Origin of the sequence: Hominimerdicola alba (assembly GCF_900109655.1) — a bacterium.
GTDB classification, from domain to species: Bacteria; Bacillota; Clostridia; order Oscillospirales; family Ruminococcaceae; genus Hominimerdicola; species Hominimerdicola alba_B.
Genome location: NZ_FOAT01000016.1, coordinates 1 through 57,671, shown reverse-complemented (window position 1 = coordinate 57,671; position 57,671 = coordinate 1). Strand labels below are relative to the sequence as shown.

Annotated in this window: 43 protein-coding genes, 2 tRNA genes, 1 other RNA gene and 1 pseudogene (1 of these 47 running past the window's edge); 20 read left to right on the top strand and 27 right to left on the bottom strand. The window is 45.2% G+C overall.

Annotation, left to right across the window (positions count from 1 at the left end; translation table 11 throughout):
* The 9 genes from BMY75_RS14615 to BMY75_RS14575 form a co-directional block, all read left to right on the top strand.
* On the top strand, positions 1–1,663 hold the 3' portion of the coding sequence (locus BMY75_RS14615; RefSeq protein WP_074835176.1) for a GGDEF domain-containing protein. Its footprint begins 92 nt before the window's first position; the window shows 1,663 of its 1,755 coding nt (coding positions 93–1,755); its start codon lies beyond the left edge, outside the window; its stop codon occupies positions 1,661–1,663.
* A gap of 30 nt (positions 1,664–1,693) precedes the next feature.
* Positions 1,694–3,985, top strand: coding sequence for an EAL domain-containing protein (locus tag BMY75_RS14610; protein ID WP_074835174.1), 2,292 nt, complete (start codon positions 1,694–1,696; stop codon positions 3,983–3,985).
* A complete protein-coding gene (locus BMY75_RS14605; RefSeq protein ID WP_074835172.1) occupies positions 3,982–4,659 on the top strand; it encodes a class I SAM-dependent methyltransferase in 678 nt (225 codons plus the stop codon). The genes BMY75_RS14610 and BMY75_RS14605 overlap by 4 nt, the downstream gene beginning before the upstream one ends.
* A 33-nt stretch (positions 4,660–4,692) precedes the next feature.
* An RNA gene (rnpB, locus tag BMY75_RS14600) (RNase P RNA component class A) lies at positions 4,693–5,038 on the top strand.
* Between the two features lie 251 nt (positions 5,039–5,289).
* The gene (locus tag BMY75_RS18090) at positions 5,290–6,231 is read left to right on the top strand and encodes a hypothetical protein (protein ID WP_074835171.1); all 942 of its coding nucleotides are present in this window, start codon (positions 5,290–5,292) and stop codon (positions 6,229–6,231) included.
* A 16-nt stretch (positions 6,232–6,247) separates the two neighbouring features.
* Positions 6,248–6,685 carry a CBS domain-containing protein gene (locus BMY75_RS14590; protein ID WP_074835169.1) on the top strand — a complete coding sequence of 146 codons (438 nt, stop codon included), beginning with the start codon at positions 6,248–6,250 and terminating at the stop codon, positions 6,683–6,685.
* A gap of 35 nt (positions 6,686–6,720) precedes the next feature.
* Positions 6,721–7,959 carry a D-alanyl-D-alanine carboxypeptidase family protein gene (locus tag BMY75_RS14585; protein WP_074835167.1) on the top strand — a complete coding sequence of 413 codons (1,239 nt, stop codon included), beginning with the start codon at positions 6,721–6,723 and terminating at the stop codon, positions 7,957–7,959.
* Between the two features lie 207 nt (positions 7,960–8,166).
* Positions 8,167–8,721, top strand: coding sequence for a YybS family protein (locus BMY75_RS14580; RefSeq protein ID WP_074835165.1), 555 nt, complete (start codon positions 8,167–8,169; stop codon positions 8,719–8,721).
* Between the two features lie 21 nt (positions 8,722–8,742).
* On the top strand, positions 8,743–9,531 hold the full coding sequence (locus BMY75_RS14575) for a TVP38/TMEM64 family protein (RefSeq protein WP_074835163.1): 789 nt from the start codon (positions 8,743–8,745) through the stop codon (positions 9,529–9,531).
* Positions 9,532–9,578: 47 nt separating this feature from the next.
* Here BMY75_RS14575 and BMY75_RS14570 read toward each other — a convergent pair whose 3' ends face one another.
* Positions 9,579–10,046 carry an S-ribosylhomocysteine lyase gene (locus tag BMY75_RS14570; protein WP_074835161.1) on the bottom strand — a complete coding sequence of 156 codons (468 nt, stop codon included), beginning with the start codon at positions 10,044–10,046 and terminating at the stop codon, positions 9,579–9,581.
* 12 nt (positions 10,047–10,058) lie between these two features.
* Positions 10,059–10,784, bottom strand: a complete 726-nt coding sequence (locus BMY75_RS14565) for a 5'-methylthioadenosine/adenosylhomocysteine nucleosidase (RefSeq protein ID WP_074835159.1) — start codon at positions 10,782–10,784, stop codon at positions 10,059–10,061.
* A gap of 307 nt (positions 10,785–11,091) precedes the next feature.
* Between BMY75_RS14565 and BMY75_RS14560 the strand changes: the two genes are divergently transcribed.
* A complete protein-coding gene (locus BMY75_RS14560) occupies positions 11,092–12,324 on the top strand; it encodes a DUF4317 domain-containing protein (RefSeq protein WP_074835157.1) in 1,233 nt (410 codons plus the stop codon).
* Positions 12,325–12,394: 70 nt separating this feature from the next.
* On the opposite strand, the gene BMY75_RS14555 is transcribed toward BMY75_RS14560, so the two are convergent.
* The 5 genes from BMY75_RS14555 to BMY75_RS14535 form a co-directional block, all read right to left on the bottom strand.
* Entirely contained in the window at positions 12,395–12,787 is a 393-nt protein-coding gene (locus tag BMY75_RS14555; RefSeq protein ID WP_074835155.1) for a pyridoxamine 5'-phosphate oxidase family protein, read from the bottom strand.
* Between the two features lie 45 nt (positions 12,788–12,832).
* The gene (locus BMY75_RS14550) at positions 12,833–13,075 is read right to left on the bottom strand and encodes an RNA-binding S4 domain-containing protein (protein WP_013498253.1); all 243 of its coding nucleotides are present in this window, start codon (positions 13,073–13,075) and stop codon (positions 12,833–12,835) included.
* A gap of 53 nt (positions 13,076–13,128) precedes the next feature.
* Positions 13,129–13,407 carry an HU family DNA-binding protein gene (locus tag BMY75_RS14545; RefSeq protein WP_013498254.1) on the bottom strand — a complete coding sequence of 93 codons (279 nt, stop codon included), beginning with the start codon at positions 13,405–13,407 and terminating at the stop codon, positions 13,129–13,131.
* A gap of 50 nt (positions 13,408–13,457) precedes the next feature.
* Positions 13,458–14,270, bottom strand: a complete 813-nt coding sequence (mazG, locus tag BMY75_RS14540) for a nucleoside triphosphate pyrophosphohydrolase (protein ID WP_074835153.1) — start codon at positions 14,268–14,270, stop codon at positions 13,458–13,460.
* Positions 14,271–14,455: 185 nt separating this feature from the next.
* Positions 14,456–16,153: an oligosaccharide flippase family protein gene (locus BMY75_RS14535; protein ID WP_074835150.1), complete on the bottom strand. Its 1,698-nt coding sequence runs from the start codon at positions 16,151–16,153 to the stop codon at positions 14,456–14,458.
* A 128-nt stretch (positions 16,154–16,281) separates the two neighbouring features.
* On the opposite strand from BMY75_RS14535, the gene BMY75_RS14530 reads away from it, so the two are divergent.
* Positions 16,282–16,365: transfer RNA gene (locus BMY75_RS14530), tRNA-Leu, on the top strand.
* 114 nt (positions 16,366–16,479) lie between these two features.
* Here BMY75_RS14530 and BMY75_RS14525 read toward each other — a convergent pair.
* Positions 16,480–16,821: a DUF6572 domain-containing protein gene (locus BMY75_RS14525; RefSeq protein ID WP_074835146.1), complete on the bottom strand. Its 342-nt coding sequence runs from the start codon at positions 16,819–16,821 to the stop codon at positions 16,480–16,482.
* A 54-nt stretch (positions 16,822–16,875) separates the two neighbouring features.
* Positions 16,876–18,957 carry an EAL domain-containing protein gene (locus BMY75_RS14520; protein WP_074835143.1) on the bottom strand — a complete coding sequence of 694 codons (2,082 nt, stop codon included), beginning with the start codon at positions 18,955–18,957 and terminating at the stop codon, positions 16,876–16,878.
* 435 nt (positions 18,958–19,392) lie between these two features.
* On the opposite strand from BMY75_RS14520, the gene BMY75_RS14515 reads away from it, so the two are divergent.
* The 3 genes from BMY75_RS14515 (at position 19,393) to BMY75_RS14505 (ending at position 23,013) form a co-directional block, all read left to right on the top strand.
* Complete coding sequence (locus BMY75_RS14515; protein WP_074835140.1) at positions 19,393–19,683, top strand: hypothetical protein; 291 nt, start codon at positions 19,393–19,395, stop codon at positions 19,681–19,683.
* Positions 19,684–20,084: 401 nt separating this feature from the next.
* Positions 20,085–20,663, top strand: coding sequence for a phosphatase PAP2 family protein (locus tag BMY75_RS14510; protein ID WP_074835135.1), 579 nt, complete (start codon positions 20,085–20,087; stop codon positions 20,661–20,663).
* A 190-nt stretch (positions 20,664–20,853) separates the two neighbouring features.
* Entirely contained in the window at positions 20,854–23,013 is a 2,160-nt protein-coding gene (locus BMY75_RS14505; protein WP_074835132.1) for a substrate-binding domain-containing protein, read from the top strand.
* Positions 23,014–23,160: 147 nt separating this feature from the next.
* On the opposite strand, the gene BMY75_RS14500 is transcribed toward BMY75_RS14505, so the two are convergent.
* Positions 23,161–25,335, bottom strand: a complete 2,175-nt coding sequence (locus tag BMY75_RS14500; protein ID WP_242940249.1) for a carbohydrate binding domain-containing protein — start codon at positions 25,333–25,335, stop codon at positions 23,161–23,163.
* A 336-nt stretch (positions 25,336–25,671) separates the two neighbouring features.
* Between BMY75_RS14500 and BMY75_RS14495 the strand changes: the two genes are divergently transcribed.
* Entirely contained in the window at positions 25,672–26,223 is a 552-nt protein-coding gene (locus BMY75_RS14495) for a hypothetical protein (protein WP_074835128.1), read from the top strand.
* A 159-nt stretch (positions 26,224–26,382) separates the two neighbouring features.
* Here BMY75_RS14495 and BMY75_RS14490 read toward each other — a convergent pair whose 3' ends face one another.
* The 8 genes from BMY75_RS14490 to BMY75_RS14455 all read right to left on the bottom strand — a co-directional run bounded on the left by BMY75_RS14490 (position 26,383) and on the right by BMY75_RS14455 (position 42,564).
* Positions 26,383–28,203, bottom strand: a complete 1,821-nt coding sequence (locus tag BMY75_RS14490; RefSeq protein WP_074835125.1) for an ammonium transporter — start codon at positions 28,201–28,203, stop codon at positions 26,383–26,385.
* A gap of 417 nt (positions 28,204–28,620) precedes the next feature.
* Positions 28,621–29,220: a cytidylate kinase-like family protein gene (locus tag BMY75_RS14485; RefSeq protein WP_074835121.1), complete on the bottom strand. Its 600-nt coding sequence runs from the start codon at positions 29,218–29,220 to the stop codon at positions 28,621–28,623.
* A 17-nt stretch (positions 29,221–29,237) separates the two neighbouring features.
* Positions 29,238–30,590: an ArsB/NhaD family transporter gene (locus tag BMY75_RS14480; RefSeq protein ID WP_074835118.1), complete on the bottom strand. Its 1,353-nt coding sequence runs from the start codon at positions 30,588–30,590 to the stop codon at positions 29,238–29,240.
* 353 nt (positions 30,591–30,943) lie between these two features.
* The gene (locus tag BMY75_RS14475; RefSeq protein WP_074835116.1) at positions 30,944–34,081 is read right to left on the bottom strand and encodes a response regulator; all 3,138 of its coding nucleotides are present in this window, start codon (positions 34,079–34,081) and stop codon (positions 30,944–30,946) included.
* Positions 34,082–34,087: 6 nt separating this feature from the next.
* On the bottom strand, positions 34,088–37,498 hold the full coding sequence (locus tag BMY75_RS14470; RefSeq protein WP_074835115.1) for a transporter substrate-binding domain-containing protein: 3,411 nt from the start codon (positions 37,496–37,498) through the stop codon (positions 34,088–34,090).
* Positions 37,499–37,523: 25 nt separating this feature from the next.
* Positions 37,524–40,406, bottom strand: coding sequence for an amino acid permease (locus BMY75_RS14465; RefSeq protein ID WP_074835113.1), 2,883 nt, complete (start codon positions 40,404–40,406; stop codon positions 37,524–37,526).
* Positions 40,407–40,441: 35 nt separating this feature from the next.
* A complete protein-coding gene (locus BMY75_RS14460) occupies positions 40,442–40,810 on the bottom strand; it encodes an Hpt domain-containing protein (protein WP_074835110.1) in 369 nt (122 codons plus the stop codon).
* A gap of 59 nt (positions 40,811–40,869) precedes the next feature.
* Positions 40,870–42,564, bottom strand: coding sequence for a putative bifunctional diguanylate cyclase/phosphodiesterase (locus tag BMY75_RS14455; RefSeq protein ID WP_074835107.1), 1,695 nt, complete (start codon positions 42,562–42,564; stop codon positions 40,870–40,872).
* 451 nt (positions 42,565–43,015) lie between these two features.
* Between BMY75_RS14455 and BMY75_RS14450 the strand changes: the two genes are divergently transcribed.
* The 4 genes and pseudogenes from BMY75_RS14450 to BMY75_RS14435 form a co-directional block, all read left to right on the top strand.
* On the top strand, positions 43,016–43,774 hold the full coding sequence (locus BMY75_RS14450; RefSeq protein ID WP_074835105.1) for a DUF4261 domain-containing protein: 759 nt from the start codon (positions 43,016–43,018) through the stop codon (positions 43,772–43,774).
* Position 43,775: 1 nt separating this feature from the next.
* Complete coding sequence (locus BMY75_RS14445) at positions 43,776–44,429, top strand: HAD family hydrolase (RefSeq protein ID WP_074835102.1); 654 nt, start codon at positions 43,776–43,778, stop codon at positions 44,427–44,429.
* Positions 44,430–44,525: 96 nt separating this feature from the next.
* A tRNA-Arg gene (locus BMY75_RS14440) sits at positions 44,526–44,599 on the top strand.
* A gap of 899 nt (positions 44,600–45,498) precedes the next feature.
* Positions 45,499–46,587, top strand: a pseudogene (locus BMY75_RS14435) (BspA family leucine-rich repeat surface protein); the annotation flags it as partial.
* A gap of 253 nt (positions 46,588–46,840) precedes the next feature.
* Here BMY75_RS14435 and BMY75_RS14430 read toward each other — a convergent pair.
* From BMY75_RS14430 to BMY75_RS14385, 9 genes are all read right to left on the bottom strand, one after another.
* Positions 46,841–48,397, bottom strand: a complete 1,557-nt coding sequence (locus tag BMY75_RS14430) for a hypothetical protein (RefSeq protein ID WP_074835099.1) — start codon at positions 48,395–48,397, stop codon at positions 46,841–46,843.
* Positions 48,398–48,440: 43 nt separating this feature from the next.
* Complete coding sequence (locus tag BMY75_RS17540) at positions 48,441–49,523, bottom strand: GNAT family N-acetyltransferase (RefSeq protein WP_081350576.1); 1,083 nt, start codon at positions 49,521–49,523, stop codon at positions 48,441–48,443.
* A 12-nt stretch (positions 49,524–49,535) separates the two neighbouring features.
* Complete coding sequence (locus BMY75_RS14415; protein ID WP_074835096.1) at positions 49,536–50,729, bottom strand: ATP-binding protein; 1,194 nt, start codon at positions 50,727–50,729, stop codon at positions 49,536–49,538.
* A gap of 92 nt (positions 50,730–50,821) precedes the next feature.
* On the bottom strand, positions 50,822–51,328 hold the full coding sequence (locus BMY75_RS14410) for a hypothetical protein (RefSeq protein WP_139199836.1): 507 nt from the start codon (positions 51,326–51,328) through the stop codon (positions 50,822–50,824).
* A gap of 11 nt (positions 51,329–51,339) precedes the next feature.
* Positions 51,340–51,678, bottom strand: a complete 339-nt coding sequence (locus tag BMY75_RS14405) for a hypothetical protein (protein ID WP_242940248.1) — start codon at positions 51,676–51,678, stop codon at positions 51,340–51,342.
* A 369-nt stretch (positions 51,679–52,047) separates the two neighbouring features.
* The gene (locus tag BMY75_RS18515) at positions 52,048–53,565 is read right to left on the bottom strand and encodes a dockerin type I domain-containing protein (protein ID WP_081350575.1); all 1,518 of its coding nucleotides are present in this window, start codon (positions 53,563–53,565) and stop codon (positions 52,048–52,050) included.
* A 143-nt stretch (positions 53,566–53,708) separates the two neighbouring features.
* A complete protein-coding gene (locus BMY75_RS14395) occupies positions 53,709–54,215 on the bottom strand; it encodes a Gx transporter family protein (RefSeq protein ID WP_347500139.1) in 507 nt (168 codons plus the stop codon).
* A gap of 1 nt (position 54,216) precedes the next feature.
* Positions 54,217–54,576, bottom strand: coding sequence for a NusG domain II-containing protein (locus BMY75_RS14390; RefSeq protein ID WP_074835087.1), 360 nt, complete (start codon positions 54,574–54,576; stop codon positions 54,217–54,219).
* Positions 54,573–55,616 (bottom strand): FAD:protein FMN transferase, encoded by a 1,044-nt coding sequence (locus BMY75_RS14385; RefSeq protein ID WP_074835085.1) that lies wholly within the window; start codon positions 55,614–55,616, stop codon positions 54,573–54,575. Before BMY75_RS14385 ends, BMY75_RS14390 begins: the two co-directional genes overlap by 4 nt.
* Before the next feature lie 350 nt (positions 55,617–55,966).
* Here BMY75_RS14385 and BMY75_RS14380 point away from each other — a divergent pair, with 350 nt between their 5' ends.
* On the top strand, positions 55,967–57,451 hold the full coding sequence (locus BMY75_RS14380) for an FMN-binding protein (protein WP_074835082.1): 1,485 nt from the start codon (positions 55,967–55,969) through the stop codon (positions 57,449–57,451).
* Positions 57,452–57,671 lie beyond the last annotated feature (220 nt).

Genomic DNA, 57,671 nt, shown 5'->3' with positions numbered 1-57,671 from the left:
TGTTTCCTATCAGATGGACCCGGAATTCAGGTCACTGACGACCAGCTATGAGGGTGAGAATTTCTTCGAGCAGCTGAAGATCGATGCTGCCCGTGTGGTTCACGAGGATGATCAGCCTATCTTTACCGAACATCTGCAAAAAGAAAATCTTTTGGAAGAGATGAAGAACAAAACCATGAAGAACATCGTTTACCGCCTTATGATAGACGGCAATCCTGTTTACCATTCTCTCAGGCTGATACACGGCAAAAGCACTAACGATCAGTATTTCATACTCGGAGTCACCAATGTGGATAAAGAAGTCAGGATCAAACTAGAAGCTGAAAGGCTCAGCAAAGAGAGAAAGATATACAATCAGATAGCCCAGAGCCTGGCTTCTTATTATGATACTATATATTATGTTGATGCAGAGAACGACAGCTATATAGAGTTTTCTTCCAGCACCGAATATGACGAACTGGATATCGCCAAAAACGGCTTGAAGTTTTTTGATGAATCCAAGAGAAATACGCTGAGGGTGATACACCCCGATGACAAAGACCTTGTCCTTGGAGTTCTCAGGAAAGAGTATATCATATCCAAGCTTGAAAACAAAAAATCTTTCAGCATAAAATACCGCCTTTTCCTCGGCGGAACATACAAGTACTCCCGACTATCAGTAATGTGGTCAAGTGACAGGACGCATTTCATCATAGGTGTCGAAAATATCGACGAGCAGATGAAAAAGGATATCGCCAGCCGTGAGCTTGAAAAGAAAAGCAAGACTTTCAGCCAGATACTCAATTCCCTGGCTTACAGATATGACTCGATATACTATGTTGATATAGGTTCGGGTGCGTATTCTCTGTACAGCGCAACAGGCGAATCGTGTTCACTGAAGATAATCAAAAACGGCGATGATTTTTTCACCGATGCGCCAATACTTATAAAAAAGGTAGTTTTCGAGCAGGACTTGGAAACTGTTGCGAAGACCCTTGAAAAAGTGGAACTGCTGGAAAGACTGAACAATACAGATTCATTCTCGCTGATATACCGTCAGCTGATAAACGGCAGCTACAGCTATGTGAGCCTGCGTGTGGCATGGGCAGAAGACAAATGCCATATCATAATAGGTATAGCTAACATCGACGATCAGATGAAGCGCGAGAACAAATACAAAAGTGAACTGATCTCAGCCACAGAAAAAGCAATGAACGACGAGCTGACAGGCGTTAAGAACAAGAACGCCTATCAGGAGACCGAGCGCACCCTGCAGGACGGCATCGACAGTGGAAACAGCCAGCCTTTTGCCGTGCTTATCTGCGATCTTAACGATCTGAAAGTCATAAATGATACTAAGGGGCATAAAGCAGGGGATGAATATATCCGTTCTGCCTGCCGGCTGATCTGCTGCATATTCTCGCACAGCCCGGTATTCCGCATAGGCGGGGATGAATTTGCGGTGATACTCAGAGAAAATGACTACGCTCATAAAGATGTGCTTTTCTCTGAACTCCGAAGAAAGGTAATTGAAAACCTAAACAAAGAGAGTGCTCCCGTACTGGCATCGGGACTTGCGGCATACGAACCCGACCTTCACAAAAAAGTATCGGATGTATTTGAGCTGGCTGACAGCAGAATGTACGCCAACAAAAAGGAACTCAAACAGCTTTCTCACAGATAGATACACCTTAATAAAGCGAGGTGATGATTTTTGATCAATTTCAGAATAGCTTTTTCATTCATATTCACACTTGTTGCAACAGGTCTGGGGATATGTGCTTTTCAGGCTTACAGATCCACAAAATCTACAGGCAAAGCGGTATCATTTCTCGATGCATCGCTTATCCCGCCGCTGTTGGGAAATCTGATAATAATCGGCGCTCACACCGAGACCTTAGCTAAAGTCGGTTATTATTTATACTTTCTTGGAATGGATCTGATGGTGCTGGCGCTTGTGAACTTCACATCGGCTTACTGCAGCGTGACAGGCAAACACAAAACACCTTTAAAACAGATTATCGTTCTTTTATGCATTGACACAGTTCAGATGCTGATGAATCCTTTTTTAGGTCATGCCTTCGATGTAGAACCTGTAGATGTTCAGGGTTCGGCGTATTACAGTCTTATCCCTTATATAGGACAAAGTTTTCACAGGATAGTTATCTACACAATAATGGGTGCGACTATGATGATCTTCCTTGTAATGACGATCAGAATGCCCAGGATTTACAAGGAAAAATACCTTGTGATACTTATAACGATGATAGTCACCACACTGTGGCAGACTTTCTATATATTCTCACGAACACCAATCAACCGTTCGATGATAGGTCTGGGAATATTCGGACTGCTTGCATATTACTTCTCGCTGTTTTACAGACCCCTCAAGCTTCTTGACCGTATGCTTTCAAATATAGCATCTGATATGCCGGAAGCAATGTTCGTTTTCGACCCGAATTTCAACTGCATATGGATAAATGAAACGGGTCTGAAACTCACTCAGCTTGGCACGAAAGACCTTGAAAAAGTATCAGAAAAACTGGAAGACATATTCGGAACGATACAGCACAGCAATGACGTATGGGAGGCAAACAAAGTCATAGCCACAGGTGAAAGCAAGCGGTATTATACCATTACGCTCAGGTCTTTCAATGACAGCGCCCAGAAGCTGGCAGGCTCTTTCCTGACGATACGCGATACCACGGAAGAACAGAACAAAATTCGCGCAGAACTTTACCGTTCGAACCACGACAGCCTGACAGGGCTTTATACCAAAAACTGCTTTTATGAGCAGATACACAAGACCTTACGCGAAAACGAAAGCACACGGTACTACGCCATATTCATTGATATAAAAGATTTCAAGATAATCAACGATATTTTCAGCACGGCTTTCGGCGACCGTGCCCTCATACAGCTTGCAAACGGCATACGCTCATTCATGTCCCCAAGGTGTGTTTACGGCAGGATCGGCGGTGATACTTTCGGCATTTTTATGCCTAAAGAAGAATTCAAAGCAGATGAAGTTGACAAAGCACTTTCAAACTTCATTGTAAAAGATGGTCAGGTAGAATACCATATCTTTGTGCATATGGGAGTTTATGAGCTTTCCAATGAAGATTCGGACGTGCCGATGATGTTCGACAGAGCTCACCTTGCCATATCCACAATAAGCGATGATTATAACACACATATCGCCTATTATGATAAAAAACTACGTGAACAGGTGCTGTGGAATCAGCAGATATCTGCATCTCTGACAGAAGCGATAGAAACTATGCAGCTGAGACCCTATCTCCAGCCCATAGCGGACGCTGATGGAAATGTTATCGGTGCAGAAGCTCTCGCAAGGTGGATACATCCCGAAAAGGGCTTTATGCCGCCATCTTCCTTTATACCCGTTTTCGAGAAGAACGGTATGATAGTTGAGCTGGACAAGCATATGTGGAGATGCGCCTGCAGTATACTGCAAAAATGGAAAGACAGATTCCCCGTATTGTTCATATCAGTGAATATTTCGCCGAAAGATTTCTATTTTACGGACGTTGTCTCGGATATTATGTCTCTCGTAAAAGAATACGGCATCTCCCCTGCTGATCTAAGGATAGAGATAACCGAGACCATCATGATGACCGATGCAGAAGAAAAGATGAAGCTTCTGGCAAAATTCAGGGAAGAGGGCTTCATAGTTGAGATGGACGATTTCGGCAGCGGATATTCCTCGCTGAACCTGCTGAAAGATATGCCTGTTGACGTGCTTAAGATAGATATGAAATTCCTGTCATCAACGGATAACAAGAACCGTTCGGAAACCATAGTGCGAAATATCCTGCGGCTGACAAATGAGCTGGGCATCGATTCTCTGACAGAGGGCGTGGAGACAGAAGTTCAATATGAAAAGCTTTCGCAAATGGGCTGCAAGATGTTTCAGGGATACTATTTCGCGAAGCCTATGCCTGTAGAGGAATTTGAGAAATTCGCGGCTAAAGGAGCAAAAAGATGAGCCAAAAGAACAAGACTCCGTTCACAGCGGTGGAGTACGATATGAACGTAAGAAAAGTGATACCGATGTACGATATCATCTACGACCAGATATTCGACCTTATAAAGACAGTTTCCCCAAATGAAAAAATATCACTGCTGGATACGGGCTGCGGCAGCGGAAATCTAGGGGCGCGTGCAGTGACAGACCTTGTACTTTCCGAGCTTGTGCTGTGTGACCCATCACAGGATATGCTGAACATAGCAAGATCAAAGATCTCTGATAAGAAATGTCAATTCAGACAGATAGGCTCAGAAAAGCTAGACTATGAAAATCATTTCGATGTTGTGACCGCTATACAGTCCCACGGTTATTTTGACCGTGAGGGTCGGGAAACGGCGGTAAAAAACTGCTATCATGCGCTGAAAAAGGACGGGCTTTTCATATGTTTCGAGAACACTGCACCCTTTACAGAGACAGGCAGAGATATAATGCTCAGCCGCTTGGAAAATTACGGCAGGATTGCGGGCAGAAGCGAAGAGGAAGTAAGAGCCCACAGTGCAAGATACGGAACAAATTTCTTTCCGCTGACGATACAAGAGCATATAGAGTTACTGAATAAAACCGGTTTCTCCTGTGCGGAGATCTTCTGGCATTCCTATATGCAAAGCGGATTCTACGCTATAAAGCGTTGACAAATCTTTTTAAATATGTTATGATATCATCTGTGAGCATACTATACGTCAGCGGAAGCGGCAACGCTTATGAGGAAAGTCCGGGCATCACAGAGCAGGATAGCTGATAACGTCAGCCGAGGGCGACCTCCGAGCCAGTGCAACAGAGATATACCGCCGCAGAAATGCGGTAAGGGTGGAAAGGCGGGGTAAGAGCCCACCGGAGTGACAGAGATGTCACTGCCATGTAAACCTTATCCGATGCAACACCAATGGCGGCCGAAAGGTCAATGGCTGCTCGTCAGACCCGAAGCCGTAGGTGGCTTGAGCTGTGCGGCAACGTACAGCCTAGATAGATTGACGTACACGACAAAACCCGGCTTACAGGTAAGCTCATGCCCCGCTTCGGCGGGGCTTTTTATTTGAAAATCCTTGACAAACGCAGGAGTTTCGACATATTGATCTCATAAACACCATGCAGGAACACCTGCATTATCAGGATATGGAAATTTGCGGGGCAAAAAATTGTCCTTTTAACTAAATTTGGCAAGGGTTTAACGCTAAAATTTCACTTGACATAAGTGGTGGCGGGGTGTATAATTAATATGTGCATCTGTGGGAACAACCATTTGACGCGAAAGGAAATGAACAATGAAGATTTATAAGCTCGCCGCTGTGCTGACAGCTGCAGTGCTGGCATTTTCATGCACAGCTTGCAGTCAGAAAAATAGCAAGAAAAGCAAATCGGCGAAAAAACATAAAACAAGCAGTATCGTTGGCAACGAAAGCGCTGCGGACGAAATAGTTACAGACGGTGAGGCTGATTCTGTCACATCGCAGGACGGTGTACATATCAAGCAGGCTTATGATCTGCTTAAGAGCGATCAGTACCGCATAAAATTGACTTATACTGATGCTTCGGGAAATGAGACCGAGATCACAAGGCTCAAAGACGGTGATAACTACTACGAGCTCCAAACCAATGAGATCGGCACCAGCGGATTTATAACCGTTGACGGAACATCTTACGATTTCGATAACGTGTGCGGTATTTACCGCAAAAAGAATTCGGCTGTCCCAGTAAGTGTTATCGAAACAGTTGTGGAGCAGGATCTACCCGCTACCGATACCCATATCAATGCCGAGGACGCTAAGATCTATGATGTGGAAGAATACACCTATACAGGCGGTTCTTATATCACCGTTATGGATTTTTATTTCGATAAGGAAACGGGACTTCCCGCCAAGTATACGACTACTTATATGGTCGAAGCTGTAAACGGCGACGAGGGCATGACCGAGACAAGGACTATCAATGAGATATCCTATGGTTCCGAAGATGAACTGCTGACCACTGACGGTCAGACCAAGACTGTTGACAAATCGGTCTTTGATCTGTCGTTCTTATCAGGCCTTGTGGATTTCGGCGTGATGACCCCTGAACAGAAGCTGGGCTACTGCCAGGCGATATTTGTCACCAGCGGTGTAAGCGCTGAAGAACTTTCTTCTGCCGCAATGAATGACGAAAAACTGAAAAATATATCCTATGAGGAACTGACTTCGCTGGTATACACCTACGGAGACAAAATCTGAGAGGGATCCCGATATAATGAATATCTTGAAATTATTGCACCCCAAGGCGTGCATAGAATATCTTTACAATGACTGCACTGCAAGGCAGACCCTTGAAAAAATGAAGAACCACGGTTATTCCGCCGTGCCTGTCATCGACAGAGAGGGCAGGTTCGTCAAGACAGTATCCGAGGGCGATTTTCTGAGGTTCATGGTAGAAAAAGGGTTGTATGATATCCGCGAGATGGAAAACTTCCCGCTGGAAAAGATACCGCCTAAAGTCAATATGCGACCCGTGAACGTTTCTTCTACAGTGGAGGATCTGATACTTCTGAGCATGGATCAGAACTTTGTTCCCGTTATCGATGACAGAGGCATATTCATCGGTATCGTCACAAGGAAGGACATACTGGGCTATTGTTATCAGACCATCATGCAGCAGGACAGCAGCGAAACTACGACCGAAGAGGTTTAAAATAACAGAATTACTGAAAGGAATGGTAAGGAGAAATGAAGAACAGTAACCGTAAGGGCGGCGCCGCAGTTGTCGCTCTGCTGGTAATGATCATCATTGTGGCAGTAAGCTGCGCACTGATGGTAGTTACAGGCAGAAAGACCATCAAGCCCAACGAAAGTGTGAGCACACCGATATCCGAATTGGATGACAGCACCACCACAGAAGAGGAAACGATCAGCGTAGACGATCTGTCAGATCTTATCCCTGAGCCCACGCCATCGATGCTCCCCGCTAAATCAGACAAGTATGAAACAGTAAATCTGAAAGATATCACCTGCTCAAAAGGTATTCTGCTGGACTGCGAATCCAACGAGATACTGGCAGGCGTAAAGTACAACGAGAGAATCTATCCCGCATCTCTGACAAAGCTCATGACCCTGCTTGTAGCTGTTGAAAATATCGATGATATGAACGCCAAGTACAAGTTCACCAAAAAGGACATCGAGCCCCTGCAGGAAGAAAACGCAAGCTGCGCAGGCTTCGTGGCAGGCGATGAAGTTACTATGGAAGATCTGCTTTATGCAGCTATTCTCCCCAGCGGCGCTGACGGCACTATCGGTCTGGCAAACGCTATCGCCGACAACGAAAAGAACTTCGTGAAGCTGATGAACGCCAAGGCAGCAGAGCTGGGTCTTACCGATACCAATTTTGCAAATGCAAGCGGTCTGCACCACAAGCAGCACTACACCACAGCTCAGGATATAGCAGTTATCACAAAAGCCTGCATGGAAAACAAGATCTGCCGCAAGGTTCTCTGCACCAAGACATGGACAACCAAGCCCACAAAGGAATATGAAGACGGCATCGAGCTGGACAGCATCTTCCACTCACGTTTTGACGGCTACTTCGTAGACGTTGATCAGGACGGCAGCGGTGACGCAAAGATCCTCGGTGGTAAGACAGGCTTCACAGATGAAGCAGGCTACACCCTCGCAACTGTAGTAGAGTACAAGGGCAAGGAGTATATCTCTGTTACCACAAAGAGCGATACATACTTTGATTCCGTTGAAGATTCAATACTCATCTTTGAGAACTATCTGCCCGGCGCAGTTGGTACTCCCGATGACCGCAAGGAAAAGGAAGAAGATTCCAGCAGCAGTGACGAATCCGAGGAAGAAGAGAACGAAGGCACATTCATCACCCTCAAGGAAAAGGACAACAGCAGCAAGAGCGATGATGATGACGATGATAGTTCATCAAGACCGGTACCCGACGAGGACGTTGAAGCATAAAAATTATTTGTCCGAGAACTGATGTTCTCGGACATTTTTTATATCCCGAAGAGATAGTATAATATCACAGAAAATACACATTAATGTGTTATCATATAACGATGAGATGCACGCCGATATTTGGATTAACAGGCAGCATTTACGACAACAATATTATTATGCGAGGAGAGTTTGCATGGTCGAAAAACTTGGCGTATGCAATGATATATGAGTAAACATAAAAACAGCACCACAGCCTTTCGCGTGGCACTGGGCGGCATATGTGCGGCAGTTTGTCTGCTTTTGATGTTCAGCAGTTCTTTCCTGCCGGGACTAAGCTATGCCATACCCGTGTTTGCAGGCGTGCTGATGGTCGTGATGATAGTTGAGACTGACAGCAAATGGGCGATAGCCGATTACTGCGCAGTTAGTCTGCTGTGCATATTCATCACGCCGAATTTCGAGGCTTCCCTGCTGTTCATACTGTTCATGGGCTATTACCCGATACTGCAGTTCTGGCTTTCAAAAAAGAAAAGCAAACTGTTCCAATGGGCAGTCAAGCTGGCAGTATTCAATGTGGCGATAGTAATATACTACAATCTCTTCAAGTTCATATTCGTATCGGTGGATATGCTTGAGGGAACCGAGTTTCTTGGAAAATACGCACTTCCTCTGCTGTGGGCCGAGGCGCAGATATGTTTCCTGGTATACGATAAATTCCTATCACTGACAATAGACGTTTACATAAACTGGTTCCGCAAAAAGATACTGCGGAGAAAATGATCTGTTTTGGAGATAAGCAGAATGAAAGAAGAAAAAAAACAACACCTGACCGAAGAGCTACATCACATCAGGGAAGAGATAGAGATAAAAAAAGATGCCCTGCACGAACACAGAAAACGACGAAACAAACGTCGCGTACAGATAATCACGGTTATAGTGATACTTGTACTGCTGACAGTGGCAACTCTTGCGTCTATTCCTCTTATTAGAGCACTACGCACCGAAGAGGGCATGGACAAGCTGAAAGAAACTCTTGAAACAAAATATTCAGGCTTTGAAAGTATGCTGATATTCACGCTTATACAGGCAGTACAGGTGATAATCGCGGTTATCCCCCCGGTGCAGATAATCGGCGGTGTACTATTCGGCTGGTTCATAGGATTCCTGCTATCCTTCGGCGGGACGATGCTTGGCACCTTCGTAATATTCATGATGGTAAGCAAATTCGGCAAACCGCTGGTGGAAGCTTTCGTCGATGAAAAGCACCTGAAGAAATACAAGTTTCTGGAGGACGAGGCAAAGCTGATAAAGGTACTGGTGATACTCTACCTTATACCGGGCGTTCCAAAGGATATAATATCCTATATCGTTCCCCTGACCAAGGTCAAGCGCAGAGACTTTTTCATGTATGTCATGCCATGCCGTATCCCGGCGATACTCATGTCAACGACGCTGGGCAGCAACGCGATAGACGGAAATTTCAAAACTGCTCTCTGCATTGTATTCGCAGCGATAGTACTTGCAATATTCGGTTTCCTGTTTAAAGACCCGATCGTAGAAAAGCTGAACAAGCACAAACACAAGTCATAAATATAAGGCACTATCACAAACGATAGTGCCTTTTATCATACTTGAAATTACTTGGGGTAAACGAATCTCTTGTTCTCGGTGAGGTCTTCTAGATAGCGTTTGATGTAGTACTTTGCCATGTTCAGATTCTGCTCGGAATAGTTTCCGCACTCCTCAGGCTTTGCACCGGGGATATCGCCCTCAAAATCCAGAATGAACTTGCACATATCCACGATAGTGCCATAAACACTATCGGAGGTCTGAGCACCGAAGAATATCACATAAAAACCTGTACGGCAGCCCATAGGTCCAAAGTAGACGATATCGTCCTTGACGGGACAGCTGCGGAGAAAAGTCGCACCTAGATGCTCTATAGTGTGCATGGCGGGAGTATCCATGACAGGCTCGCGGTTGGGAGCAGTCATTCTCATATCAAAAGTTGTGGTCACAGCCTCGCCCTTGCAATCTCTGCGGGACACATAAAGTCCGGGGAAAAGGTCGAGGTGATTCACCTGAAAGCTTGCAATAAGTTCCATAATTATCCTCCTTTAGTTCTTCTCAGCGCCAAGCTTTTTAAGAAAGCTGACAAGTATATCCAGCTCAGCCTTTGCAGCCTTTGCAAGGGACTGAGCGTAATCGTTGTGGGAATCATCATCGCCGTTATCTGAGACAGTCCTCAGTACACAGAAAGGCACTTCGTTGACATAGCATACGTGACCTATAGCTCCGCTCTCCATCTCACAGATTATGGCGTTGAATTCGCTCCTGAGTTCATCTCTCTTAGCACTGCTGTTAACAAAGCAGTCACCCGATGCAATAACGCCATTTTCGTTCCTGACGCCAAGTTCATCAGCGGCAGATGCAAGCAGATCAACACAGTGAGTATCACAGTCAAAATAAACCTTGTTTATGCCTGAGATAAGTCCCTTGGGGTCGCCAAAAGGAGTGGTGTCCATATCATGCTGAACGACAGCGTAAGCAATACCGGCATCGCCGATATCCAACTTGTCCGTCAGCGAGCCACCGACACCTGCATTAATGATGACATCGGTCTTGAATGTTACTATCATAGCCTCAGCGCAGATTGCCGCAAATACCTTTCCGATACCGCATACAGCAGCAACAACGTTCATCCCGAAAAGCTCACCGTATACAAACTCTATCCCGCTGACTGTATAAGTGCTGCCGTCTTTAAGCAGCCCTTTTATTGCATCGACTTCGGGCTTCATCGCACCGATAACGCCGACTGTATATAGATCCTTGTTTTTGAACATGATAACCTCCGTGAATTAAAAATATCGCAGCGGCAGTTCCCTGCCTAAAAACTGCAAACCAACGAAAATATTATATCACATCTCGCCCCCAAAGTCAATCATCACAGATAGAACCATGCTGTTTAAGAAAAAATGTCCAACAGCTGTTTAAGAAAAAAATGTCCCCCGCCCTTGACAAATCAGATGAAATGTGCTATATTATTATATGGTGGAAACCATTGGGCGAATGGTTTTAAGGCGAGGACAAATTATAGGATAGAGGGCTGCTGCGTGGCGGCCCTCTTTTCTCTTAAACGGAGGTACATAAATGAACAAAAAGGAAATAGCCGAGATCAAGAAAAATTTCAGCGACGACTGCAATTTCTTTACGATAAACCGCGTCGTTACCGCATTTGTTGATGCTGAAAAAAACATAAAATGCAAGACCAACCAGCTTTACAATATCATGCCCCAGGACGAGAGCGAGCTTATCCTTGCAAACCTGAAAAAGACACTCAGCGGCAAGATAGGTTCAAATCTGCTGGAATATCCTTTCCCGAAAAATGCAATACTCGAAGGCGGTCAGCAGCAGTTTCTGTGGGGCGTGCTGAAAAGCAAGCTTGCAGACGAGGAGATAGTTGACAACTTCCTGAATACCATAGTTGAAAAGGTGGAGTATGTTTCGACTTACAGCATATTCACCGCCCACTGCACTTACTCGGTGCTGAAAAAGACAAAGATGGACGAGATAGATGAGGACAGCGATTCTTCTGACTACAGCTTCATAATCACTGCTATATGTCCTGTAAATCTGCGTATAGACGGTCTTATCTACAACGAGGAGCAAAACGCTATCGCCAAGAAAGAAAGCACTGACAGGATAATCGAGCTCCCTACGGACGGCTTCCTGTTCCCGCTTTTCAATGACCGTGCTCCCGATGTGAACGGCGTGCTTTATTACACAAAGAACGCAAAAAAGCCCAACACTTCCATGATTGAGGAATTGCTTGGCTGTGAGTTCACCATGACTGGTCAGAACGAAAAGGAAGTTTTCCACTCCATACTCGGCAAAGTTGTAGGCGATGAACTTGATTACAACATGATAACCAAGGTCAACGACAAGATACAGAATTACATCGACCAGACTTCTCACGAGACTGAGATAGCCACCATCGACAGCCAGAAGATGAATTCCATACTGTGGGAGGCTGGCGTAAGTCAGGAAAAGCTTGCCGACCTTGACAGGGTATTCGAGCAGGCTACCGACAAGAAGCCACTTACCGCTGTGAACCTTGTGGAGACAAAGACTGTTGTTTCAGTGCCCAGCATAACCGTTAATATCGGTAAGGGCGGTGCTGACAAGGTAAAGACCCAGATGATAGGCGGCAGAAACTGCCTTGTGATAGCTCTTGATGATCCCGAGATATCAATAAACGGTCTTGAGATGCGCTTTGTGGATAAAAAGCCCGCAAACGCCCCCGCACAGCCTGCACCCGCCGAAGAAATGCCACCCGCACCCGTTAGCGACACTTCCGATGACGACAATGCAGCACCTTTCTGACAAAAAACACAAACCGCAGGAACAAAAAATCCCTGCGGTTTTTTCGTTATTCAGAATAGTTCTCTATCCGTCAGATATTCTCGGGAGGAGCGCTGAATGAATACTTGATGCACTCAGGTTCCTGAAGCTCCAGTACCTCGAAAATACCGTCACCCACGCTGTACAGACCGCTCACCTGAGGGCACTGCTCCAGAAAAGCCGCTCTTACTTCATCGCTGTCAAGATTAACAACATCAGCTGTGAGCCTTATCCATTCCATCTCGCCACACATACCGCTTATCTCGACCCTGCTGTGACGTATCATTTCCTTGAAGCACTTCTTCTGGTTGCTTGTGCATATACAGGTCTTGCCGTCGATCTCAGCCACCGCACCGAAAGGGCGTACATGGGGATCTCCGTTGGCATCTGTAGTAGCGATGTAGAACACGCCTACCTTTTTCAGCATTTCTGTAATTTGTTTCATTCAAAACACCTCCGTTTATTTTATCAGATGATTTATCTGATATTATCATCCTATAACTTCGTAATTCTCCGCAGCATTTTCCTTTTTAACGTATTCGGTGACATTCAGCACCTTTACCTTGATAGGACGCTGACCAAGACCGATCTCGATGATATCGCCGATCTTCACATCATACGAAGCCCTTGCAACCTTGCCGTTGACCATTATCCTGCCCTCATCGCAGGCTTCATTTGCAACGGTGCGGCGCTTGATTAGTCTTGTGACTTTAAGATATTTATCTAACCTCATGAGTCCTCCTAAAAATAAAAGGCGGACAATCTGCCCGCCTTAAAAAGCATATATTACTTCTTGTCAACGACTGCCTTGAGAGCGCTGCCTGCCTTGAATGCGGGTACCTTTCTTGCAGGAACGTCAACAGGAGCCTTGGTAACAGGGTTCATAGCTACCTTAGCAGCTCTGTCTCTAACCTCGAATGTACCGAAACCAACGAGAGTAACCTTCTCGCCATTCTCCAGAGCGCCAGTAATGGAATCAAGAACTGTTGCCAGAGCCTTGTCAGCCTCCTTCTTGGAATAGCCGCCCTTCTCTGCGATAACATTGATAAGTTCTGCCTTGTTCATTTTTTAAAACCTCCAAAAATTTTTATCCTTAACGAACAATTGCTTATTCATTAATTTCCTTTATATGAGTACAGCTCTTCAGCTGATACTTCCGCTATATCTGCGCTGTGCTTTTCAAGATCTTCAAATCTCTTTACAAAGCTTTTGCAGCTGTCCGCCAGACATTCCTCAGCATCACAGTCGAGTCTTCTTGCAAGATTAGAGCACAGGAAAAGCAGCTCGCCTATCTCGCCTGAAGCGTCCTCTTCTTTCTGATCTGCCAGCTTAACTCTGTTAAGTGCGGACTCGATAGCCGCATACAGATCAAGCTCAGTGCCGTCCTCTTCGGACTTTTCAAAATCCACCCCTGCCCTTGCAGCTCTCTTGCCGAGCTTCTGCGAACGCATAAGTGCGGGGAAATTCTTCGGAACGCTCTTCAAAGTGTCTGTGAAGCTCTCCTGTCCCTTGGTATCCTTTTTGATGGAATCCCAGTTACTGAGAACCTTGTCAACGGTATCCGCCTGAACATCACCGAATACGTGAGGGTGACGGATTATCAGCTTCTGACAAAGCTCTGTGATAACATCTTCAAGTACGAAATGATCTTTCTCATCTTCAAGTACCACATGGAATATCACCTGTAAAAGTACATCGCCAAGTTCCTCCCTCATCATCTCGGGAGAATCAAAGTCGATAGCTTCCATGACTTCATAGACCTCTTCAAGCAAGTCCTTTTTTATACTGCTGTGAGTCTGCTCCTTATCCCACGGACAGCCCTTCTCCTGATCACGCAGAACCGTTACCAGATCAACAAGATCATCCATGTTGTAGCGCTCCTTTTTAGGAAGGCTCTCAATAAGTTCATCAACAGACTTTTTTTCCAAAATACTCACCTCACAGCCCGCATCCCCGATATATCTCACAGGGGTGCTTTAATATAATACCTCAATTTCGGAAAAAAAGCAAGTGATTTTTTCAATTTTTTTTGAAAAAACTCCGTTTGCATTGTTTTTCGGCATTTCGCACAAGTTTTTTTATAAATAAAGTACAAAAATTCCTCTTGACAAACCTATCCTGAGACCCCGAAAGGGGCGTTTTTTTCGGCTTTGCGTGACCTCCTCAAACATCTGGTCACAATACTGTCATCAAATAAAAGTGCAAAAGAAGTCAGGCAAACTATTCCACCGCCTAAAATACCACCCAAGGCGCATAGTTTTTCACTGATGTCCAGCCTTCTAAGCGCATCGCAGAAAAGTCTTGCGGACACCGCACACATCACACCTGCATACAAAGGTCTTAAACAAAGCTCTAAGATACCGATCTCAGAACCCGTCAGCCTGCTTATGGTGATTAGTGCGGCGGCACAAACAAAGAAACTCCGCACAAGTTCGGAGACTGCCGCACCATTAAGTCCCCAAAGAGGTACAAGAGCGATATTCAGCCCCAGCTTAATCGCCGCCCCTGCAAGCATTATGGTAGTCACACGCGATGGTTTTCCAAGTGCCTGAATTACAGTAAAACATGGCAGAGCCATAGCACAGCCCACAACGGATATCCCAAGTATAATCAAAGGCTGCTGTGCTGCAATACATTCCAGTTTTCTCCCTGAAAACAGAAGTTCAAGAACTTCAGAAGACATAGCAGACATACCTAGTCCGCAGGATATAGCAGCAGTGGCAGAAAGTGTCAGCATACGCCGCAGATCACGTGTCAGACTTGATCTATCGTGCCTTGCAAGACTTTCGGTCATTGATGGCAGTGCGCTTTTTCCAAGCATTGCAGTCAGCGTAGGCACAAGACCGTAAAGCATGACAGCCATTCCCTCGTATGAGCCGTACAGAAAATTCGGGAGTTCACTTTTTGAAATCTCAGCAAATTCAACATAATTCTGTGGGAACCTGCTTATCGCCAATCCAAGACATTTCGGCAGTGTAAGCATATCAAGCATACCGGTCAGTGTAGTGACCACCGCTGCCGCCGCTATCGGGAATGAAAGCAAGACCAGTTCTTTTGCATGATATCTGCGGTTTTCGGTGACAGGGTCGGCTGAAATCATTTCATCGGTCAGACCATCACCGTGAATAGCTGTAAAAATCAATAATCCGACACAGGCAAGGCAGGAAGCCGCCGTTGAACCAATAACTGCCCCAGCCGCTATAAAAGGCAGTGCCGCTTGTTCTGCCTGTGATGAGGTTTCACATACTATTCCGAAGACAGCACCGCTTTCTGCAAAGCTTTCTTCCGCCACATTCTTTATGTATACCGCCAGTCCAAGACCAAGCCCCAATCTGAAAACAGTTTCAGCTATTTCTGAAAATGCCGTTGGCAGCATATTGCCAAGACCTTCATAATACCCCCTCTCCACATTCATCACCCCGCAGAAAAGCACTGAAGGTGCAAGACAGTACAGCGCATAACGAATACTTACGACTCCTGTACCAAACCATACCACCGCATACAAACAAATACAGACGGTCAAACTCGTAAGCGTATATACAATCAGCGCAGTGCGCCTTTGTCGTCTGAGGTCTGCATACCTGCCAAGTGCGGCTTTTTCGGCTGTAAGTTTTGCCATAGCAGGACATATCCCCGCCGCTGCAAGTGCAAATACAGGCGTGAACACCGAAAACGCCGCGGAGAAATATCCCATTCCTGTGCCGCCCAGTATGTTCGCCAGTGGAACTTTGTAAACAAGCCCCAGCACTTTTGTTATCGCCACCATTCCCACCAGTATGGCACTGCCTTTCAGAAAGCCCTGTTTCTTCATAACATACCCCCTCATTACGGATATTCGGCTTTTTCATACTATGCTTAAAATCACAAATTTATGCCGTTGCGCAAATTTTAAATTTTTACTTGACAAGTGGTTAACAATATGATATAATAATTTAGTAAGCCGCTGTGGTGGAATAGGCAGACACAAGGGACTTAAAATCCCTCGCTGGCGACAGCGTACCGGTTCAAGTCCGGTTAGCGGCATAGGTTCAGGGCACGAGTTATTCTCGTGCCTTTTTATTTTACGAAAAAAGACATTTCTCTTTTCCTGAGAAATGTCTTTTGCTTTTTCTTCTATTTAATAGCATGCCACCGATTTCACTCTTGGTTACCGCGTTCAACTATCAGGGCTGAATTCTCAAATATCCTGCTCAGAACTTCACCCACTTTTTCAAACATTTTCAGGCAAGCATCGGGCTCCTTGAAAAGAAAACTGATGCGAAGCTCTATCCTCTCGACATCGGGATATTTTTCCTCGTACTGTTTTGAATCTATGTACCACAGATAGGTGTTCAGCTTTTGCCTCAGAAGTTCAAAATGCCCTGCTGCGTCAGACCAGTCCATACCGTCAGCCAACTGGAGTATCAGCATTTTCGTTTTTTCATTGTAAGCCGCACCGTCAATGGTATCTGTGTTTTCGATATTGTATTTATTATCCATTTTTGTATCTCCTTCACGAAAAGCAGGAGAACGCCGCCGCGTCTCCTGCGCTGTTTAAATATTCGGAATAAACTCGTTTTTTTCGCCGTTGATCTCGATATAGTATCTTCCGTCACCGACTTTGAAATTCTCGCCCTCAGCCGATGTGATATTATCAAGATTTGAGTACAGGTTGATCTTTACATCGACATTTCGGCAGTCAAAATCTGTAGTGCCCTTTGTTCCGCCGAAAACATAAGCATTTTGTCCGCCCGCAACAACGTTCATCGACATATTGTGAAGCTTGACTTTGCTGTCCTTGTAAAGCGAACCAAGCACTGCCAGTTCATCCGAGCGCACATCTGAAACAAAATTGGAATTATCAATCGTGACATTCGCGTTGCCGCCAACAGAACCTACGCATACTGTTTCCTTGCCGCTGGTAATACCCTTGAAACTCATACCGTGCAGCAGGAGCTCAGCGTCAGCATCACGGCTGCCGATAACCGCACCTTTCAGGCAGGTGCTGATGACCTGCATACCGCAGTTTCTTATATCAAGATCGGTATTACCGGTAAGCGAACCGATTACAACTCCGTTGTTGCTGTTCATCGTTATATCGTAAACGCCTTGGTGGATATCTATTTCACCGCCCAGCCCTGAACCTATGCAGGTCCCCTGCTGCCCGTAAGCCTCAATAATAAACTTTACATTCGCGCTGAAACTCAGCCTACCGTGGCGCTTATCTATGGGTCCGCCTATGCCGTAGAATGAGGAATCATGAACATCTATTGCCATAGAGCCCACGCCCGTGAAGGTAAGTTCCGAGCTTTCGGGAACGATTATACCGCCGTTGTGCAGGAAACAATCACCGAACACGGATATCTCCGCTTCACAGTTCTCGCCAATCTCAATGCAGGGACGGTTCTTCGTGTTGGAAAACTGTACGCTTTCAAGTGTCACCCTGCCTTTAAAACCGCTGTCGATATCGAGATGGATATTGGTGTTCAGCGCTGAACTTCCAACTATGGTGATATCGCTCTTTTCATCCGACGGGAGTATACGTATACACTTGTATCCGTGCCTTTTGATCTTATCAAGCAACACTCTCTCAGAACCTTCTACCCTGTAAACATGGGTGAGCTTTCCATCCTGACGCTGCTGCTGATAGCGCTTTATCTCCTGCTTTATCTCGTAGGGTATAGAAGTTATGAGCTCAGGAGAAGGTCGTGCGGTGTAATAGCCCTGAATAAGGTCAACGCCCATGAGTATCACTGTTTTCATTTCAAGACCTGTTTCAACGCCCTCAGCAAGGGCAAGTATGTTATTATCGTGACAGAATTCGATTATATCACGGACAAAATGCCGCTTTCTGGGGTCGCTGTTTATCTCGCTCAACAGCGAGCGGTCTATCTTCACGAAATTAGGCGTGTATCTCAGCAGATTGCGCACATTTGAATATCCCGTGCCGTAGTCGTCAACAGCTATCCTGATATTCATGTTGCGGTACCTGTCTTTCATCCTGCCAAGCTGTATCTCATCGGCCTCAGCACTTTCTGTTAGTTCCACTACAGCAGAATCAGAATTTCTGCTGAGAAGCTTACTTATCTTTTCAGCGTCAGATTCACCCAGACGAACATTTGGTATACTATTTATAAAAACTGCCTTGCTGCCAAGCTTGTCCTTCTGACTTTCAATTATATTAAGCACATTTAAGAAGGTGGCTTTTTCAATATCTTCAAGTCTGTCACTAAGGCCTGCGTATTTAAGTATGTGATAAGGTGTTATGGAAGGATCGGCGGCTGAACGCATAAGTGCTTCATAGGAAAATATCTCGCCGTCAATTGCGCTGACTATCGGCTGAAAATAATATTTCAGAAGATTTCCGTTGATTATCTCCTCTACCTTTTGAAGCTCCGATTTTTCGTTGTCTGTCAGACAAGCGATACGCCGCGATCTCAGCGCATCTCTGTTTTCAGCGTCAACAGCGAGCATCTTTCCACCGAGACGGTACAGCTGGACTTTCAGCTCGGATATGTCCTTATCGCCGAAACAGCGTACACCTTCCTCTATAACATTTTCAAGATCAGCCTCACTGCGCACAGCAGACAACTCACCGAAAAGTTTCGCAAGTGCAGCAATATCTTTTTTGTTCATACACGCCCTCCTTTCTTGTCACACTTTGTTTCAGGATTTATTATATTTTAACAGAAAAATATATAAATGTCAATATCAATCTATTAATATTATAAAATTATAAACTATAAAAGCACAATATTCGGTGAGAATTTCGGCAAAATGTTAACACAACTTAAAGCTGTCCGCAAAAAATACCTTGTAAATTTCAAACGCATTTCTTTCGGGATAATTTTTATAAAATCATCATTTTCAGCGCTTATTGTAACTAAAATGATGTTTGTTAATTTCTAACATTTGTCTAAATCAACAAAATTGGTTCATAACCCTTGACGAGGACGTTTTTTTGTGCTAAAATATGCAAACGAGAGAAGTGAAGAGTTATAAAGTAAGATTGTGAACCGAAAATTTTTAGTAAGTCGAGATGAGAGAGAGAGTTTCACAGGAGATGATTATATGAACAAAAACGAACTTATGATGAATCACCCGAGTGTTGAACCCGACTGTTTCAGGAGAGGAAAACTGCGTATCCACGCGAAAAAAACAGACGAGCTCAAAGGCATAACAGAGATATACATTAAAGCACTGAGTGAAATAGGCGCATGGGATCTTGCAACTAAGAAATTAAACAAGAGCAAGGTCGACATAGTAAGCTTCAAGTACAACGGCACCATCGCTTTCATGCACGCAATATCAAAGCTTCGCTTCCCTGCAAGGTATACTGTCAGCACCGAGTGGGACATATGACCTTGGTTAAATATTGCGCGTGTCTAAAAATTTTGGAGAGATATCGGGCTTAAAATACCGTAGGTGTAAAGGCACCTGCGGTATTTTCATTACTGACTTATGCTTTACTTTTGAAGAAAAAAGTGGTATAATTGTCAAGTGCAGCCTAAACGTGTATCTGATATAAACTAACTTTTGTTTTGTTATAAAATGAACCTGTTTATTTCCTAGTTTCTGCTTATATATTTTATTAGAATAACTTATTTTTACCAAAATATTAAATTGAGAATTGTTGCACAGTTCAAGGAAATGCATTTTTACATTAGCGTATAAAACGTTGGAATTATTTTCCTGTAATATTTTTATACAGCACAATATCATTATAACAATGTTTCTTATTTATTTCAGGAGGAACCCTACTGATGTTTGAAAAATTAATTGAAATGGACGAACAGCTTCTGCTTTGGATACAGGAAAAGCTTCGTTTCGATGCCCTTACACCTTTTGTAAAAGCTATAACCCATTCTGCTGACGGCGGAGCCATAATGATAATCGCCACGCTTATACTCATGATAATACCAAAGACCCGCAAACTTGGATTTTTGTGTGGTGCAGCTCTGGTAGTCAATACCCTGATATGCAATGTGATACTGAAAAATCTGGTGGCGCGTGTACGACCGTATGAAGTTGTTGACGGACTGAAACTCATCATCGGCAGGCAAAACGACTGGTCATTCCCCTCCGGTCATTCCTCGGCAGGATTTTCCATGAGCACGGTTTTATTCCGTGAGACCCCGAGAAAAATAGGCATACCGGTGCTGATTTTCGCACTGCTGATATCACTGTCGCGGCTTTACGTCGGTGTACACTACCCCACTGATGTCATCTGCGGTATTATACTCGGTGCACTGACAGGATTCTTCACCTGCACAGTTTACCACCGCGCAATCGCAAAAAATCAGATCCGTCTGCACAGAGCCGAACCTGTAACCCAAAAGTAAAACATGTCAGCCCCGAGGGATTTTCCCAGGGGCTTTTTCATTATATCAGAGAATCGCATACTTATGATGTCCAAAAAATCCATTTCTTTTTACCTGTACTTAACTTCATCGTATTGCTTTTTTTTAACAAATGTTGTATAATGTCAATATACATTTACCGTCAACTGATGTACCGCAGGAGGTGTTCCCCTTGAAAAAGCGCAAAATATTCGGAGTTGTTGCCGCAAATGCCGCTGATACGGAACAACGCGAGATACTCAGAGGTATCATAAAAAAAGCACAGTCGATGAATATTGACATTGCGGTGCTCTCAAATATCTATAATCCGATGGTAACAGATGAAGTATTCAAAACCGAGAACAAGATCTATAATCTTATTCGTTCCGACGAATACGACGGCATAATACTGTTGTCCGAATCTATCATAAACCCCGATATCCGAAAAATACTTGTAGAAGAACTTCAGAAAAAAGACCAGCCCATGGTGGCTGTCGGTACAGAACTCCCGGATTTTGACCTGCCCGCTTTGCAGTATATCAACACCTCCGACGAGACGGATATCGAGGATATCTGCGACCACCTTATAGATGTCCACAGCTTTAGTGATATCCATATCCTCACCGGCAATTTTGAGCTTTCCGTTTCCCATAAAAGGGTGGAAGGCTACAGGCGCTCACTTGAAAAACACGGAATACCATTTGATGAAAAAAAGGTGTTTTTCGGCGATTTCTGGATGATATCGGGTCACGCCCAAGCCAAGAGGTATATCAATGGTGAGCTCTCCTATCCCGAAGCGCTCATCTGCTGCAACGATTATATGGCTTACGGTCTGCTCGATGAATTTCTCGAATGCAGTATCGATATAAACGATAAAATGTCAGTTATCGGCTATGAGTATATCCGCGACAGATACCGCCATGTTCCTCTGCTGACTACTTTTCAGCGAAACAGGTATGCTCTTGGCATAATGGCTGTTGAACTTCTTACCGAGAAAACAGCGTACAAAGCCCACAGCCTTTTGTCCGAGACACCCAGAGGTCAGATAATCTGCGGAAACACCTGCCCCTGCAAAGCCAGAATAACCGATATACGCTCCGATTTCAAGACAGCTCAGCATAAGAACAGGTATGATTTTCTCGATCTTTTCAATCAGCTTGAACACAGCCTTATCGAGTGCAGGAACATTGCCGAATTTGTAAAGAAGATACATGAATTCAGTTCGCTGATACGTGACGTTGACAAGCTGTATATGTGCCTTTATGAGAACTGGTATGATACTTCTCCAAATTCCGCTAATATGGTGAGCTACAATCTTCTGCATGACGAGGAGCCTTTCGTTTTTTACAAAAACAACATCTCTGCCGTTTTCAGGAATGAAGCCGCGCCATACTATTTCTGTCCGCTTTTCTTTTCCGACAGAGAACTCGGATACGTAGCACTGAGTTTCCGCGGTCCCGATACTTTCGACCATTTCTTCCGAAACTGGCTGAAGACCGTTGCTAACTGTCTGGAATTTCTCCGCATGAAGAACGATATAAAATTCTATCTGCAATGTCAGGACATCTCCGAAGAACGCGAACCTCTGACGGGTATGCTGAACGAGAACGGTCTGAGAAAAGTCTACCTTAACGCCGATAAAAGCAATCTTTGCCTTGTGGCACTAAGGATAGGAACTATCCGCACCTACCCATACAGCGCTTCACAGAACGAGCAGATAAATTCTTTGCTTGATGCTGCAGAGGCTGTGCGGGAGTTCAGCGGAAACCATATCTGCGGCAAGATCAACGAGGACACTTTCTTCTGCCTAATGCGGGATATCCCCGATACTGATGTGCTTACCAAGCAGCTTTCCGCAGTGATGCTGCACCACACTGCTTACATGAAAATAAATGGTCTTGATTCCTATGTCTGCGTTGCCATTCCCTGTGAGAACAATGACTATGTTCAGCTGAAAGAGAAATGCTTCGCCAAAATGGCTGAAATGACCGATATGTTTTCATCAAGGCGCACAAAGCCACACTATAAGAAGCTCAACAAACTACGAACACAGTTCTATAATGACCCGCTCATCACCTTTGATTCTGAGGAGATCTACTCACGCTTTAAAGGAAGCGCAGGATATCTGCGAACCATATTCCGCAAATGCTACGGTTTCACTCTGCACGATGACTGCATAAACGCCCGCATAGCGGCGGCAAGGTACTACATCACCATGTCGAATCTTTCAAATGCCGAGATTGCTGAAAAGTGCGGCTATAAAGACCTCAAATACTTCCTGCGGCAGTTCCAGCAGGTAAGCGGATATACCGTCCTGAAATACCGCTCCATGTGGTCTTATACAAAACAATAATACAACCAGGGAGACTGTAAAAAACGGTCTCCCTGATTTTTGCCTATAAAACAGAAGAAAGAATAACATTGAACAAAATGGGATAACACTTTACTCGTTATTCTTTCTTCTTAGATTTTTTCTATTTAGTTCAGTGGATCAAGCACATTAAACAACAGTTACAATAACTGCATTCTTGATAGCATTATTTACGTCCCATGTACCGTTGACCTTAGCAGCGATAGCTACCTTGTAGCTCATGCCGGGTGTCAGGTTCTTAGGAGTTACGTAAGATGTAGAAGAACCGGAGATTGACTGAGTCTGGATTCTCCACTTGCCTGCCAGATAAACTGCGATACCGTAGTTCTGAGCATTCTGAACAGGGCTCCATGTGAACTGGATCTGATGATACTGAGCACTGTAGTTCACCTGGATACTCTTAGGATAAGTATCATTGGTAGGTGTCTGAGTGTTAGTGTTGGTATTGGTATTAGTCTGAGGTATCTCAGGGATACCTGCACCGGGAAGACTCTTGCCTGCAGGTGCGCAGATAGCTTCATCAATGTAGAAGTTTGAAGTGGTATCCTTAGTTTCTACATAGATAACAGGATTAACTGCATCAGAAGGGATAGTGTAGTTTGTATTGCTGAGCTGCAGATACTTGCCCTTGGGGCAAACACCCTCTGCAATTGTAGAATAGTGTGCTGTTCCGCTAGAATCAGTATAGTTCAGCTTGAGATAGAAGGTTTCTGTATCATCACCATCAAGTTCGGTAACGTTTACAGAGAAGCTGTATGCCTTACCGTTCTGTACACCTGAAGGAAGTGTACGTTCTGCACCCATCCAAGCGCTTGTACGGTTAGTAACTACCACAGCCTCAGAACCCTTGTAAGGTGTTCTGCCGGACTTCTGGAGTTCTGTACTGCCGTGTGCCTGCCAAGTTATTTCATCCTCGAATGTATCGTGGAAGTAGTATCCGTCGGAATCAAGTTCGGAAGAACCTGAAGAACCTGAAGATCCTGTGCCGCCGTTACCGCCGGTGCTGCCGCCGCTAAGAGTACAAACAAAAGTTGAAACGCTCTGTGCGGGAAGCTGTGCCCAGAAAGTTGTGCCGTTTTCGATTGTGAGATTGTCAGTCTTAGCCAGGCTCTCGCTGCTTGATGTACGCCATCTGTCAACATCGATGATGGTCTTGCCGTTCAGCGAGAACTGCTGTGAATAACCTGAATTGCTGTTATTTATAGCAACGATAGTTACCTGATTATTATTGTTCTTGTATGCAGATACAAAAACGTTAGATGCAGGCTGCTCGGTGATATCTATACGAACATCGCCGGGACGAACGAACTTAGAGTACTGTGCGAAAGCATAACCACGCTTTGACATCTTGTGTGTATCTTCACGGAGAATGCTGTAATTACGGCGAAGAGGCCATACAACGTAAGCCTGCATACCGCCTACAACCATTGAATCATGAATGCTTACAGCCTGTTTCAGGTTATCAGGCCATTTGTTTGAATCGACATTGCTGTCAGGAACATATACTTCAGTCATCCACAGCTGTTTGCCGCAGTTTTCAAGTGCCGGGAAGTCCATCTTACTTCTGGGTGTGCCGTAAAAGTGAGTTCCGAATATGTCGCAGTTTGCATAAGCTTTTGAGTTATTAAGGATCTTTGAGTAGTAGTCCTTACCATTGTTATATGCGCCATACTGGAATGATTCGGGCGACATGAGCTTTGTACTGGTTATCTGATTGCCGTAGTTAGCAATGAAGTCAGTAGTCTCGTCCGGCGTCCAAGCTGTCCATTCCTTAGCGTAGTCCGGCTCGTTCTGTACAGAGACAGCATACAGATCAACACCGTTCTGCTTCATGTATTTACCGAAATCATTAAGGTGCTGAGCGTATGCTCCGTAATTTTTTTTAGGAAGATGGAGCTTACCGCCGTAAGCAGAGCCGTTTTCAGCCAGACTTGCGGGCGGCTCCCAAGGTGAAGCGAAAATGGTGATGCCTCTCTTAGCAGCATACTGTGCTGTCGGGAGAACTTTGTACCACTGGTTTTTATCAGGGTTTACATATACTCTCAGAATTGTGCAGCCCAGCTGATCATTACCGTTTCCAAAAGCGATAGCACGATCCGAATCAGTCAGGTCACCGTACCACTCAACGTGGTTGATACCGCCAAAGCCATCTATCTTCTGATAGGTCTTATTCACATTGGCAGTACACATACTTGCAGCATTTGCCTCAATCGTCACATTAGACAGGAATGCTGACTGTGAAAAAAGCAGAGCGCCCGCAGCAAATGCGGAGGTCAGCTTTTTAACACTGGTGTTGATTTTCATATTAAACTCCTCCTTCTGATTGTGTATAAAAACAATCAAAACCCGCGCTTATTAAATAAGCACATATCCCATTTTGTTATTATATTATACTAAATTTATCCCAAGAGGTCAACTCACATCGTGGACATTTGGTGTAAAAAGTGGATATTATTTGTTCAATATTTTTATCTTTTTATCATATCCCATACATAATTAGAGGGTGTACGGAAGAAAGCAAATGACGTATAACCGATTTATTATTGACTTACACTATATTTCATGCTATAATTGTCAAAACATATCCTAAAACAGATATACTATTATAATATATAAAGCAAAAAAGTCAGGTGATAGAAAATGAATACAAAGATATTAAGCACGCCATTCGGTCATATCGAAGTCATAAAAAACGGTACAGCAGTTGAGTTTGAGGTAATACAGGGGGCGGATAGTTTTGACTATTATCCGCTCAATGACGTAGCAAGACTTTATCCATCGGGATTATATACTATTATTATACCGATAGAAAACTCTACTGACGGCGACACATACTTCATCAGTTATTCAACAGGCGAACTCAGATCCGATGGCGGCGGTGAAAACACAAAGAACGCTATATGCGAAAATGACGGATATGTATTCGGGTTCGGGTGGGCTGATACAGAAGACATTGAAGAAGGCTACAAGTTTTGGTATCCCGAGTTATATGCTGACAGAACAAGGATACTTCCCTATTCCGAAAACGGTATCATCGGAAGCGGTATAGAGTTTGAGATAGTTCCCGATGCAAAATATGAAGATCTTGATGAACGTATCGTTCAGCAAGCGAAAGAGATAAGGATAATTGCTGCATGGGCAGAATCAAATTTACCATATGCATGGGATATGATATCTTTTATCACCTGCTGAAAAATCAGTATAAAAAAATGACGATCACCAAAAAGATGACCGTCATTTTTTGTTTGTAGTTAACTACATTAGAAGTTGAACTTTGAGAACGAGTGAAAGTTCGATATATGCTTTTGCGAAGTTCGCAAAGAAGCAATTTCAATGTTGTTAACTATATCATCAGGTTGCAGGAGCTTCGTCATCAAAGTTCTGAAGAGCATCGTAGCCCTGTTCGCCTGTACGAACCTTAACTACGTTCTCTATCGGATAAACGAACAGCTTGCCGTCACCATAGTTGCCTGTGTACAATGCGGAACGCGCTGCATCGATAACTGTGTTTACAGGTACTGCGCATACAACTATCTCAGCCTTTACCTTAGGCAGCAGGTTCATTTCTATGCTTGTACCTCTGTAGTAGTGGCGCTGACCGTTCTGCATACCGCAGCCCAGTACGTGGGTGATGGTGATACCTGTTACATCTATGGATTCCATAGCCTGGATGAAATCCTGTAATTTCTGTTCCTTGAATACTACAACGATCTTTGTCATCTTGGGCTGACCGTTAGGAGAAGGAGCAACATAGCTCTCAACTTCAACTGCCTTTTCAACAGATACAGGAACGATAGGAGGAACATCTCTGCCGACTTTCTTAACGCTCTTTGCATCGTCCTTGGTGTAGCCGTATACAGAAGCATCGTTCATGGAAGGTGCAAAGTCTGCATAAGAGGATACCAGACCATGCTCTGTGATATCCAGACCGATGATCTCTTCCTGCTCGGAAGCTCTGAGACCGATGGTGTACTTGATGATAAGGAATGTTATTGCTATGGAAACTGCTGCCCATGCTGCAACACTTACAAATCCCAGGAGCTGAAGACCGAGCTGCTCAAATCCGCCGCCGTAGAACAGACCCTCAGCCTTGATGCCGCCGCACTCTATCTGGATAGCATATCCGGGAGCGCTCTCTGTTGCGAAAAGACCAACTGCGATAGTACCCCAGATACCGTTCATCATGTGAACTGCAACCGCACCAACGGGATCATCGATGTGGAGCTTGTAATCAAGGAACCATACGCCGAAGCATACCAGGAAGCCGGAAACGATGCCGACCATTATTGAACCGAAGCAGTCCATAACGTCGCAGCCTGCGGTGATACCAACCAGACCTGCCAGAGAAGCGTTCAGACACATTGAAACATCAGGCTTACCGTACTTCAGCCAAGTGAAGACCATTACTGTTACAGTTGCGATTGCAGGAGCAACTGTTGTTGTCAGGAAGATGGAATCAAGCTGACCAACGCTGGAAGCAGCTGCGGGGTTGAAACCGTACCATCCGAACCAGAGGATGAATACACCCAGAGCACCGATTATCAGGTTGTGACCGGGGATAGCGTTTACCTTGATGTCGCCGTCCTTTGTCTTGGTGAACTTACCGATACGGGGTCCGACGATCTTAGCACCGATCAGTGCACAGACACCGCCGACCATGTGGATCGCACATGAACCGGAAAGATCGTGGAAGCCCATCTGAGCCAGCCAGCCGCCGCCCCAGATCCAGTGAGCTTCTATCGGGTAGATCAGAGCACTGATGATACCCGAATAGATGCAATAAGAGAGGAACTTGGTACGTTCTGCCATAGCGCCCGAAACGATGGTCGCTGTTGTTGCGCAGAACACAAGGTTGAATACGAACTGATCCCATGCAAAACTGTCATAGCTTGTAAAAATATCAAAACCGGGCTTACCGATAAAGCCTGCGGCATCTTCGCCCAGCAGAAGTCCGAAACCGATAGCGATGAATGCAACTGTACCGATACAGAAGTCCATCAGGTTCTTCATGATAATATTACCTGCGTTTTTCGCTCTTGTGAAGCCTGTTTCCACCATTGCAAACCCGGCCTGCATAAAGAACACCAGCGCAACCGCTATCATGAACCACACACCGAAGACTGTCTTATCGGTGCTTTCGCTTACTTGCCGTAAAACTTCGTTTACGTCCATAACTATTACCTCCAGAACGCAAATGGGGTACAGGAAACTTATAGCTTCCCTGTACCCCATTGCACAGATTATTATAAACAAAAGAGCTGCAAAGCGTTCAACTTTGCAGCTCCGTTGCTGTTTATGTGCCTAAGTATACACCATGATCTTCGATTTGTCAAGTGGGTGAAATCAGTTTTGTAAAAACGAACATTTTTTATGCACACTTTAATATTTCACAATGTGAAAATCGATGAATTTACATTAATTTCCTGAAAATTACATTTTGCAGAACCTGCAACTTCATATTTAGTCAATATTTTTCAAGCAACATGTGCGATGAAAAATCAAAGAGCCATACTCTCAAAAACGGAGATTATGGCTCTTATCGTCTGTGAAATTGCAGTAAAATCCTGTCTGTTCACCACGAAGACCCGATCATTTCAGTGCTTCAGAACGGGCGTTGATATAGTCAGCCAGCATATCGACAGTCTTGTCGATGCCAAGCTTTGTGCTGTTTATGGAAAGATCGTAAAGTCTGGAGTCGCCCCACTTGCCGGTTACATGGTAGTTGTGGTAGCGTTTACGCTTCTTGTCCTTTTTAGCGATGAACTTCTCCGCATCTTCGCGGCTGAGCTCATATACCTGCATTACACGCTCGATCTTAGCGTCCATATCGCCCAGTATGAACAGAGATACCAGTCCGGGGTACTTTTTCAGCTTTGTCTCCGAACATCTTCCCACTACCACAAAAGACTCGCCGCTTGCAGCCTTTTCATCAATGATATTGAACTGCATCTCAGCGATATTGTCCTCGATGGAATTGCTGTATCCGTTTACTCTTCTTGAAAGAAGCTTCATCTTGGGGACTTCATTGTACTTTTCTACCTGTTCAACTGTCATGCCCATTTTCTCGGCTATCTCGGTTATGAGATGTCTGTCATACAGGGGCAGACCGAACCTCTCCGCCAGTTTCTGAGCAATAACGCGCCCGCCGCTTCCGAATTCACGGCCGATCGAAATAATGATCTGAGACATAGATTGACCTCCTCACCTTAGACATATCTTACAAAGAGATATATCGTTGAAATCGTAAGAACTATAACTGTGGCAGGCGCAAGCTTTTTGCAGTAACGTCCCCAGCTTATGGGGTGACCGTTCTTAGCTGCAACAGATGTGCCCACAACATTAGCAGAAGCACCGATAGGTGTTGCGCTTCCGCCGATGTCCGTACCGATAGCCAGTGCCCATGCCAGTGTGCTGATAGGTGTTCCCGATGCAGCAGCAAGGTTCTTGATGACAGGCACCATGGTGGCAGCAAAGGGTATATTATCAACAAATGCACTTGCAATTGCAGATACCCAGACGATTATAGCTATCATCAGCCTTACATCGCCGCCGCTTATGTTTTCAATGAACTGTGCGATCTTATCAAGTATATCTGTTTCTTCCAGACCGCTTACAACGATGAAGAGTCCGATGAAGAACAGCAGTGTCTTGTAATCCACCTTTTTGAGTATCTCGGATGCGTGCTTGGCGTTAGCGATAAGAGTTATTATACCAATGAACAGACCAATGGTCGCAACCGTAAGGTGAGTTGTGCCGTGGGTGATTAGAAGAACTACCGCACAGCCGAAAATAATGCTGCTTACGATAAAATCCTTCTTGTTGGTTATAGCCTCGGAAGGCTTGGGAAGCTTGGAGATATCAACCTTTTCGCCATCCTTGGTGACCAGCTCTTTCCTGAATGCCAGATAGAGGAAGATGATCGAAACAGCAAGGCTGATGCTTGCCGCGATACCTGTGTTCATAAGGAAATCGAAGAAAGAGAATCCCAGAGATGTACCGATGATTATGTTGGGGGGATCTCCGCACATAGTTGCGCTGCCGCCAAGGTTAGCGCAGAATATCTCGGAAAGGATCATGGGTATGGGGTTGAATTTCAGAAGATGCGCAAGTTCCACCGTTACTGCTGCAAGGAACATGATAACGGTTATGCTGTCGATGAACATCGAAAGCACTGCTGCGAGTATTGTGAATGTCAGAAAGACGGGGACGGTCTTGCATTTTACAAGAAATGCTATCTTCATGCAAAGCCATCGGAAAAATCCAGCTTTCGCCATACCTTCTACCATCAGCATCATGCCCGCGATGAATATTATCGTCGCCCAGTTGATGCCCGCGCTTTCGCTTTCCTCAACCTGATACCAGAAATCTTTTTTGAAGAAATCTCCCAGGGCGAGGGTTCTGACTATGGCAGAGCCGTTCCTCATACACAAGCCGAATACGACCACAAGCGTGAGAAGACCGCTGCCAAGTGTAACATATTGCCTTTCGATCTTGTCAAGCACGATCAATACGAACATACCGACAAAGATGATAACGGCAAATGTCTGTGCTGCTACCATTTATAGACCTCCTAAACTGCTCCCGCAGTTCATATTTTATAGAATACATACCGTTCAACCATGCTCTGACCATGCTGATCGTGTATGTATTTTATCATGGATTTATATGCGATGCCGCCTTTTGCGGACATCATGTTTTCTATCAATATGTGCGGAAAAATAATTCCACATATTGTAGTATCAATTTCGCACAGTTAATTATTATATCACAAACATAAATAAAAGTCAACGAACTAAATATTTTAAAAATAAGAATTATACGTTGCACTAACTTTAAATCCGCACAAAAAGAATAATGAATGAGGGGGCAACACACTGCGGCGGTACCACGATCATTCATTATACTCTGTATATTATACATTTTTACCCAATGATCTTTCAGAATCGAAGATCAGTTCTCCCAGCACTCTGATAAGATGCTCTGCTTCAACAGGCTTGGTAAGATGTTCGTTCATACCTGCCTGCATTGAAAGCTGAACGTCCTCATCAAAGGCGTTGGCTGTCAGTGCAATTATGGGTATGCGCTTTGCATCTTCCCTGTCCATGGCGCGTATCACTCTCGCCGCTTCAAGTCCGTCCATCAGCGGCATACGAACGTCCATAAGTATCGCCGAATAAATACCAGAGGTACTTTTTTCAAACAGTTCAACAGCGGCTTTACCGTTGGCTGCGTGATCTACCTTGATATTCTCCATCTCCAGCATATCCGTCAGTATCTCTGCGTTGATATCAACGTCCTCTGCCAGAAGAATACGCCGTCCTGCGAGCCTTGCTCTTTCCTTTTCCTTGAAAATATGCAGATCGCTCTGCCTTGCTATGCGACCCAGATCATCATGCAGATGTGATGCAAACAACGGTTTTTCAAGACAGCTGTACACCCCGACCTTGTTTGCTTCCTCACGGATATCATCCCAGCTGTACGCCGTCATCGCCACGACTATGCACTCCCTGCCGTATCGGCTGAGTATCTCCGTAGATGTTTCGGCGCCGTCCATTCCGGGCATATTCCAGTCCGTAAGCACCATATTGTATGGCTGACCTTTCTGAGCCTGTTCTTCCAGCATACGCAGTGCTTCTTCACCGCAGGAGCAGATATCTGCCTTTATGCCCGCTTCCGAAAGCATCATCCGGGCGTGCTCTGCCTCGATGCGGTTATCATCCACAACAAGCAGATACAGCGCCTGCAGGTCAAGCTCGCCGTTGGGAATATTTTCAATGCCATCGGCACGATGAAGCGTCACCGTCACAGAGAACTCAGTACCAACGCCCTTTTCCGAACTTACGCTTATAGTGCCGTCCATCATCTCGACGAGCCTTTTCGTTATCGACATACCAAGCCCGCTTCCGCCGAACCTCACAATACCCTGTTCTTTCTGTAAGGAAAAAGCATCAAAAAGCTTTGACAGAAATTCTTTATCCATTCCGATGCCTGTGTCATTAACTATAAAGTTCATGCTGACACTATCCTCATGCATAGCTGTCGTTTTAACCGTCATCGTGACGCTTCCCGGGGCTTCGGTGAATTTCACGGCATTCGACAACAGATTCCAGAGCACCTGTCTGAGCTTCTTATCATCGCCGATGTAGGTTTTCTCAAGATCATCAGGCAGTATGCACTCATACTTTATCCCTTTTTTGCGGCACTCCGCACTCATATGTCCGTTGATATGCTCCAGCATAGCCTTCATCGAGAACCTGCTGTCATTTATACTGTTACGTCCCGATTCGATATTGCTCATCACCAGGATATTGTTTATGACAGCCAGCAGATGATGTGCGCTGGTGCCGATTTTTTCAAGATACTTCCGTGTCTCTGTATCAAGATCATTGTTTTTCAGCGCCAGATTCTCAAGCCCTATTATTGCATTTATCGGCGTGCGTATCTCATTGCTCATGCCTGCAAGGAAAGCCGTCTTCGATCTGTTCGCCGCCTCAGCCAGATCAAGGGCAGTGGTCAGCGCTTCATTCTTCGCCATAGTCTCACGCATTTCCGAATCAACATCGGTAAAGCCCACGATGATATACTGCTCATCGTTCTCCATGCGGGATATCTTCATGCTGAAATATACAGCTTTGCCATCTACCATTTTACGGTAATTCATAACAAAGGTATCTCTTCGGCTCAGGGCTTTCATCAGGTTCTTGCGGTTCATGGCTGTGAGAAAAGCTTCTTTGTCATCATCAAATACGCTCTCGCTGAGCTCCATTTTACAGTCGCTGAAAAAGTGCCAGCCCCGACGTACTTCCGAAAGTGTACTGCCGTTTTCTCCCCCGCGGTACTCTATGAATTCTTCCGAATCCGTATTTACGCAGAACATCAGGGTATGAGCGCGGGCAAGAGTCTGGGCGATGTGGTTGTACAGCCGCCCCGAGTTCACAGCGTTTTCGTAGGCTTCTTTAGTCATGGCGTGTTCGCGGCGTATGCTCACAAGGTCGGTGACGTCCTGACACATTCCCACAAGGCAGGTTCTTCCCGTGGAATCCTTGAATCTTATCTTTGTGGTCTGAAGCTGCTTTGGCTTGCCGGCTGCATCGAATACATCTTCATAGAAAACATAAGGCTTGCTCATTGAGAGGGCTATCCTGTCGTCCTCAACGAAGTGTGCAGCTGTCTCCGCATCAAACATCTGAGCATCGGTAAGACCCACAACTTCATCAGTGGAATCCTTGCGAGCGTACTCCACAAAAGTGCGGTTGCAGGCAAGATACTTTCCTGTGGAAGCATCCTTCATAAAGGTCATACCCGGCATATTGTCCAGCAGAGAAACGAACCTGTCTCTCAGCTCGGATATCTTTTCAGCCTCCGCCAGTTCTCTCTTGCGGTCCTCCTTTTCATCGTTTACGACAAAAGCGTGGAGCAGACAAGTTCCCAGCATATAGGCTATGGAGTACAGCGGAAGATACGGGAACCACACCTGTATCAGCAAAAATACTGCCATGAAAATTCCAAATGAAGCAGATATCCTGAAACGCGTTCCCTCTTCGTAGCTGTAACCGCCCCTTATCATAGAAACCAAGGCGAATCCCGCAATTATCAGCAGGAACACTATCTGACACACCAGCATGATATTTCTGGGCAGCAGGGGCTTATACACACTGCTGCTGTCCACTGTGAAAAGCACGGGCTTGAAGATGTTTGTGACTGTCAGTAATGTTATCACACCTGCTATGCCCTTGCCCATATATTTCAGGAAACGTCCGAAGAGGCTTTTTTCGTTCAGAAAAGCAACATTGTACTCCGCCCAGAATGATATACCCGCAGCCATGGCTATGAAATACAAAGTCGTATCGACAAACAGCGCTTTTGAAAGCTTCTGATTCTCCATTATACCCCATAATATGTCGGTAACATAATATATCAGCACCGCGAACAGGAATTTTCTGTAAACGTTCCATGCGGGCTTATCATACAGCTCCCCTGACCACAGTATATCCCAGTTGACAATCAGCAGTACAAGAGCCGCCAATACACCGATCGCAGAATAATACATATATGCTTAACCTCTCTGCTTTTTCTTCTCTTTCAGATAACTCTTGTTTTCATACATTCTCTGATCTGCACGCTCATATACCTGAGCCACCTTTTCAGCATGATCGTAACGCGCCATTCCCAGCGCTACAACGATGCCGTCATTCAGCACGGCTTCCTCGTTGTGATCATTCACTATCTTTACAAGTTCCTCTATGCGTTCATAGTCATCGCCCTGTGAAAGCACAGCGAACTCATCTCCACCCACACGGAATACGGGACTGCGCTTGAATGTGGTACATATCAGCCTGCAGGCATCTCTTATGTACTGGTCGCCCGCCTTGTGTCCCTGGGTGTCGTTGACCTTTTTCAGGTCATTCAGGTCAAGTATGGTTATGGCAAAATCAGGGGCACGGTTCATCTCTATCTGGGCATTGAGCCTTTCTTCGTATACGCGGTAAGCGTTCCTGTTCTTGACACCTGTCAGTGCATCGATGTTCGCTTCTATCCTCGCCTGTGCAAGACGTCTGCTGTATTCTTCCTCCTGACGCACCTGAGCATCTATATCGTTGACGCCTATTACAAGCCGCCTGCCGACCTGTTCTTCAACAAGTGCGGCTTTCAGCTGAACGTATCTTGGCTCATCGTCTGTAACAACACGGTAGCTTATGGTGAATATGCCGTTTTTATGAACTTCCTCCATGGCGTTATCCATCGTCAGCGCCGTGAATACCCTGTTCTTGTCATCGGGGTATACCACCCTTATGGAATTCTCTCTGAGGTCGGATAAGAAATCCTCACCCTCAGCAGGCATACCGAACACATCAAATTCAGCAGATGAACTGTATTTGCGGTACTTCCCTGTTTCTGGCTCAACTACATAGATACACAGGAATTCACCTGCAAGAGCGCTTACTCTGCTGTAGGCTGTCTGTTCTTCCTGCATACGCTGTGCCGCCTGCCTGTGTCTCATCTGCTCGTCGATATCCGTAAGGCTCAGCACCATGAACCTTTCATCGTCCTGTATACGCGCAACTTTCATATTCACATACCTGGGCTGACCGTCGATCATCAGACGGTATGTCATCATGAACATATTGTTCTTATCAAGGGCAGCTACAAGAGTTTTCCTGTCCATAGCTTTGAGAACTTCTTCCCTGTCCTCAGGATACACATTTATCTGTGTCGCATCGTTGCCCTCTTCAAAGAAATGCCAGCCGCGCCGTACTTCACAAAGACTTCCGTCCTTTTCATCCGAATGGTACTCGATAAATTCCTCGGTGTTGATATCCACATAGAACAGACTTACGAAACCACGTGCAAGTGCCTGGGCGATATGTGTGAATATCAGACCATTGCTCCTTGCCTTTTCGTAGGATTCCTTTGAGTTCACCTTGCCGCGGGAGATACGCAGGCTGTCGGAAACGTCCTGATATATCATCAGTATACAAAGCCTGCCGTTAGCGTCGGTATACTTCTGCTTCGTCACCTTGACATTTACAGGATTGCCAAACACGTCCTCCATTTTATCATAGAAGATGAGTGGCTCATCCATGGACAGCACCATATTGTCGTCCTCATCAAAGCCTGTTACCCTTTTATCATCAAACAGATCCGAAGCTTTCAGCCCTATGACCTCCGATGGGTCTTTCTTGTGTACATAATCCGCAAACATCTGGTTGCAGGCAAGGTATTCGCCTGTATTGGCATCCTTTGTAATACATATGCCCGGCATATTGTCCAGCAGTGAGGATATGGTCTGTTGAAGTTCCGCAAGGTGCTCCGCCTTTTCCAGCATTTGCTTCTGCCTGCTGGCCAGACGCTCAGCTCTCAGTCTTCTTATAAGCTGGAAAAGTATTATTGAGAACACTAACGTCAGCACTGCTACTGTTATCAGCCAGTTGTCTTTCATAAACTGCATGAAAGATACTTTTTGATCTGTAACCATATACGAAGCAAGTGCGCTGTTGACCTCGTTGCTTTTAGTGGTCAGCACCGTCTTGTTCATCACGGCATAGAGTTCAAGGTCTGATCTTTTTACCGCAAAGGATAATTCCATCAGCTCACCCGTTGGTACGGAATGAAGTTTGCTTTTCTCCAGCTTATCCTCTTCGGGAGGCACCCTGAAACTGCTGAGAAGCACACAGTCAGCTTCACCTTTTTGTATGGCATCATAGCAAGCCTGAAGTCCGTGATAGAATTTCATCTCACTGTCGGGATAGTTTTCCTTGATGAAGCTTTCGGGATTTATCATGTTCTCGTTTACTGCGAAAACTATTTGGCTATCAGAAGATAACGTCCTGCTGTCAGTTTTGCGCATAACTGCCTGCATCTCGGAATCCATTGCGGTATCCGTCAGCATTATCCCCGACTGTTCGGCATCGTAGCTGCTCATGCATAACGGGAATACACAGTCTATCTCCCCTGCATCAAGTGCTTCAAGGGCTGTTGTAAGCGAATCGTAGGGTATGGTCTTGAATTTAAGGTTAGGGCTGTTGAGGGTATTCTCCGCGTGTGTCAGATAATCTTTAAGGGCACCTGTCAGCTCCCCTGTTTTCTCATCTTTCCAGCAGAAGGGAAAATAATCCTCTCTGTAACCTATGCGTATCTCGCCGTGCTTTTCCAGCCAGTCCTCCTGTTCAGCCGAAAGCAAAGCATTTGTTGTATTATAGTATACTCTTTCCTTGGATAATCTCTCGTTGAAATAAGGGTCATCGTCCTGTATATGCGCCAGAGCCGTGTTGAGCTCTTCAAGAAGATCGGGGCGGGACTTGCTGACGGCATAGTAATAATCCGAACCGCCTATCCTTATGACGGGGACAGCATCTCTGTTGTAGTCATAGGTGAATACTGTAGCGATGCCGTCTATCTCTTTTCTGACGATCTTCTCCATGGATTCGTCTTCGGTGTCCGTCAGCGGTATCACCTCAGCGGTGATTTCGTTCTTTTCCAGCCATTCGTTCAGCAGTTCTTCCTGAAAACTGCCTTTGTTTACACCGATCTTTTTACCGTTAAAGGTAGTCAGATCATTGGCTTTGATCTCATTGTTATCCTCAGCCACATAGATGTAGTAAGCCTCCGTGCCCATAGGCAGGTCTGGAAAATACATTAACTCCTCTCGTTCGGGGGTGTGACTCACGTCACTCAAAAGATCTATCTCGCCATTTTGGAGCATCTCAAACAGAACAGGCCAGCTGCCCTCAACGTACTCGTAAGTCCAGCCTGTGTACGCTGAGATCTTCTGGTGATATTCATAGTCAACTCCGCAGCGCCTGCCGAACTTGTCATAATAGCACATGGCAGAATCAAACCAGCCCACACGGACTTTCTTCTGTTCCTTTGTATCTGCAAAAGCCATCAATGGCAAAACTATGTTAATAAGGATAGCTGCCAGCAGGACCATTGCTGTTATGCGTTTATATCTTTTTTGTAATGTCAAGGTAAACCTCCTGTCAGCTATCCGGCTACACCTTATCAGCAGCTGATATCAGGCGAGCCATTGTGTCAAACATTTTTTCAGGCTCTATGGGCTTGAAAAGATGGGCATCCATGCCCGCTTCAATGGAGCGTTCTGCATCTTCTTCAAACACATTTGCCGTCATTGCTATGATGGGTATCGCTACCGCATCGGGGCGTTCAAGACTGCGTATCGTTCTCGCCGCTGTAAGCCCGTCCATTTCGGGCATACGCACGTCCATGAGTATGGCATCAAAGTGACCCTCTTCGCTCTCATGGAACATAGCCACAGCTTCCCTGCCGTTCTTTGCGTGTTCGGACTCAATGCCCTCCAGTTCAAGGATATCAGCCAGTATCTCCGCATTCTGTTCGATGTCCTCCGCGATAAGTACTCTGCGTCCCGCAAGGATATCCGCTCTCCTGCCTATGTCTTCGTCAGCTGAAACATCAGCTTCTTTTCTGTTGGAAGCTCCCAGCTTCACGGTAACGGTAAATACAGAGCCCACGCCCTTTTCGCTCTCCACAAGTATCCCGCCGTCCATCATCTCAACGTATTTTTTCGTGATAGCCAGTCCAAGACCGCTTCCGCCGTACTTGTTTGTGGTGGTGGCATCTTCCTGTGAAAAGCGCCCGAATATCTTGGGGATATATTCCTTATCCATGCCTATGCCTGTGTCCTTAACGATGAACCTCAGGGTGCATATGCCCTCAGCACGATATATCTCCTCAATGGTAAGGGTCACGCTTCCCGATGTTTCGGTGAATTTCACTGCATTGCCAAGAATATTTATCATTATCTGCCTGAGCTTCAGGTCGTCACCGATATAGTATTCACTCATATCACCGATGATATCGCACTCATAGTTCAGTTCCTTGTCCTGACACTGACCGTTTATGATTATATTTATCTGATCCAGGAATCCCCTGAAAGAGAATTCTTCGCTTTTAAGCACCATTCTGCCCGATTCGATACGGCTCATATCCAGGATATCATTTATTATCCCCAGCAGATGATCAGCGCTGGCACCTATCTTTTCAAGATGTTCTCTTGTCTTCTGCGGAAGATCGGGCTCCCTCAGGGCCATGGTGTCAAGTCCTATGATGGTATTCATAGGCGTGCGTATCTCGTGGCTCATATTTGAAAGGAAGCTTGACTTTGCACGGCTATTCGCCTCCGCCAGAGCCTTTTCAACGCCCATCTGCTTTTCACGCTTCTGCAGGGCGCTGTATATCTTTAACAGATTGAACAGCGAAAAACATATCAGCGCTATCTGTACGGCGCTGGCGTTATCCAGAGATCTCCCCACGTTCTTCATCTCATCGTCTATATGATCTTCATTTACATCGTCTATGACGTTTTCATCCACGGAATAGTATTCTTTCAGCACTTCTTCCGAACGTTCCAAAGCCATATCTGTGGTCTGACGTAGCCACACACTTGAAGTAAATATTATAAGTCCCAGCAGGACTATCCATGCAACTATGGAATGTCCCATCCTGCCCTCGTTGTCACCGTTTAAAAAAGTACGGAAATACACGAAGCCAAGTATGCTCCAGATAGTCAGTATCAGATAGGATTCAACCGAAAGGGTGTTTATCGCCAGAAAGTTAGGTATCAGAAATTCCAGCGCAAACAGTATGGATATCACCATTCCAGCCAGACCTACTGCCGATCTTCCCTTTTCATTGTTTTCTCGAGCTACTCTTAATGCCGCCGCCGATGCCAGCGCATAGGCTATGGTGGCGCCGACGGTGGTAACATCAACTATCCAGCTGATGGCTGTTCTTCCAAAGAACGGCAGTATCAGGGATATGGCAAGTATGGATATCACAGCATTTTTAGGCACATGACCATGGTTCTTTCTGCCCACCCACGCGGGGAAAAGCCCGTCATCGGCAAGGGAGCACATGAGCCTGCTGAGGGCTATGTAATTTCCTACCAGACCTGTGAATATTGCACCCAGTGCCGCCGCACCAAGTATGAAAGTACCCTTATCGCCCAGAGCTTTGTGTGCCGCAAAAAACGTGGGCAAAGAAGCATTTCCGCTGTATTTGTCAAGTAAGCCTATGTAATCCGTCCATGAACCGCAGTCATCGGGCAAAGCCTTTACCGCCAGCAGTACAAGGAAAACATAAGCCGCCGCCGCTGTTATCAGGGAAGTAAGCATTATGCCGAATGATTTTTTCAGCGAAAACTTAGCTTCCTCGGCTGAATGTGTGATGGATTCAAAGCCTACGAATGCCCATGGGGCAAGGGCGAATATGGTGAAAACTCCACCTGAGGGAGATTTATCGGGGGCATAGGGTTGGTCATACCCACCTGTGCAGTTACCCGATGACAGCGCTGCCCCAAAGCATATCACCACACCCACGAAAAGCACCGCCGCCATAAGTACCTGCGCCGATGCCGAAAACTTTCTTGAAAAGCACACCGCCGCCGCAGTAACCAGAGCCAGCCCCGAAAGTATTATCTCGCCGATGTATATCTCATATCCCGCTATGGAATAAAGGTATCCGAAGCGGAAAGTATCACCAAGCACTGTCCTTGCTATAAGGGGCAGAGCCGTGGCATTAGCCCATATGATGGCGATATACGTGATTATCATGAACCACGCCCCAAGAAATCCAAGGTCGTAGCCGAAAGCCTTTTTGGTGTAGGTATATATACCTCCGCAGTCGGGATAGCGGTTCATAAGGTAGTGGAAATTCACAGCCAGTACCAGCATGACCAGTCCGCCCAGACCAAGTCCGATGGCTGTACCCACAGGTCCCGCTATGGGCAGGAACGTCGTGCCGGGCATAACGAATGAGCCCCAGCCAACACTGCACCCAAATGACAATGCCCACGCTCCTAAGATACCGAGATATTTTTTATTGTCCGATCTTTCCATGATGCTCAGACCTCTCAAAACGGCTTGCAGAAAGTTCAGCCTTCTTCGTATCTCCTTATGCGGTCAGCCGTTCTTTTGTAAGCTTCACCTATCTTTTTTATCCTCAATTTTACTTCATCGTCTGTAAGTCTTCTGGAATTGCCGGGACGAAATTCCTCGGCTATCTCCGAAGCCATTCCCGCAAGACCCACTAGACCCAGATTAGCGCAGACGCCTTTCATAGCGTGAGCCGCTTCAAATATCTGTGCGGGTTCCATACTCTCTCCCGCATACACCAGCCCCTCAACTACGGAATTCGTCCTCATCTTCCTGATATGCTTGTCTATCAGCTTTTCCATGCGGAGCACCCGCATAGCCTGGTCATAATCTCCGCCTATCTCATAATACAATTCCTGTAACGTCATAAAACTCAGCCCCTTGATAAATTTATCAGACCATAATTTTACATTATACAGCGCCGACCTCAGCCAACGCTGCGTTCACGTTCTTTTTCGATAAATACTTCAAATTCATTGGCAGGGACAGGTCTTGAAAAATAGTATCCCTGTACAAGGTCGCAGTCCGCGTCCCTGAGAAGCTTCAGCTGACCCTCTGTTTCAACGCCCTCAGCAACTACGCTGAGCTTGAGATTACCAGCGATATCAAGGATAAGCTTCATCAGCCTCAGGTCTGTTTCGCTTTTCTCGATATTCCTCACAAAGGACATATCCATCTTCAGCACATCTATGGGCATTGAGGACAGCATATTCAGCGAAGAATACCCCGCGCCGAAGTCGTCCATCTCTATCTCAAAGCCTATATGCCTGAGGGAATGGATAAGGTCAAGGAGCCTGTCTGCGTCCTGTGAATAGGCTGATTCAGTCACTTCAAGCTTGATATCGCGGTATTCCAGACCATTATCCGTGATGAGCCTGCAAAGCCTGTCCGTCAGGTCGGGGTCGAAGATATCAGCACGGGATATGTTCACCGATACAGGCAGTGTTACGCTGAACTTTTTTCTCCACTTCGCCACCTGCTTAGCGGTCTCCTCCCATACGTAGTTATCCACCAAAGTGATGAGCCCGTTACCCTCAAACAGGGGTATGAAGGTACCCGGAGATATCATGCCGAGATCGGGGTGCTCCCACCGCACCAGTGCTTCTGCGCTCCTGAGTCTGGGGGGTTCACAGCGTATATCGTATTTGGGCTGATAATACACACGGAACTGACCGTCCGCCAGTGCATGGCGCAGGTCACCCATAAGTCTCTGGTCGAAAAGCTCTTTTTTCAGTATATCCTCATTGTATAACCTCAGGGGGTTATGGAAATCGCTGCGAGCCATTATACAGGCGGTACGCGCCCTGTCGAAAAGGATAACGGGTTCAGCGTCCTCTGTGCGCTCGTCCACGCCCATTCTCAGGTGTATCCTGACCTTGGGTGAGAATTCGTCCATCTTAGCCTGAAAGCTGTCCAGAAGCGCCCTGTGGTCGTCACAGTGGATACAGTATATGGCGAATCTGTCCGCATCGAAACGGCTGGCGATACCCTCTTTTTCTCTGAGAAAATCCCTTATGATATCCCCAAGTGTCATGAGTGCCCTGTCACCGAATTCTCTGCCATGGAGTGCGTTCAGGGTATGGAAGCGATCGATGTTCAGCACGATAGCCTCCATCTTCAGTTCAGGGTGATACCTGTACAGACGCTCGGCGTATTCATAGAAGAAATTTCTGCTGTAAAGACCTGTAAGCCCGTCCTTTTCTGCCGATGATATGAGCCTGCGTCCCTCAAACAGCTCGATTATCCTTGCAACACGGGCAAGTATGACCTCGTGTACGTCAAATGGCTTTGTAATGAAATCCGCAGCCCCCAGCCTGAGGGCTTCAAGCTCTGCTTCCTCGTATGAAGTCATGACTATAACGGGTATGCCGCGGAGCTCTTCGTCATCCTGTATGGTAACCAGCACCTCATAACCGTCCATCACAGGCATGATAAGATCAAGCATGACTACGGATAACTCATTTTTATGGTGGCGCATAAGCTCCAAAGCCTGCGCTCCGTTTTCCGCGAAAATGATATCATAATCATTCTCCATGATAACTTCCAGAGCATCTCTGTTGATCTCCTGATCGTCCACGATAAGAACTTTCTGCGGACGCTGAATATTTTTTGACCTGATCATGATATTTCCCTCTTTTCTGCTTACTCTCCGGTATTAGATCATCTTACTATGCGATTGTGACAGCTCCCGCAGGACACCGTATATGCGCCTTTTCACGCGGTATACAGAGCATTTTCATACAGCAGGATACTTTCCGCAAATATACTTCTTCATACTACCATATGTTATTATAGCATATATTAGTTCATTTTTCAATACTTATTTTAAAAAAGATGATAAAATATCCATCTTATCTAGATATTTTTGTTTAAAATATTAAATATAAAGTACAAATCATGTACATACTCCCCTAAGACAAAGATAATACTATTATAAGGCAGAACATTCTTAATAAGGTCCATGGGCTGGAGCATTATTCGCTTTATGGTCTTTACATTTGCCGTAAGATGTGATATAATATTTAAGATATTGCAGTAATGGGATCGCCCCATAAGACACGGAGGTTATGGCTATGGCTGAAAATACAGTTAACAACGATAAAAAAGAAGGTAATGTTCTTGCGGGCTTTGTTCTCTACAAGGACGCTAATATGGACTGGGCAAGATTCAAGAAGTCACTGAAAGATGACTGGGGCATCGAAGTTGATGACGAAGTTAAGGACAATGCGCTGGTATTCCACACCGATGGTATGGTGGTGGCTTGTTCACTTATGCCCAACCCTGTACCAAACAACGAAGCTGAGGAGTGCGCTAAGAACAATATCCTCTGGAAAGACGGTGCAGCTGAGGTGGCAAAGCATCAGGCTCACGTAATGATGGCTGTTATGAACAAGTTCGATGCTATGGATCAGGCTCTGCTTTTCGCGAAGATAGCTTACAGCCTGCTGAAGCTTGACAACGCCATCGGCATATACAAGAACCCCACGGTATACGAAAAGGAGTTCTACATGAACTTTGCCGAGACTATCAAGAATGACGAGCTTCCCGTGCCAATACTGCTTTATACAGGTATGTATCTGGCTAAGGAGGGGCTCTGCGCTTTCACATCGGGCATGACTTTCTTCGGCATGAACGAGCTGGAAGTCATTGACAGCAAGCAGCAGCCCGACCAGGTGATAAGCTTCATGTTCTCCATTGAAGAGTATGTCCTCAGCGAACACGTTGAGCTGAAAGACGGCGAGACCATAGGCTTCAGCGAGGAGCAGAAGCTGCCCATCAGCGTGGGTGACGGTGTCAGCGTTAAGGGCATAACTGCTAAGATAGGTTTCTGATATGGATTTCACAGGATTCAAGGCAGCGGTCTTTGACCTTGACGGCACTCTCATACGCTCAAAGGGTGTATGGAGCGAGATAGACCGCCTGTTTTTCAAAAAGCGGGGCATGGAAGTCCCCGAGGGTTACTATGAAGCTGTTTCCACCAAGGATTTCAGGGCGGCTGCCATTTACACGAAAGACCTTCTGGGGCTTGACGACAGCATCGAGAGCATAATGCAGGAATGGCACGATATGGCGGTGTACGAGTATACCCACATCATCGGCGAGGTGGACGGTGCGGCTGATTTCCTGCGGTATCTTTCGGGCAAGGGTGTGAAGCTGGGTCTGGCTACTGCCAATTCTGCGGCGCTGTATGAGCCTGTGCTGAAAAGGCTGGGAGTGCTCTCCCTGTTTGAAAGCTTTGCCACCACCGAGGAAGTTGGCAGGGGCAAGGGCTTCCCCGATGTGTACGAGCTTGCCTGCGAAAGGCTGGGTACCACATCAGCCGATACAGTGGTTTTTGAAGACCTGCCAGAGGGCATACGTGGTGCAAAGCTGGGTGGATTTGCTTCGGCTGCCTGCCTGGACGAGCTCAGCGACGCCGAAAAGGCTATAATGCTGGGAGAAGCAGACATCTGCTTTGATAATTACAAAGAGCTTCTCGCGAAGTAATGAACGGTAAATTAACAGATATCATACATTTTGTTAAATATCGATTTTGCTATTGACAACTCGCCTATATAATGCTATAATATTAGAGTTGATTGAGCGCCAGTAGCTCAGCTGGATAGAGTGACTGGCTACGAACCAGTAGGTCGGGGGTTCGAGTCCCTCCTGGCGCATCCAACGATAAAGCCCGTTGACATGACGAAAACGCCGTGTTTACGGGTTTTTCTTTTACTTTAACTTTATAACTGCTGTTTCTGCAGCTGAAAATGAAGATTTGCAGACAAAAAATCACGCGAAAAGTCACACGGGATCGTGGTACGATGAGAGAGGCTTTTTTCTAAAAAACGGTTAAAACGACTGTAAATAGGCGTTTTTCAACTCTAAGCTTATATTATAGCAAAATTTAAGCAAGCAGATGCCAGAACAATGGTGTCTGCTTGTTTCTTTATGGGTTGTTTTTTTTGACTATGGGTGGAAAAAACTTATTATGATGTAACAGTCTGACTACACTTGACCTGAGCAGTTATGATACAATTAACGTCAGTACAGGCGCAGAATATCACTGATACAGTTTACACATCTCCAAAGAATCTGACACCGGGCAAGACCTATAAAGTTGCTATTGCTACAAGAGTAAAAACGGTAATTTGGACACAGAAAACGCTCTCAAACATTCGAGTATTGTTACAATAAAATAATTGACTGACATTGATATAATATGATACAAGCAAAACGGATAGCCGTCTTCACAAAAGATGGCTATCCGTTTTCATTTGCAGTCAAAATAAACATTAATAGACTCTTCAATTAGTGATAAGCAACGAACGATTAAGAAATTGTATCGAAATTATTGACATTGATAATTATCTGTGCTATCATATCTTTAGAAATATTGATATATATTATTATTTTCAACAAGAAAAGTCAGGAGGACATAATTATGCAGATTAGAAAATTGTTAGCAGTAGTAATGTCGCTTTGTATGGCAGCAGGTGCTGTCAGCTTCGGTGCGCCTGTTATATCGCAGAGCGTAACCGCACAGGCTGCGGATGTTGAGGCTGTCACCATCATTCCGACCTTCCCCACAAACATCAAGGTTGAGTACAGCGAGAAATACCGTCAGGTGAGATTTACATGGGACAGAATTCCAAATGCTGATATGTACGGTATAGCTGTATATCTTGCAGGTAAGTGGAAAGTTCAGACACAGAATATAACCGACAATACATATACTTCTCCAAAGAATCTTACACCCGGCATGACCTACAAAGTTGCTATAGCTGCAAGAGTCAGCGGAACTTGGGATGTAACAAGCGCTATCAATAATGCGGTGACTGTTACCGTAAAAGGCAATAATTCCTATATCAAGCCAGACAGAGAGATCAAATATGGTTCGGACTTATATGTTATTGCCGATGAAGTCACTATGTATCTCGGACCCGATACAAGCTACGGTAAAGTTACAACGATCCCCAGAAAAACTCTCCTTCAGGAACTCGGAGTTATGAATAATAACGATAACTGGGCATTTACAGAGTATAAGGGAAAGTACGGCTGGGTACAGGTCGTGAATGAATCGGGCGAAAGCGAGATCCAGATTTTATATCCTGTAGCTGATAAGCCTGTTATCTACCTCTATCCCGAAAAGGAGACAGACGTTCATGTTGAGGTGGAGCTGACTGAAGCAGATCTTGCCACTACCTATCCTAAGTACAACAATGGCTGGGATGTAATCGCTAAGCCTGACGGATCACTTGTGAACAAGGCTGACGGCACTCATCACAGATACCTGTTCTGGGATGCTGTAAACTGCCGTACAGAATTTGATCTTTCCAAGGGATTCTGTGTAGCTGGCAGTGATACCGAGAGTTTCCTCAAAGAAAAGCTCAGCTACATGGGTCTGACCGAAGATGAAATGAATGAGTTTATCGTATACTGGCTGCCACAAATGGAGCATAACAAATATAATCTCATTTCATTCCAGAGTGATAAATATACAGATTCCGCAAAGCTGAACATCACACCAACCCCAGATAGTATGCTGCGCGTATTCATGACATATGTACCTCTTGAAGAGGCTGTGGACATCGAACCGCAGGAACTTTCCACATTTGAAAGAAAAGGTTTCACAGTCGTTGAATGGGGCGGTTCCGAAATATAAAATAAGATTGTTAACATGATGCATTTTTAAAGGGCTGTGTCAGCCGTGTGAGAGATCGTACTCTCATGCGGCTGTTCACAGCCTTTTTTATTTCGTTACTTCGTGAGCGGTATACAGATTTCGAGTAAGCTGAAGAAAGCAGAGTTAATTATCACTGTTCCAAGTATGGTGATGTTCGACTGTTCTTCATGTGATTAACTTATTTCAGAGACATTTTATACCATAAAGAGCCATCGGAAGCTATTATAGTTTTTCAGTTCATAACATAGAATATGCAGTTATTGACTTCGCAAGGTATTCCCTTTTGAATCCTATTTCTGAGTGCCTGCTGTATCTCATTTTTGAGGTCTGCAGGCAGTTTGACTTTAGTATGAAGATTCTTTTTGATCAGATATAAGATATTTCTGTTCAACCGCGGATACTCACCCGCAAGACGTATCAGGTGCGGCATGACCTGCCATACGCTGTCCTTTGTCAGCAGAGATATCTCACGCCATTGCAGTACAGGGACGCTGTTATCATTTCGTATCATAGAAAGCAGCTGCTTCGTATCAAAGCATTTCAGTCCTCTTGCAAGGTGATATGCTGTCCTTGCAACGGCAGGATCATCGCTGTGCATATTATCATATATCAGCTTGCTGCTGTCTTCGGCTTTAAGGCGAACAAGTGCCGTGAGGGCTTCACATGGGTGGGTATCAAGATAGGGGCGGATAATGGGAATATCTTCCTTTGTGCCCGTATCTGAAAGAGCAAGCATCGTCTCGGGCAGATGATTACGGCAGTATTCCGCAACATCGAAACATTTTTTATCGAGCTGCTGTTCTGCGAACTTTCTTATCCTGCGTGACTTTGAACACAGCAGTTTTTCAAATCCTTCCCATATGCCCTCGCGTTGAATCCGATAAGCATATACTGTCCTGCGCACACCCTCATATTCGTCTTTCATAAAGATGTTCATGACCTCACAGGATATCGGCTGAGGTGCTGTTTGCAGGTACAGACGTTCAAGCAGAACTCTCTGCTCTCCGTTATTTTCTTTACGGAAAAGCTCCAGAAGTGTATCACATTGCGAGGCATCGTGGTGGAGTGTAAATGCATTATAGCAAATACCGCCGCGTAATTTAAGTTTGTTTTCAGCGATAGCTTTTCTGAGCAGACTGTCCAGCTCGTTCATTGAAAATGCAGCATCTCTATGCGCACGTTCGCCGCGTCTGACGTATTCGATATAGGGTATAGCACGGATAAGTTCACGATGAGCATCGGGGCGCTTCAGATATTCTACAAGCACTTCACCTGCCGCCCTACGCACAGCGTGAACATTGTCATTGAGGCGGTAAATGATATGATTCAGCATTGTGCTGTGCTTCAAAAAACGGCGCAGGCATTGTTCGCGGACATGACCGTTCGGGTGTGCCGAGCCTAATATCAGCAATAAACGATCACCGCCGTAATAGTCTTTTGGTACGGTATTCAGCTTATCCCATTCATCAAAGTCGGGAGAACCACTTTCAAACGGCGCCTTTTTCATCAGCGCGTTCACCAAAAATGCGTTATCGAGATTAAAGCTCAAAACATTTGAGGCAGTATCTCTTATGTATCGGATATCATCGATATCGGGGTCATAGAACAGTGCCGAATACAAAAGCGGAAAGCTGCTGTATTTCAATAAAGTGTCTGCATACCACTGCATCCGCCCTTCCAGATCAGGAAGATAGTTCATAAGTTTCTTCGAAATTCGATACTTAAGATCGTCTTTATAGCATTTTATTATATGCTTTGCATAGCTTGTCTTCTTTGGAACGTTTTCCATAGCTATTCTCCTTTCCTTTAAGCATAACTATCATCGATATAGCTTAAATATTTCTCAGATCATACTGCAAAAACCGTTCGCTATGCATGAATCCGCAGGACTCATAGAGCTTCATGCCCTGTTCCGATGCCATAACCTGCACAATGCCTATGCCGTATCTCTTTGCCCAGCGCATAACATATCCCAGCATACACTTTGCCATACCGCGTCTTCGGAATTGCGGTTTGACATACATGCTCGAGATCAGTCCGATCTTACCGGTCGGATTTGCGGAATAAGGCGGCTTTTCAAGCAGCGTCAGCCCGACAGTGCCGATAACCTCTCCGCGGTGAACAGCGATCCACATACGGAACGTTCCGTTTCCAAACGCACGCTCATAGAAATCACGGATATCAGGAGCCAGATCAACGGCATTGGTATCTCCTTCTTCCATAAGCTGAGCAATGCGCAGTTCGATCAGAGAATCAGTCAGTTTTTCGCCCGCCATTCCGAGTCCGCTTTGGTTATACTGAGTGACTGTTCTGACATCGATTTCGTATTTACGGTGTGCAATATGATCGTGCAGTCCTTCGATCATCCAATCTTCAAAAGAACATCCGCTTTCAATGGGCTTGCTATACCATGTAAGAAAATCAGAATCTATGGTGCAAACACTGCCTGCTGCTTCACCTCTGAACATCAAAAGAGTATTCATCGTGCAGCCAGGTGTACTGATGAAGATGCCGCCCGCAATCAGCCGTTGTTCGAGCTCAGCCGTTTTGTCAAAATTCTCTTCATCTTCTGCCGCTTCAGCCTCCTGTGCAAAAGACCTCCATTCTTCCTCTGGAAGTCCTCCGCCGATCATTACAGGCAGATCGGCACGCGCTGCTGCATTGGGATTACGCTCACGCATCTTATCCAGCGAATATATGCCGTAATTCGGTCCTATCCCGCCGTTGCCAAGCTCAGTGAGATAACGCACGAATACCTCGGGAAGTGTGACACGCATCTCCTTCTCGAATTCTCGCACCTGTTCTATTGTAGCAGGCGGATCGAAAAGCTTAGACTTGCTGCCGTCACTACGTTCAGTTCCTCCACATTTTTCATATTCCTCTGCGAGTGCTCTGATCTCTTCGATAACATCCATATTTATACCTTCTTAAGTGTTTGTTAGCCAGTCCGAAAAATCAACGATCTTGATGCCTTCATACTGATAAGCATCATGCCGAGTCCTTGCGATGAGCATTTTGGGATAAGCGTCCTTGATAGAAAGCAGAGGTGATACTTCACGCTCAAAAGTCTTGTCATCGGTGATATTGTCCGAAACCTGAATATACAGTTTTTCGTCACGCTTTATAGCTACAAAGTCAACTTCTTTCTTATAAAGGACACCGACATAAACCTCATATCCTCTGCGAAGCAGCTCGATAGCTACGATGTTTTCTAGCACTCTGCCGTAGTCCATATTTTTAGTGCCGAGCTTTGCATAGCGGAAAGAATGATCGCTGAGGTAGTATTTCTCGGTAGTTGAAAGGTATTTCTTTCCTTTGATGTCATACCTGCGTACCTTATAAAACGTAAAAGCGTTGCAGAGGTACTGCATATATGAGCTGACAGTCTTGTGGTTGATCTTGTCCTTATGGCTGTTAAAGGTATCGGCAATGGTTCTGGCTGATGTGAGGTTTGAGATGTTATCCATCAGAAAATCTGCAAGCCTGTCCATAAGGGCTGTATTGCGTATCTTGTACTTCTTGCGTATATCGCGGACAATGAGTGTATTGAAAACTTCCTCGATATAGTCATACTTGGCTTCCTGATCTTTATAGACATAGGAACCTGCCATGCCGCCCTCGCTGACATATTTATCAAAGGCAGTATAAAGATCAGTATAACCGAAATATTTGACATACTCGGCAAAAGAGAATGGATAAACTTTGATCTCGAAAGTCCTTCCTGTGAACAGTGTGGCGAGGTCGGAGCTTAAAAGGAATGCATTAGATCCGGTGATATATATATCATACTTCTCCGAAGCATGCAGACCGTTGATCGCTTTCTCAAAATCGTTGCACATCTGTATCTCATCTATCAGGACGAAGTTTTCAACTCCTTCTTTGTATCGGGAATTGATATGATCGTAAAGAGGACGGTATTCTGTAAATTCCTCATATTCGGGCAGATTGAAATTGATATGAATGATATTGGCATCGGGGTAGTTGTCCATGATATGCTTTTTGAACGCTTCAAGCAGCTTGGACTTTCCGCTGCGTCGAACACCGGTAATGACCTTTATATCAGGGGTACCGATCACATTGATGACCTTATTGAGATAATCGGTTCTTTCTATCAGTTTCATAAACACTCACACTCCTCTATGCCTATTATACCACATGTATTTCCCAAAATCAAGTAATTTTCAATTTTGGGAAACAGAAATATTAATATGGATCATTCACCCATATTCTCAGCCAATCCAACAAAAACAAAGCTTTTAGACCGTTTGCTATAATCATATCCTATCTTTTTCATTTGATGGTATATTGGCAACCGTATTATTTGATCAAAATCCATTCCCTCATAAAGATTAGATTCCATCAGTATTTTCTCGATCTCAGAACTCTGATCGTATGTATCTTCATCATCTTGCAAGCTATCAGAACATATCCCGGGTATAATTCCGCGGGTGTCTAAGAAAGGAATTTTACCTATACTATCAAAACACAGCTCCGCAGATCTTATATCATCTCCCGGGAACAAGTAACCACCGCAGACCTCACATTTAATAACAAGATGTTTGTCCGGATTGATCCATAAATAAGGATCAGCATCGTCATCAACCGTAGGTTTACCATATACATGAGCTTTCTTTGGAGTGGTAAGGCGGATATTTCGGAAAAACATCTGAACTGCATAACCGATTGGTTTGTGGTACAGCCTTGCGTCCGTCGTGGTCATCGTGCAGACGATCATTCTGCTGTGGCAGCATTTTCACTGAGTGCGAGGTATGACGGTACGTTTTCAGTAATTGCAAACAGCGCGGAATAGTACGGAATATCAACACCATGCTGCAAACAAATGCGGTGGATATTATCAAGCAGAGGGCGGCAATTCTCGGAATCGGGGTTCAGGTCGGATATGATTATTTCCTGCACAAGCGGATACAGCGCGATCTTGTCCATTTCGGGATTTTGGATAAAGCCCAGCTCAATCAGGTCATTGATCGCGTCCATGCTTTCAATGCTTATCAGCTCGGCAAAAAGTCTGCCGCGGATACCGTCGTCGGGAATGAACGTTGTATAGCGCATCTCTCGGGCGGTCAGCGTCATACTCGTCTATAGTGATGTACTCGATCATTTCAAGCGCCATCTCACGAGTGAGCTCGGGAACGTCAGCATATTTCTTCAAACGGCTTAATTATTTGACCGCATAATCTTCACGCTTGTTCCTTAGAGAGAAATGTTCAAATACCACTTCCAAATTTGAAAGAAGAACATGTTAACAGATGTTCATGGTTATAAATCCCCCAATAAATATGAAATATCCAGTGGCTCTAAGCTTTTTGTTATAACCGCCTTATCTTATTTCTTTTATTTCACCGATGAATGCAGAAAGCACCCCTTTCATTATGAAAGAAGCACTCTCTGCGTCTGTATTAAAGGATTTGGTTTGAATGCTTACTTTAAAAGCTTTTTGCCCTTGACATGAGCAGCGATACGAATAATATCTGTAATGTTTACCTTACCGTCCTTGTTCACATCAGCTGCCTTCCTACCCTTTTCGTCAAGCATCTTTTTTCCCTTTACATGAGCTGCAACCTTTGTAACATCGGTGATATTGATGTTTCCATCACCGCTTACATCTCCCAATGCATATTCTGCGGGTTCTTCACTTTTCTTGGTATAGGTGAATACTAAATCACTTTCGTAGCCCTTTGCCTTTACTGTTATATTGAAGCTATCGCCCTCGGAAAATACTGAACTCTCTGTATCCAGTGTGCCATCAGCCTTGATGATGACAGTAGCTCTTCTGCCGCTAGCGGAATACTCCTTTTCGTTTACAACAACGGTGGTGATGTTCTTGATATATGCTTCAAGCTGTTCAGCGGTAAAGCCCTCTGCTGCGATCAGCTTGTTCTCCTTGCCGTCAAATTCAGCGGGAATATCTGTTGTTGTCAGCATAAAGCTTGCAGAAAGATCTGCGTACTTGCCCTTGCTGTCTTTAGCTGTAAGTGTGTAGCTTCCCGGGTTCGCAATTTCAAAAGTAAAGCTGTTGTCCTTGAAAACTGCTTCAAGCCCCTCAATGTTGTATTCGATATCAAAATCTTCAGGTACATCAGTCAGTGTTATATCTGCCTTGCCTGCGCTTACTGCTGTGTTCTCAACAACGATACCGCCGCTGAACTTAACGGGAACATAGACCTCACCCACATCTACATTGACATATCCTGCGGCAGTGATGTAATCCAGCTCGGTTATAGTATTGCCCATCAGGCTCTCAAAGCCCTTGTAGTCAAGCGTATTGCCGTGAGGTTCGGCGGTCTTGATACCAGATGTCCAGGAGAATTCAGCATTTCTCCAGATATTCTGCTCGTGGCGCAGAGCATACGCCCCGCCGTCCTTAGTCTTGATAAGGATACCGTAAATGATGGTGCCATTCTCGGGCTTGCCTGTAACATTTGCCGCATAATCGCCCCAGGGGGTGTTGGTGTTGAGGGTCATCGAACCCGATACTGTCTCAGGATTCTCATCGTTCACCTCAGAGAAGCTGACATCTCCGTCAGTAACGGTAACTGTCTTGTACGCTTCGGGCTTTTCGGTGGCGGTGAAGCCGTAGTTGTTCTCCCCCAGTGCATCAAGGTCTTCCTGCTTGATAGCAACGGGATATACAACGCCATAGATCTTGCCCAGTTCATCGGAACCTTCCTCACCTGCATTGTTGTATGTACCATCAAAAAGCTGACCTTCACCGTTCATTCTTGTCTTGTTGACAGTCGCGGAAGTAACAGCGTCAAGACCCTCTGCATTGCTCAGGTTCTCAGCCTCTGCCGCATAGAACTTGTCATAGGGTATCTTCATGGTACCGTAAACATACTCCTCTGCCTTTACCTCATCGGCAAAAACACTCAGCGGTATCGAAGCCGCTGCCATTGCAGCACATATCGACAAACTGAATATCCTCTTTGTTTTTCTCATATGTAATTACTCCTTTACATTTATTTACATCGTTAAGTTATCAAATACTAACTTAACGATACATTACCTGTCTCAACATCTCGTATCACACTATATCCTCACCGAATAGTCAATAGTTCTGGATAAATATTTACAAGTAAGTCTCAGCTGACTTTTCTCGCCCTTTTAAGCCTTTTGCTGACCATCTGAGCACACAGCCCCGTGAACAGTCCCGCGATGCATCCCGAGATCATCAGAAAAGGAAGATACGCTATAACAGATGTGCTTTTCAGCACAAGCACCGCAACAGCTATCTGCCCTATATTATGAAACACCGCACCCGCTATGCTGAGAAACCACATATTGTCCTCGCGGATGATATTTTTCAGTATTTCCATACCGATAAAGCAAAGAGTACCTCCCGCTATGCTGTACCACAGTGCCATCAGATTGCCGCTGAAAAGAGCCCCCAGCAATATCCTGCTGTAAAGCATCATGGCTGTTTCCGCAGAACGGTAATTGTACACGCAATACACGGTAACGATATTCGCGAGCCCCAACTTTACCCCGGGAATGGGTACAATATCGGGTATACGCAGTTCGACGATGAATATTATCAGCGCAAGGCAGGTCAGCAGACCTAAACAAGTAAGTTTTTTTGTATCCATCATCTCACCTCGCTGTACCGTCGATATCACCGTTCTCATACTCTATCACAAGCCGGTTCGGCAGACAAACTATCGGCTTGCCGTCCTCCAGCCAGCCTGTATCCACACAGATATGGTCGGGACAGTCTGCGCATTTCATATGTATCCTGCCGCCCTGTAGCTCGATGGTATTTTTTCTGCCCTCATATGTGACTTCTATCGTTCTGTCCTTTTCCGATGAAAGATCAATGCGGTAAAGCACCTTGCCATTCTGTGAGATAACTGCTGTCTTTCCGCTTTTCGGTCTCATGACAGATAGGCACCATACCGCTGCTGTACAAAGCACCAGCAAAGTTATGATGATACAGACAGTTCTCGTTTTCATCTTTCGATCACCGTGACATTTTCAACTTTAGGTGAAAAGTTTTCTGCTATACCTTCGGTGACATATACACCGCCATCATCGGAAATGAGTATCATTTCAAGATCTACGCTGTCACGCCAGTATGCACAGGCATCATCAAGCCCCATTACATAAAGCGAGGTCGAAAGTGCATCACATAGCCTGCCCTCTTTGCCGATGACCGTCACACTTGCAAGACCGCTGTCGGCTGGTCTGCCTGTTTCAGGGTCGAGGATATGTTTATATATAACACCGTCCTTTTCAAAGAACCTCTCATATCCTCCCGATGTTATAACAGCACATTCCCCCACGGCAAGAGTGCCTATACTCCCCTCTCCGAAGGGGTCGCGTATGCCGACTTTCCACTTCGTGCCATCGGGTTTTGCATCTCCGATGGTCTGTATATTTCCCCCAAGGTCAAGCAATGCTGAAGTCACGCCATGTTCTTTTAATGCCTTTGCCGCTGCGTCCCCCGCACAGCCTTTAGCAACTGCACCAAGGTCTATCTCGGTGTTTTTGGGTATATATGCCTTGCCGTTTCCGACAGATATCCTCTCAACGCCCTTACATTCCAGTAATGCAGATATCTCGCTATCATCGGGAACACAGTATTCACCTGTGGTAAATCCCCACGCCCTGAGTACAGGATATAGAGTGATATCCAGCGCACCCTTTGTCTGCCAGTGCATATCTATGGCAAAATTCAGCAGTTCTTCGGTTTCAGCACTTACGGGAACTTCCGTCCCGCCGCTGTGGTCGAGGGTGTATATCTCGCTGTTTTCATCTGTTACAGACCACAGCTTTTCAAGCTTTGTGATCTCTTTCTGTGCAGCTTCTATGCCTTTTTTACCATTTTGTCCGTAGGCAGTTATGGTCATATAAGTGTCCATTGCAAACACTGAACCGCTGCTTTTTATGTCATCCGTCACGGTCGCCTTACTGCTGTCGGAATTGTTCGCGGCACACGAGTTCAGCATCAACACGCCTGTTAACAGAACAACTGCCGCATATTTTTTCTTCATGAATTTCCTCCGATCTGCCGCAGTCTTATGTTCGCAGGCAGAGCTTTATGCGTAAGTTACTACAAACCTTTGGAATACCCCACCGCGGTTAGTTAGAACTACCCGCAACGAGTATTATACAATATCGCCCCAAAAAAATCAAGAGTATCTTTCAACGAATCGAGAACGAATTAGTCAAAACTAATGTGCATTTATGACAATTCAGTGCAAAGTTAACTTCGGCTAATTTTGTGATTATAAACTTTTCGTAAAATTATATAATCTATAATTGACAAATTTTCAACCATAGCGTATAATGATTTACCGTGGTTAGTCACATATAACACAATATAGACAGTGAGGTAAAGAATATGTTATTTCTGATAGCTTTGACCATTGCAGTGCTGTTTTCAGTGCTGTGCGCAGGTGCTTTGAAGAAAGCTCCCCTGGCGTTCTATATCGGCGGTACGCTGATATCAGTGCTGATGATAGTGCTGGCACAGCAGCCTGTTGAAAACGTGATCCTGCGTAAATATGTCATCGGACTGTTTTCAAGAGGCGCACTGGCAGGTGCACTTTGGGTAGTAGTAATGGGAATGAGAGTACTCCCTGACGGCAGCAAGGCAATAAAGCGGCTGATGCCTGTAAGAGGCGAACTTTCAATATTCACCGCGACAGTTACGCTGTCCCACATCATATTCTACGGGCTTTCTTACATCAAGCGTCTTACCGACCCTAATTTCAGCAAGGCGGCAGACTTTCTGCTTACCTGCGGTATATGCGCGGCGCTTGTGCTTATAATGGTGCCCCTGACAGTACTATCTTTCAAGAAGATACGCAAAAAGATGAATGCGAAAAAGTGGAAGAACATTCAGCGTGCGGCTTATGTTTTCTATGCTCTGATATATCTTCACATTATCGCGCTGTTCATACCAAAGGCTAAGGCAGGTATTGAGGGATATTTCCTCAGCTGTCTGGTTTACACTGCTGTATTCGGGGGTTACATGATACTCAGGGTGAGAAAGTGGTACGTTAAGAAAAAGACACCGGAGAACAGTGCATTGCTGAATATCGCAAGTACCGCCTGCGCAGTTCTGCTGACTGGTATAGTCGCTTTTTGCAGTTACGGAAAACCTCAGAACAAGGTAAGGACAAACAGACCGGCTGCAAAGAAAGTCACTGTAATGACAGTTAATGATACTTCCCCAACAAATGAAGAAGACAGGACCACATTAAGGCTGAGTGCAGATCGTGACGACACATCATCCCATGATCCGGGTGAAAGCAGTTCTCCCGACAGCAAGAATTCATCGGACAGCAGTTCATCCCAAAAGGATAGTTCAAGTTCCCGCAAAAAAGACAGTTCATCAGGAGAAGAAGATACAGACGAAGAAGAGCAGGATGAAAATCATGAAGAACAAGATGAACAGGAAGAGCAGAATGACCGTGAAGAACAAGGTGAGCACAAAGAACAATCAGAAGAAAGAAAAGACAACAGGCAGGAAGAAAAACGCGAAGAACAGCAGGAAGTAAGAGAACCTGTTCAGACTCAGCCGCCAGTGACCGAACCGCCCGAGCCCGAGTTCATTTACAATAACGGCACCTATGAGGATTCAGCATACGGCTATGACGGCGAAGTACATGTCACCATCACCATCGAGAACGATGTCATCACCGAGATATCAGCCTATTCCGACGAGGAAGAACCCGATTATTTCGATTCTGCTTATGAGACTGTTGCCGGAGATATCCTCAATTATCAGACCTGTGAAGTCGATGCGGTTTCAGGCGCGACATACAGCTCAAATGCAATAATGAAAGCAGTAAAGAAGTGTCTTGAACAGGCAAGAAAGTGATTGAATATGTATCTGATCACTAATACATGACCCATCACACAAGCAATAACGGCAGATGTAGATATCACCTACATCTGCCGTAATTTTCAAATTAATATGGTTTGCAGTAAAAGAGTCAATCCCAAATTCTGTGTAAACTACAAATAGTGTAATAAAAGAGTATATGATGAGACCGATTGTGAAAGCAGTCGGTCTTATCAGCATATTAGCACATGATTAT

Excerpts from the sequence above, each read along its gene's own strand:
- BMY75_RS14380 (WP_074835082.1), top strand. The coding sequence starts at position 55,967 with ATGTTATTTCTGATAGCTTTGACCATTGCAGTGCTGTTTTCAGTGCTG.
- BMY75_RS14550 (WP_013498253.1), bottom strand. The coding sequence starts at position 13,075 with ATGAGGTTAGATAAATATCTTAAAGTCACAAGACTAATCAAGCGCCGC.
- BMY75_RS14445 (WP_074835102.1), top strand. The coding sequence starts at position 43,776 with ATGGATTTCACAGGATTCAAGGCAGCGGTCTTTGACCTTGACGGCACT.
- BMY75_RS14455 (WP_074835107.1), bottom strand. The coding sequence starts at position 42,564 with ATGATCAGGTCAAAAAATATTCAGCGTCCGCAGAAAGTTCTTATCGTG.
- BMY75_RS14520 (WP_074835143.1), bottom strand. The coding sequence starts at position 18,957 with ATGAACAAAAAAGATATTGCTGCACTTGCGAAACTTTTCGGTGAGTTG.
- BMY75_RS14535 (WP_074835150.1), bottom strand. The coding sequence starts at position 16,153 with ATGAAGAAACAGGGCTTTCTGAAAGGCAGTGCCATACTGGTGGGAATG.
- BMY75_RS14525 (WP_074835146.1), bottom strand. The coding sequence starts at position 16,821 with ATGGATAATAAATACAATATCGAAAACACAGATACCATTGACGGTGCG.
- BMY75_RS14585 (WP_074835167.1), top strand. The coding sequence starts at position 6,721 with ATGAAGAACAGTAACCGTAAGGGCGGCGCCGCAGTTGTCGCTCTGCTG.
- BMY75_RS14580 (WP_074835165.1), top strand. The coding sequence starts at position 8,167 with ATGAGTAAACATAAAAACAGCACCACAGCCTTTCGCGTGGCACTGGGC.
- BMY75_RS14485 (WP_074835121.1), bottom strand. The coding sequence starts at position 29,220 with ATGTCTCAGATCATTATTTCGATCGGCCGTGAATTCGGAAGCGGCGGG.
- BMY75_RS14500 (WP_242940249.1), bottom strand. The coding sequence starts at position 25,335 with ATGAAAATCAACACCAGTGTTAAAAAGCTGACCTCCGCATTTGCTGCG.
- BMY75_RS14415 (WP_074835096.1), bottom strand. The coding sequence starts at position 50,729 with ATGAAACTGATAGAAAGAACCGATTATCTCAATAAGGTCATCAATGTG.
- BMY75_RS14390 (WP_074835087.1), bottom strand. The coding sequence starts at position 54,576 with ATGAAAACGAGAACTGTCTGTATCATCATAACTTTGCTGGTGCTTTGT.
- BMY75_RS14605 (WP_074835172.1), top strand. The coding sequence starts at position 3,982 with ATGAGCCAAAAGAACAAGACTCCGTTCACAGCGGTGGAGTACGATATG.
- BMY75_RS14590 (WP_074835169.1), top strand. The coding sequence starts at position 6,248 with ATGAATATCTTGAAATTATTGCACCCCAAGGCGTGCATAGAATATCTT.
- BMY75_RS14545 (WP_013498254.1), bottom strand. The coding sequence starts at position 13,407 with ATGAACAAGGCAGAACTTATCAATGTTATCGCAGAGAAGGGCGGCTAT.
- BMY75_RS14555 (WP_074835155.1), bottom strand. The coding sequence starts at position 12,787 with ATGAAACAAATTACAGAAATGCTGAAAAAGGTAGGCGTGTTCTACATC.
- BMY75_RS14450 (WP_074835105.1), top strand. The coding sequence starts at position 43,016 with ATGGCTGAAAATACAGTTAACAACGATAAAAAAGAAGGTAATGTTCTT.
- BMY75_RS14560 (WP_074835157.1), top strand. The coding sequence starts at position 11,092 with ATGAACAAAAAGGAAATAGCCGAGATCAAGAAAAATTTCAGCGACGAC.
- BMY75_RS17540 (WP_081350576.1), bottom strand. The coding sequence starts at position 49,523 with ATGGATGTTATCGAAGAGATCAGAGCACTCGCAGAGGAATATGAAAAA.
- BMY75_RS14480 (WP_074835118.1), bottom strand. The coding sequence starts at position 30,590 with ATGGTAGCAGCACAGACATTTGCCGTTATCATCTTTGTCGGTATGTTC.
- BMY75_RS14405 (WP_242940248.1), bottom strand. The coding sequence starts at position 51,678 with ATGCGCTATACAACGTTCATTCCCGACGACGGTATCCGCGGCAGACTT.
- BMY75_RS14490 (WP_074835125.1), bottom strand. The coding sequence starts at position 28,203 with ATGGACGTAAACGAAGTTTTACGGCAAGTAAGCGAAAGCACCGATAAG.
- BMY75_RS14385 (WP_074835085.1), bottom strand. The coding sequence starts at position 55,616 with ATGAAGAAAAAATATGCGGCAGTTGTTCTGTTAACAGGCGTGTTGATG.
- BMY75_RS14570 (WP_074835161.1), bottom strand. The coding sequence starts at position 10,046 with ATGGAACTTATTGCAAGCTTTCAGGTGAATCACCTCGACCTTTTCCCC.
- BMY75_RS14465 (WP_074835113.1), bottom strand. The coding sequence starts at position 40,406 with ATGGAAAGATCGGACAATAAAAAATATCTCGGTATCTTAGGAGCGTGG.
- BMY75_RS18090 (WP_074835171.1), top strand. The coding sequence starts at position 5,290 with ATGAAGATTTATAAGCTCGCCGCTGTGCTGACAGCTGCAGTGCTGGCA.
- BMY75_RS14410 (WP_139199836.1), bottom strand. The coding sequence starts at position 51,328 with ATGACCACGACGGACGCAAGGCTGTACCACAAACCAATCGGTTATGCA.
- BMY75_RS18515 (WP_081350575.1), bottom strand. The coding sequence starts at position 53,565 with ATGAGAAAAACAAAGAGGATATTCAGTTTGTCGATATGTGCTGCAATG.
- BMY75_RS14515 (WP_074835140.1), top strand. The coding sequence starts at position 19,393 with ATGAACAAAAACGAACTTATGATGAATCACCCGAGTGTTGAACCCGAC.
- BMY75_RS14475 (WP_074835116.1), bottom strand. The coding sequence starts at position 34,081 with ATGTATTATTCTGCGATCGGTGTATTGGCGGCTCTTGTACTGCTGATT.
- BMY75_RS14430 (WP_074835099.1), bottom strand. The coding sequence starts at position 48,397 with ATGGAAAACGTTCCAAAGAAGACAAGCTATGCAAAGCATATAATAAAA.
- BMY75_RS14395 (WP_347500139.1), bottom strand. The coding sequence starts at position 54,215 with ATGATGGATACAAAAAAACTTACTTGTTTAGGTCTGCTGACCTGCCTT.
- BMY75_RS14575 (WP_074835163.1), top strand. The coding sequence starts at position 8,743 with ATGAAAGAAGAAAAAAAACAACACCTGACCGAAGAGCTACATCACATC.
- BMY75_RS14495 (WP_074835128.1), top strand. The coding sequence starts at position 25,672 with ATGAATACAAAGATATTAAGCACGCCATTCGGTCATATCGAAGTCATA.
- BMY75_RS14510 (WP_074835135.1), top strand. The coding sequence starts at position 20,085 with ATGTTTGAAAAATTAATTGAAATGGACGAACAGCTTCTGCTTTGGATA.
- BMY75_RS14565 (WP_074835159.1), bottom strand. The coding sequence starts at position 10,784 with ATGTTCAAAAACAAGGATCTATATACAGTCGGCGTTATCGGTGCGATG.
- BMY75_RS14460 (WP_074835110.1), bottom strand. The coding sequence starts at position 40,810 with ATGACGTTACAGGAATTGTATTATGAGATAGGCGGAGATTATGACCAG.